This is a genomic window from Bacillus sp. AFS037270, assembly GCF_002585305.1.
Genome location: NZ_NUNF01000003.1, coordinates 1 through 57671 on the forward strand (window position 1 = coordinate 1; position 57671 = coordinate 57671).

General features: G+C 37.7%; 60 protein-coding genes and 1 other RNA gene (1 of these 61 running past the window's edge). 12 read left to right on the forward strand and 49 right to left on the reverse strand.

The features are described from left to right. Nucleotides 1–93: 93 nt before the first annotated feature. Nucleotides 94–528: a peptide-methionine (R)-S-oxide reductase MsrB gene (gene msrB, locus COD92_RS01290; RefSeq protein WP_098530506.1), complete on the reverse strand. Its 435-nt coding sequence runs from the start codon at nt 526–528 to the stop codon at nt 94–96. Beyond that, on the reverse strand, nt 518–1009 hold the full coding sequence (gene msrA, locus COD92_RS01295) for a peptide-methionine (S)-S-oxide reductase MsrA (RefSeq protein WP_480254372.1): 492 nt from the start codon (nt 1007–1009) through the stop codon (nt 518–520). Before msrA ends, msrB begins: the two co-directional genes overlap by 11 nt. Nucleotides 1010–1234: 225 nt before the next feature. Between msrA and COD92_RS01300 the strand changes: the two genes are divergently transcribed. Next, nucleotides 1235–1987 carry a DUF4397 domain-containing protein gene (locus COD92_RS01300; RefSeq protein ID WP_098530504.1) on the forward strand — a complete coding sequence of 251 codons (753 nt, stop codon included), beginning with the start codon at nt 1235–1237 and terminating at the stop codon, nt 1985–1987. A gap of 24 nt (nt 1988–2011) precedes the next feature. Here COD92_RS01300 and COD92_RS01305 read toward each other — a convergent pair whose 3' ends face one another. From COD92_RS01305 to COD92_RS01315, 3 genes are all read right to left on the reverse strand, one after another. After that, nucleotides 2012–2590, reverse strand: a complete 579-nt coding sequence (locus tag COD92_RS01305) for a YpmS family protein (RefSeq protein ID WP_098530503.1) — start codon at nt 2588–2590, stop codon at nt 2012–2014. Further along, entirely contained in the window at nt 2591–3415 is an 825-nt protein-coding gene (locus tag COD92_RS01310; RefSeq protein WP_098530502.1) for an SGNH/GDSL hydrolase family protein, read from the reverse strand. 106 nt (nt 3416–3521) lie between these two features. After that, nucleotides 3522–4100: an SCO family protein gene (locus COD92_RS01315; RefSeq protein ID WP_098530501.1), complete on the reverse strand. Its 579-nt coding sequence runs from the start codon at nt 4098–4100 to the stop codon at nt 3522–3524. Between the two features lie 231 nt (nt 4101–4331). Between COD92_RS01315 and COD92_RS01320 the strand changes: the two genes are divergently transcribed. Beyond that, on the forward strand, nt 4332–5222 hold the full coding sequence (locus tag COD92_RS01320) for an MBL fold metallo-hydrolase (RefSeq protein ID WP_098530500.1): 891 nt from the start codon (nt 4332–4334) through the stop codon (nt 5220–5222). A gap of 51 nt (nt 5223–5273) precedes the next feature. Here COD92_RS01320 and tatC read toward each other — a convergent pair whose 3' ends face one another. The 24 genes from tatC to COD92_RS01440 all read right to left on the reverse strand — a co-directional run bounded on the left by tatC (nt 5274) and on the right by COD92_RS01440 (nt 28278). Beyond that, nucleotides 5274–6017 (reverse strand): twin-arginine translocase subunit TatC, encoded by a 744-nt coding sequence (gene tatC / locus COD92_RS01325; protein WP_098530499.1) that lies wholly within the window; start codon nt 6015–6017, stop codon nt 5274–5276. 156 nt (nt 6018–6173) lie between these two features. Beyond that, nucleotides 6174–6368: a twin-arginine translocase TatA/TatE family subunit gene (gene tatA, locus COD92_RS01330; RefSeq protein ID WP_098530498.1), complete on the reverse strand. Its 195-nt coding sequence runs from the start codon at nt 6366–6368 to the stop codon at nt 6174–6176. A gap of 322 nt (nt 6369–6690) precedes the next feature. Then, nucleotides 6691–7185, reverse strand: coding sequence for a dihydrofolate reductase (locus tag COD92_RS01335; RefSeq protein WP_098530497.1), 495 nt, complete (start codon nt 7183–7185; stop codon nt 6691–6693). Beyond that, complete coding sequence (locus COD92_RS01340; RefSeq protein ID WP_098530496.1) at nt 7182–7976, reverse strand: thymidylate synthase; 795 nt, start codon at nt 7974–7976, stop codon at nt 7182–7184. The genes COD92_RS01335 and COD92_RS01340 overlap by 4 nt, the downstream gene beginning before the upstream one ends. A 115-nt stretch (nt 7977–8091) precedes the next feature. Then, entirely contained in the window at nt 8092–8670 is a 579-nt protein-coding gene (locus COD92_RS01345) for a TerD family protein (protein ID WP_098530495.1), read from the reverse strand. Between the two features lie 32 nt (nt 8671–8702). Next, nucleotides 8703–9317, reverse strand: a complete 615-nt coding sequence (locus COD92_RS01350) for a TerD family protein (protein WP_098530494.1) — start codon at nt 9315–9317, stop codon at nt 8703–8705. A 33-nt stretch (nt 9318–9350) separates the two neighbouring features. Then, a complete protein-coding gene (locus COD92_RS01355) occupies nt 9351–10454 on the reverse strand; it encodes a toxic anion resistance protein (protein ID WP_098530493.1) in 1104 nt (367 codons plus the stop codon). 3 nt (nt 10455–10457) lie between these two features. Next, nucleotides 10458–12095 (reverse strand): YceG family protein, encoded by a 1638-nt coding sequence (locus COD92_RS01360; protein WP_098530492.1) that lies wholly within the window; start codon nt 12093–12095, stop codon nt 10458–10460. Nucleotides 12096–12538: 443 nt separating this feature from the next. Next, nucleotides 12539–13363 (reverse strand): HAD family hydrolase, encoded by an 825-nt coding sequence (locus COD92_RS01370; protein WP_098530490.1) that lies wholly within the window; start codon nt 13361–13363, stop codon nt 12539–12541. Further along, complete coding sequence (locus COD92_RS01375) at nt 13360–14481, reverse strand: cysteine protease StiP family protein (RefSeq protein WP_098530489.1); 1122 nt, start codon at nt 14479–14481, stop codon at nt 13360–13362. Before COD92_RS01375 ends, COD92_RS01370 begins: the two co-directional genes overlap by 4 nt. A 187-nt stretch (nt 14482–14668) precedes the next feature. Next, nucleotides 14669–16006, reverse strand: a complete 1338-nt coding sequence (locus COD92_RS01380; RefSeq protein ID WP_176541201.1) for a phosphoribosyltransferase family protein — start codon at nt 16004–16006, stop codon at nt 14669–14671. Next, on the reverse strand, nt 15957–17144 hold the full coding sequence (locus COD92_RS01385; RefSeq protein WP_098530488.1) for an HpcH/HpaI aldolase/citrate lyase family protein: 1188 nt from the start codon (nt 17142–17144) through the stop codon (nt 15957–15959). The genes COD92_RS01380 and COD92_RS01385 overlap by 50 nt, the downstream gene beginning before the upstream one ends. 78 nt (nt 17145–17222) lie before the next feature. Continuing rightward, entirely contained in the window at nt 17223–17999 is a 777-nt protein-coding gene (locus COD92_RS01390; RefSeq protein ID WP_098530487.1) for a TerC family protein, read from the reverse strand. Between the two features lie 159 nt (nt 18000–18158). Then, nucleotides 18159–18740: a TerD family protein gene (locus tag COD92_RS01395; protein WP_098530486.1), complete on the reverse strand. Its 582-nt coding sequence runs from the start codon at nt 18738–18740 to the stop codon at nt 18159–18161. Nucleotides 18741–18826: 86 nt separating this feature from the next. Then, complete coding sequence (locus COD92_RS01400) at nt 18827–19420, reverse strand: YpjP family protein (RefSeq protein ID WP_098530485.1); 594 nt, start codon at nt 19418–19420, stop codon at nt 18827–18829. Nucleotides 19421–19525: 105 nt separating this feature from the next. Beyond that, nucleotides 19526–20302, reverse strand: coding sequence for a class I SAM-dependent methyltransferase (locus COD92_RS01405; RefSeq protein ID WP_098530484.1), 777 nt, complete (start codon nt 20300–20302; stop codon nt 19526–19528). Between the two features lie 303 nt (nt 20303–20605). Continuing rightward, on the reverse strand, nt 20606–21040 hold the full coding sequence (locus COD92_RS01410; RefSeq protein WP_098530483.1) for a BrxA/BrxB family bacilliredoxin: 435 nt from the start codon (nt 21038–21040) through the stop codon (nt 20606–20608). A 59-nt stretch (nt 21041–21099) separates the two neighbouring features. Further along, the gene (locus tag COD92_RS01415) at nt 21100–22233 is read right to left on the reverse strand and encodes a conserved virulence factor C family protein (protein ID WP_098530482.1); all 1134 of its coding nucleotides are present in this window, start codon (nt 22231–22233) and stop codon (nt 21100–21102) included. Between the two features lie 27 nt (nt 22234–22260). Next, nucleotides 22261–24153 carry an ABC-F family ATP-binding cassette domain-containing protein gene (locus COD92_RS01420; RefSeq protein ID WP_098530481.1) on the reverse strand — a complete coding sequence of 631 codons (1893 nt, stop codon included), beginning with the start codon at nt 24151–24153 and terminating at the stop codon, nt 22261–22263. Further along, the gene (locus COD92_RS01425) at nt 24150–24800 is read right to left on the reverse strand and encodes an HD domain-containing protein (RefSeq protein WP_098530480.1); all 651 of its coding nucleotides are present in this window, start codon (nt 24798–24800) and stop codon (nt 24150–24152) included. The genes COD92_RS01420 and COD92_RS01425 overlap by 4 nt, the downstream gene beginning before the upstream one ends. A 74-nt stretch (nt 24801–24874) precedes the next feature. Further along, nucleotides 24875–25030 (reverse strand): hypothetical protein, encoded by a 156-nt coding sequence (locus COD92_RS31725; RefSeq protein ID WP_176541200.1) that lies wholly within the window; start codon nt 25028–25030, stop codon nt 24875–24877. A gap of 59 nt (nt 25031–25089) precedes the next feature. Next, the gene (locus tag COD92_RS01430; protein ID WP_098530479.1) at nt 25090–25938 is read right to left on the reverse strand and encodes a DegV family protein; all 849 of its coding nucleotides are present in this window, start codon (nt 25936–25938) and stop codon (nt 25090–25092) included. A gap of 128 nt (nt 25939–26066) precedes the next feature. Then, nucleotides 26067–26579: a hypothetical protein gene (locus COD92_RS01435; protein WP_098530478.1), complete on the reverse strand. Its 513-nt coding sequence runs from the start codon at nt 26577–26579 to the stop codon at nt 26067–26069. A gap of 16 nt (nt 26580–26595) precedes the next feature. Next, nucleotides 26596–28278 (reverse strand): formate--tetrahydrofolate ligase, encoded by a 1683-nt coding sequence (locus COD92_RS01440; protein WP_480254373.1) that lies wholly within the window; start codon nt 28276–28278, stop codon nt 26596–26598. 226 nt (nt 28279–28504) lie between these two features. On the opposite strand from COD92_RS01440, the gene metA reads away from it, so the two are divergent. After that, nucleotides 28505–29416 (forward strand): homoserine O-acetyltransferase MetA, encoded by a 912-nt coding sequence (metA, locus tag COD92_RS01445; RefSeq protein ID WP_098530476.1) that lies wholly within the window; start codon nt 28505–28507, stop codon nt 29414–29416. Between the two features lie 86 nt (nt 29417–29502). After that, entirely contained in the window at nt 29503–29715 is a 213-nt protein-coding gene (locus COD92_RS01450; protein WP_098530475.1) for a DUF3892 domain-containing protein, read from the forward strand. 62 nt (nt 29716–29777) lie between these two features. On the opposite strand, the gene mntR is transcribed toward COD92_RS01450, so the two are convergent. The 3 genes from mntR to COD92_RS01465 all read right to left on the reverse strand — a co-directional run bounded on the left by mntR (nt 29778) and on the right by COD92_RS01465 (nt 32978). Continuing rightward, a complete protein-coding gene (gene mntR, locus COD92_RS01455) occupies nt 29778–30200 on the reverse strand; it encodes a transcriptional regulator MntR (protein WP_098530474.1) in 423 nt (140 codons plus the stop codon). A gap of 68 nt (nt 30201–30268) precedes the next feature. Beyond that, nucleotides 30269–32437 carry a DNA topoisomerase III gene (locus COD92_RS01460; protein ID WP_098995867.1) on the reverse strand — a complete coding sequence of 723 codons (2169 nt, stop codon included), beginning with the start codon at nt 32435–32437 and terminating at the stop codon, nt 30269–30271. A 256-nt stretch (nt 32438–32693) separates the two neighbouring features. Next, nucleotides 32694–32978: a hypothetical protein gene (locus COD92_RS01465; RefSeq protein WP_098530472.1), complete on the reverse strand. Its 285-nt coding sequence runs from the start codon at nt 32976–32978 to the stop codon at nt 32694–32696. Nucleotides 32979–33231: 253 nt separating this feature from the next. Here COD92_RS01465 and cspD point away from each other — a divergent pair, with 253 nt between their 5' ends. Beyond that, complete coding sequence (gene cspD / locus COD92_RS01470; RefSeq protein ID WP_071459908.1) at nt 33232–33432, forward strand: cold-shock protein CspD; 201 nt, start codon at nt 33232–33234, stop codon at nt 33430–33432. Between the two features lie 57 nt (nt 33433–33489). Here the strand turns inward: cspD and COD92_RS01475 are convergent, their stop codons facing one another. Beyond that, nucleotides 33490–33675 (reverse strand): zinc-finger domain-containing protein, encoded by a 186-nt coding sequence (locus COD92_RS01475; RefSeq protein WP_098530471.1) that lies wholly within the window; start codon nt 33673–33675, stop codon nt 33490–33492. Between the two features lie 19 nt (nt 33676–33694). Further along, complete coding sequence (locus COD92_RS01480; RefSeq protein WP_098995868.1) at nt 33695–34351, reverse strand: reverse transcriptase-like protein; 657 nt, start codon at nt 34349–34351, stop codon at nt 33695–33697. A gap of 189 nt (nt 34352–34540) precedes the next feature. On the opposite strand from COD92_RS01480, the gene COD92_RS01485 reads away from it, so the two are divergent. Next, on the forward strand, nt 34541–34951 hold the full coding sequence (locus COD92_RS01485; protein ID WP_098530469.1) for a reverse transcriptase-like protein: 411 nt from the start codon (nt 34541–34543) through the stop codon (nt 34949–34951). A 5-nt stretch (nt 34952–34956) separates the two neighbouring features. After that, a complete protein-coding gene (locus COD92_RS01490; RefSeq protein WP_098530468.1) occupies nt 34957–35877 on the forward strand; it encodes a DMT family transporter in 921 nt (306 codons plus the stop codon). A 35-nt stretch (nt 35878–35912) separates the two neighbouring features. On the opposite strand, the gene COD92_RS01495 is transcribed toward COD92_RS01490, so the two are convergent. Further along, entirely contained in the window at nt 35913–36182 is a 270-nt protein-coding gene (locus COD92_RS01495) for a DUF6123 family protein (RefSeq protein WP_098530467.1), read from the reverse strand. 35 nt (nt 36183–36217) lie between these two features. Continuing rightward, nucleotides 36218–36709 (reverse strand): divergent PAP2 family protein, encoded by a 492-nt coding sequence (locus tag COD92_RS01500; protein WP_098530466.1) that lies wholly within the window; start codon nt 36707–36709, stop codon nt 36218–36220. An 85-nt stretch (nt 36710–36794) separates the two neighbouring features. Between COD92_RS01500 and sspL the strand changes: the two genes are divergently transcribed. Beyond that, on the forward strand, nt 36795–36935 hold the full coding sequence (gene sspL / locus COD92_RS01505) for a small, acid-soluble spore protein L (RefSeq protein ID WP_098530465.1): 141 nt from the start codon (nt 36795–36797) through the stop codon (nt 36933–36935). Nucleotides 36936–36996: 61 nt separating this feature from the next. On the opposite strand, the gene COD92_RS01510 is transcribed toward sspL, so the two are convergent. The 5 genes from COD92_RS01510 to COD92_RS01530 form a co-directional block, all read right to left on the reverse strand. Continuing rightward, on the reverse strand, nt 36997–37890 hold the full coding sequence (locus COD92_RS01510; RefSeq protein ID WP_098530464.1) for a 5'-3' exonuclease: 894 nt from the start codon (nt 37888–37890) through the stop codon (nt 36997–36999). Between the two features lie 62 nt (nt 37891–37952). Beyond that, a complete protein-coding gene (locus COD92_RS01515; RefSeq protein ID WP_098530463.1) occupies nt 37953–38783 on the reverse strand; it encodes a sulfurtransferase in 831 nt (276 codons plus the stop codon). Between the two features lie 16 nt (nt 38784–38799). Further along, complete coding sequence (locus tag COD92_RS01520; RefSeq protein ID WP_098530462.1) at nt 38800–42447, reverse strand: dynamin family protein; 3648 nt, start codon at nt 42445–42447, stop codon at nt 38800–38802. A 325-nt stretch (nt 42448–42772) separates the two neighbouring features. After that, nucleotides 42773–43342: an isoprenylcysteine carboxyl methyltransferase family protein gene (locus tag COD92_RS01525; protein WP_098530461.1), complete on the reverse strand. Its 570-nt coding sequence runs from the start codon at nt 43340–43342 to the stop codon at nt 42773–42775. After that, nucleotides 43343–44431 carry a type III polyketide synthase gene (locus COD92_RS01530; protein WP_098530460.1) on the reverse strand — a complete coding sequence of 363 codons (1089 nt, stop codon included), beginning with the start codon at nt 44429–44431 and terminating at the stop codon, nt 43343–43345. It abuts the gene before it with no gap. A 675-nt stretch (nt 44432–45106) separates the two neighbouring features. Between COD92_RS01530 and COD92_RS01535 the strand changes: the two genes are divergently transcribed. From COD92_RS01535 to COD92_RS01545, 3 genes are read left to right on the forward strand one after another with little or no spacing between them, the layout of a single operon-like run. After that, nucleotides 45107–45256, forward strand: coding sequence for a cytochrome c oxidase subunit 2A (locus COD92_RS01535; RefSeq protein ID WP_098530459.1), 150 nt, complete (start codon nt 45107–45109; stop codon nt 45254–45256). A gap of 22 nt (nt 45257–45278) precedes the next feature. After that, complete coding sequence (locus COD92_RS01540; protein ID WP_098530458.1) at nt 45279–45755, forward strand: cytochrome c oxidase subunit II; 477 nt, start codon at nt 45279–45281, stop codon at nt 45753–45755. After that, nucleotides 45755–47419, forward strand: a complete 1665-nt coding sequence (locus COD92_RS01545) for a b(o/a)3-type cytochrome-c oxidase subunit 1 (protein WP_098530457.1) — start codon at nt 45755–45757, stop codon at nt 47417–47419. Before COD92_RS01540 ends, COD92_RS01545 begins: the two co-directional genes overlap by 1 nt. 54 nt (nt 47420–47473) lie before the next feature. Here the strand turns inward: COD92_RS01545 and COD92_RS01550 are convergent, their stop codons facing one another. Both COD92_RS01550 and COD92_RS01555 read right to left on the reverse strand, forming a co-directional pair. After that, nucleotides 47474–48979, reverse strand: a complete 1506-nt coding sequence (locus COD92_RS01550) for a carboxypeptidase M32 (protein WP_098530456.1) — start codon at nt 48977–48979, stop codon at nt 47474–47476. Nucleotides 48980–49478: 499 nt separating this feature from the next. After that, nucleotides 49479–51842, reverse strand: a complete 2364-nt coding sequence (locus COD92_RS01555) for a nitric-oxide reductase large subunit (protein ID WP_098530455.1) — start codon at nt 51840–51842, stop codon at nt 49479–49481. Nucleotides 51843–52059: 217 nt separating this feature from the next. Between COD92_RS01555 and COD92_RS01560 the strand changes: the two genes are divergently transcribed. After that, complete coding sequence (locus COD92_RS01560; protein ID WP_098530454.1) at nt 52060–52752, forward strand: Crp/Fnr family transcriptional regulator; 693 nt, start codon at nt 52060–52062, stop codon at nt 52750–52752. A gap of 42 nt (nt 52753–52794) precedes the next feature. Here the strand turns inward: COD92_RS01560 and COD92_RS01565 are convergent, their stop codons facing one another. From COD92_RS01565 to COD92_RS01590, 6 genes are all read right to left on the reverse strand, one after another. Then, on the reverse strand, nt 52795–54720 hold the full coding sequence (locus COD92_RS01565) for an ATP-dependent DNA helicase (protein ID WP_098530453.1): 1926 nt from the start codon (nt 54718–54720) through the stop codon (nt 52795–52797). Between the two features lie 34 nt (nt 54721–54754). Further along, entirely contained in the window at nt 54755–55891 is a 1137-nt protein-coding gene (locus COD92_RS01570) for a THUMP domain-containing class I SAM-dependent RNA methyltransferase (protein ID WP_098530452.1), read from the reverse strand. A 166-nt stretch (nt 55892–56057) separates the two neighbouring features. Beyond that, nucleotides 56058–56459, reverse strand: an RNA gene (gene rnpB / locus COD92_RS01575) — RNase P RNA component class B. A gap of 79 nt (nt 56460–56538) precedes the next feature. Continuing rightward, nucleotides 56539–56841 (reverse strand): cell division regulator GpsB, encoded by a 303-nt coding sequence (gene gpsB, locus COD92_RS01580; RefSeq protein WP_098530451.1) that lies wholly within the window; start codon nt 56839–56841, stop codon nt 56539–56541. Nucleotides 56842–56970: 129 nt separating this feature from the next. Then, nucleotides 56971–57534 (reverse strand): SLOG family protein, encoded by a 564-nt coding sequence (locus COD92_RS01585; RefSeq protein ID WP_098530450.1) that lies wholly within the window; start codon nt 57532–57534, stop codon nt 56971–56973. A gap of 125 nt (nt 57535–57659) precedes the next feature. Further along, nucleotides 57660–57671, reverse strand: partial view of a CotD family spore coat protein gene (locus COD92_RS01590; RefSeq protein WP_098530449.1) — the final stretch only. The gene runs 381 nt beyond the window's last position; the window shows 12 of its 393 coding nt (coding positions 382–393); its start codon lies off the right edge, out of view; the stop codon is at nt 57660–57662.

Consider the following 57671-nt stretch of genomic DNA (forward strand, 5'->3'; position numbering starts at 1 on the left):
GGGCTAGGCGCTGGAGCTAGCCAATCCTCAAAGTTAAAAACTTTTATACTTTCTTATCTCATAAGAAAAAAAGGACGCCCAAAATGGACGTCCTTATCGTTTTTCTTCAAAGAGCTTGATAAACTCACCGTATCCTTCTTCTTTAAGCTTTTCTTTTGGGATAAACCTAAGTGCAGCAGAATTAATACAATAGCGTAATCCCGTTGGTTGCGGTCCATCATTAAAGACATGACCCAAGTGCGAATTAGCCGATTTACTTCGAACCTCTGTCCGGATCATAAAATGACTATAATCTTCTTTTTCAATCACTTCCTCATCTTCTATCGGTTTCGTAAAGCTTGGCCAGCCGCAGCCTGCATCAAATTTATCAAGCGAACTAAATAATGGCTTTCCCGATACAATGTCTACGTAAATACCATCCCTGTTTTCATTCCAATATTCATTTCTAAAAGGCGGTTCTGTACCATTGTTTTGCGTAACTTCATATTGAATGGATGTTAATTCTTTTTTCAAATCTTTATTTTGCATCGTTGTCCCCCCAATGTCTTTCAATAAACCCGGCACGGCCTGAACCTATATGGTATGACTGATAATGGGCACGATTTTTCTTATAATAGTGCTGATGATATTCTTCAGCAGGATAGAATGTCTTAGCAGGCAATATTGGTGTGACAATTGGCTTTGAAAAACGCCCGCTTTCCTCAAGAGCTTGTTTCGATTTTTCAGCAAGCTCTTTTTGGATTTCATTGTGATAAAAGATAGCTGTCTGGTAGGATTGGCCGCGATCATAGAATTGACCGCCCGGATCGGTTGGATCAATTTGCTGCCAAAATAATTCCAGTAATTTCTCATAGGGATAAATGTCCGGATCATACGTAATTTGAACGGCTTCATAATGTCCGGTTGTATCCGAGCAAACCTGTTGATACGTTGGATTTTCAACTGTTCCCCCTGTATAACCAGACAAAACACTGATTATTCCAGGTTGTTCATCAAACGGCTTGACCATACACCAAAAACAGCCGCCGGCAAAAGTTGCTAACTGATGTTTATTATCCACGTTCCCACCCCTTTTTTATTTACATAAAAGTATACAGAATGTTTTTTGAAAAATAAACTTATTGCTCCAGCCATTTCTGCCATTCCTTATCGCAACATTATAGTCCATTTAGACACCTACCTATATCTGCTTGAATAAATTATGGTGTAATCCAGTAGGTAAGGAGTTGATATTATGTCCGAGAAAAGGAAGCAAACTGATTATCTCCACAAAGCAGCTATGTATGATTTGTTAGCACAGCTCTATAAATATACTAACCCTAGCTTACACATGCATTTCTATTTAAAGCATTATAAATACATGAATAAAGCGATGAACCTAAATAGATCACCTGATCAAGTATTACAAGGTGATGCACAAGTCCGTTTCCTGCATACATCCCCAGATTCCCCGAACGTTGATATCTATATTAACGGGAGCCGTGTCATTAAAGATTTAGCTTTTACAAAAGTCAGTCAGAATTTACGTTTGAAAGCTGGGAAATACCACATCGATATTTATCCTGCTGGAAATATGATTGATAGTGTCTTAAATAAAAACTTAACAGTTGAGGAAGGAAAATCATACACTTTAACCACCATTGATTCAGTTAAAAAGATGCGGCTGTTGGTGTTTTTAAATCACCCTGAGGTTCCTATAAATGAAGCAAAGGTCCGTTTTATACATTTATCTCCTGATTCCCCCGCACTAGATATTGCTGTTAAAGAACGCGATGTGATTTTCCCTATGGTCCGATACAAACAAGCAACCGAATATTTAGGATTAACTCCTATGACAGTGGATTTGGAAGCAAGGAATGCTGGCAGTAAAGATCTCTTGCTTCCGTTAACAAAAGCAAGTTTTAAGCCTAATGAAAGCTATACGATTGTCTTTTTAGGGCTATCACAGGATAAACCTGAATTACAATATATTAGTATAAAGGATTAAAAAATAGGTGTCCTAAGCGGACGCCTATTTCACTGGGACTAATATTGTAAAAGCAATATCATCTTTTTTCAAATTAAATTTGTCTACCTTAATTTTCAAATCGCTTTTTTGTTTTAACTGCTGCATATGAATATAGACCAGATGATCATTGGGTCTGATTTCAACACCTTTCGGCAGCTTATAGTTCTCCCTAATAAAGTTTAAAACGTACGAAATGGGGAGATGCAATTTTCCAACTGACATCGACTTTTGCTTTAAAATTAAATCGCCATTTTTTTGGGCCGATGGTTCAAAAGTCAGCTTCAATTTTAACTTTTCACTAAAAAAAGGAAGTGCACCATATAATTCCACCTCATCTCCCAACAGAACCTTATATTCTATAGGAGAGTCAGCTGCTTCTTCTTTCAAATAATGGTTAATTAATCTGTTTAAGTCATACTTGTTTGATCTAACATGAAAAGATACATAGTCTTCACTCGAAGTGTTTGTTTTTACGGGTTCCTTCTCATTAATTGGGGCCATAACTAACGAAAAAAGAATAATTGCAATTAATAGATTGATTCCTAACAAAATAAGGAATCCCAGTTTCCATTTATTTTTCATCTAATTCTCCTCAGTGCTGACCGTGTAGGCCTTTTTCTCTATATCAGGTAAAACCTGATTTGCTAAAGCTTCATTAATTCTCTCTGCCATTAGTTTATATCCTTTGTCATTAGGATGGAAATTATCTGTATACAAAACATCTTCATCTGCATTTAAGAAAAGGTCTCCGATTGACACAAAATAGGAATGAGAATATTGGTTAACCACACTTTGGCCGATTTGATTCCATTCAGCGACAATTTGATCCATTTCTTTTATATCCGAAAACCATTTCGAAAATGGGTTATACACGCCAACTAACACGATGGATGCATTTGGGTTTTCTTTGAATATCACGTCGAAAATTTGCGTTAAATGGCTGCGATAGGATTCTTTTTCCTTAAGAAAATCTGATACCTGCAAGTCTGAAATATTGTCTTTGACAATCTTCATGATATCATTTCCACCAATGGTGAGAATCACCAAATTGGACTGCTGCAAAATGGGCTTAATTTTAGGGGATTTGAGTCTTTTTAACAGCTGTGTTGTCCGATTTCCCTTGAGACCATAATTGTAAAAATCAACTTCTTGAACTCCTTTATCTTTTTCGAGCATCGATTTAAGATATGGCAAATAACCGCCTTGATCTGTACTATCTCCGACCCCTTGAGTGAGAGAATCACCTGCAGCTAACACCGTTAGCTTTCGAGGGATAAAATCAGCTGGGATTGGTTGAAAAACTTGTGCAGCGACTTTCTTTTCCTGATGAAACACTAATGAATTGGATGGACTGCACGAACATAATAACATGATCGAAAGAATTAGAAGGGGGAAAAACTTTTTCAACTCTATTCACCTGCCTCCTAAGTTTTCTTTATTATAACACGACTATAAATATTCAAAACAAATATGTACAATATCCTTTTCCTATAAAAAATAGACCAATAAAGGTCTATTGTAATGTTTTTATATCATTGATGATTTCCTCATAGGGAACATCTTTATAACCACTGTATGTCTTTTTAATATTCCCCTCTTGATCAACCAAATAAAGATAAGTTTGATGAATCACCTGATTTCCTTCCGCAGGTTTCTTAACAATCGTTTTGAAGCTTTCCGTTGCAAATTTTTCAATAAATTCTTGAGAATAACCGGTTAGGAATGTCCAATTACTAAATTCCACACCAAATTGTTTAGCGTAGTTTGTCAATACTTCAGGTGTATCAACAGTTGGATCAACACTAAAGGAAACTAATTCAACATCCTTCAGATTTTCTTCTTTTAATTTCTTTTGAAGTTTTACCATATTAGCAGTCATTGGAGGGCAAACATCTGCACAGCTAGTGAAAATAAATGCTGAAACCCAAACCTTTCCTTTTAAATCCTTAAGTCCTATTTGCTTGTTTTGCTGATTTGTTGCCGTAAAGTCCTTAATTGGCCAATTTACTGCATTTTCAATTTGCTTTTTTCCGCAACCGGATAATAATAAAATTAAAACCAGTCCAAATACAAAATAAGAACGTGTCTTCATTCAATCACCTGCAACCTTTTTATTCTATATCGAGAATAGTGTAGCAAAGTTATTGACTAGATGAAAGTAAACAGCTTCTTAGAATTAGTGGCATCCCCTTCTTGTATAACAAACTATGGATATATTAAAAAGGTATAACTTCATCTTTTAATTATTAGAAAATTATGATATTATGAATGAGCATTCACTCGGTTAAATAAATATTTAAATTTCAAAAGTGGGGTGAACAAAATGAATCGAATTGGTCCAATCTTAATCCTAGAAGGCGCCAATTTCAGTAAAGTTCCTAATTCCAGAAGTCTTTATCTAAACTGTTCTGAAAAGGTACTAATTGATACTGGGGCCGAGGAAAAGGTTCTCAAAAATGTCGACAGAGAGCATGGTGTCCAATTAATCCTCAACACCCATTATCATCCTGATCACACACTTCATAACCATTTATTCAAAAATATATCAAAATTAATTAATCCAATTGAGTATGAGACATCGCTTACGATTGAAGGCGTTGCTAGTGTTAATGGAGTTTTTCAGGAGTGGGGGCAAGAGGGTGTTGAAAAGTGGAAAGCCACGCTTCCAGATGATTGGGTGAGAAACCTTGGAGAAATTTCCGGAGCATATCATTATGAGACCGAATATAAATTTGGGGGAATAAAGGTACAATTTTTACACACGCCAGGACATACAAGCGGCTTTTCATGTCCATACTTTCCGGAATTAGGAGTTGTTTTTACAGGTGATTATGATATGACCTCATTTGGACCCTGGTACAACGGAACTGATGGAGATATTGAAGATTTTATTGAATCTGGTAAACGACTGTTAACACTTGATGCTGATACCTATATAACTGGGCATCAAAAAGGAATCTTCTCCAAACAGGAATTTAGTAAGGCAATGGACCGATTTCTAGCGAAGATCGAGCAGCGGGATGAACTAGTCACCCGTTATGTTCAGCAGGGGATGAACTTTGATGAACTAACTAATGCTGGCATATTTTATCCAAAGAAAAGTTTAGAAAACACGATACTAAAAACATGGGAAAGAAGCGGAATTCGGAAGCACTTAAACAGACTAGGCTATGAAGTCATAGGAATGGATTGTCAATTAGTCAAACTAAAATAAAATGGATGATGTCAATTTGACTCATCCATTTTAAAGTCATTCTTAACTAGATTATGCTTCTATAACTTCTTCTTCATGATCTTCATTTTGCTGCTTTTTTAATTTTTTTCGATAAACGAACTTTGATAAATTAATGCTCACTTCATAAAGAAGTAACAATGGTAAAGTTACAACAAAATCAGACATAAAATCAGGAGGTGTAATAACAACGGCAATGATAATTAGAACAAAATAGGCATACTTACGAATTTTCGCTAAAACAAACGGATTAATGATTCCAAGAGAGGTTAAAAACATAACTACTACTGGTAATTCAAACAAAACCCCAAATGGAAGAGTCATATTCAATATAAAACTAAAATACCTGTCAGCAGTGAAGTTCGTAACAAACATATCTTGACCAATGTTCACCAAAAAGTTAAGTACCATTGGAAAAATTACAAAATATCCAAATGCAAGCCCCAAAACAAATAATATAAATAGTGCTGGGACATAGGTGACGGTTATTTTTCGTTCATTTGGTCGTAGTGCAGGCCTGACAAATAACCAGATTTGTAAGGCTAAAACTGGAATTGTCCCAGCCAAGGCGACAACGCCTGCGAGCATGAAATAAATCCACATAATATCACTTGGTCCGAGAACGAGAAGCTTGGTATTTCCAACAAACCATTTATAAATATCGTCTACATAGATAAAGCCAACAATAAAAAAGACGATAAATGCCAGAGCAGATATAATAATCCGTTTGCGCAATTCCTCTAAATGATCAACTAAATTTAATTCTTTATCTTCCATGTAATTCCCCTGCCAATTTCAAAGGTTAAAAAAGTGAAAGTATGTTAAAATCTTCTGTCTGTAAATAGTCACTTCACTAGAGAGATTAACATGTTTTCACGCATCCATATAGGTTTATCTTCGTGAAGAAAAAGGTGCAAGATAGAATCTTACACCTTATTTAGTCAAATTTTTCTTTTCTTCTGTAATATCTTCCATAACATCATCCGTTAATTCACGAGTAGATTTTTTAAATTCTTTTAAAGTTTGTCCAAAAGCCTTACCGATTTCAGGAAGTTTCTTTGGTCCAAAAATAATTAATGCAAGAGTTAATATCAAAATTAATCCGGGCACTCCGATATTAGAAAACATGGATTTACATCCCCTTCAAATGATGTTGTATATTTCTACTATGATTATAGTATTGAAATATCCTTTTGAGGTAATTATCCTCAATAATTCATAGTTATTTCACAAAATCCAATAAAAATTCAATTAAAGTGACATTTAACGTTTTCACAATTAATAGTAATTCACTATAGACAATTTAACAATTACAAGCGCTTAAGTCAATCTTCTTAGTGTTGATTAAATCTTTAAAATATTATGACTGCTATTTTTGGTTAGATATTAGAGGAACATGCATTAGGGACCAATTTCTTAATAAAAAAGCATCTATTGATGCTTTTTTCTATTAGTGTCCGTTTTTTCTCTCGTAGATTCTAAATTCATAATCGTAAGGATTTTTTTCATTTTTAATTCCTTTTTCAACCGATGTTAGGACCCAATCCTCTTGTTTAAACGGAGGAAAAAAGGTATCTGCAGCAAAATTTTCATCAATATAGGTAATGTATAGTCTATCCGCAAATGGAAATGTATCCCGAAAAATTTCAGCTCCGCCAATAACAAAAAATTCGTTTTCTTGCTTTCGGCTATTCATCACAAACTCATCGATTGAGGAGTAAACGGTACAGCCTTCACTTTGATAGTTAGGCTGTCTGGTAATTACGATATTTTCTCGGCCTGGCAGGACGCGTCCAATCGATTCATGTGTTTTTCTCCCCATTGCAATCGGGTGTCCCATTGTTACCTTTTTAAAAAACTTTAAGTCCTCCGGTAAATGCCATGGGAGTTGATTATCCTTACCAATAGCACCATTTTGATCCATTGCGACAATAAAAGAAATCATACACTGACGGCTCCTTTAATGTGTGGATGTGGGTCGTAACCTTCTAAAGTAAAGTCGTTATATTCAAAAGAGTAGATATCCTTCACATTTGGATTGATTTTCAAGGTTGGCAATTTCCGCGGTTCCCTCGACAATTGTTCTTTTACTTGTTCGAGATGGTTCTGATAAATATGCACATCCCCAAATGTATGAATAAACTCACCCGGTTTTAAATCACAAACCTGAGCAATCATTAAAGTTAAAAGCGCATATGATGCAATATTAAAAGGGACACCAAGAAAGACGTCTGCAGAACGCTGGTATAACTGACAAGACAATTTCCCATCAGCAACATAAAATTGAAACAGACAGTGACAAGGCGGCAGGGCCATATTGTCAATTTCAGCTACATTCCAGGCATTCACAAGCAATCTTCGGGAATTTGGATTGGTTTTAATTTGCTCAATTAATTCGCTGATTTGATCAACGGTATTACCATCAGCCCCTGTCCAAGAGCGCCATTGATGACCGTAAACCGGACCTAATTCACCATGTTCATCCGCCCACTCATTCCAGATCCGCACTCCGTTCTCCTGGAGGTAACGTACATTTGTGTCTCCTTTTAAAAACCAAAGCAATTCATAAATAATGGATCTTAAGTGCAGCTTCTTTGTCGTTAAAAGCGGGAAACCTTCCTCAAGGTTAAATCTCATTTGGTAGCCAAATGTGCTAATCGTCCCAGTACCAGTTCGGTCGCCTTTAACATGGCCATTTTTCAGTACATGTTCACATAATTGTAGATATTGTTTCAACTTAAGACACTCCCTGTGATTCATATTTCTCCATTTTATCATAATTATTGGGGATTGCCATGCTAGAAAAAAGAGAAGCTATCAACATCGTTGACAGCTCCCCCGAATCAATATGCTAAACTTCTAACCCAAAATTCCGACAAAGGGCGGCCAATCCGCCTGCAAAACCACTTCCGACAGCGTTAAATTTCCATTCACCATTATGACGGTAAACTTCACAAATAACCACAGCTGTTTCAACTGAAAAATCCTCGCCTAGGTCAAATCTGAGGACCTCTCTATCTGTCTCCTCATCCACTAAACGAACAAAGGCATTAGAGACTTGACCAAAATTTTGATTTCTAGCATCAGCATCATGGATCGTGACTGTAATCGCAATTCGATGCACATGGGAGGGCACTTTACTGAAGTCAATCCTAATTTGTTCATCATCGCCGTCCCCTTCACCAGTTCGGTTATCCCCTGTATGTTCGACAGCTCCAGAAGGATCCACTAAGTTATTATAAAAGATAAAGTCGGCATCCTGGACCACTCTGCTGTTTGCATCTGTTAAGAATGCGGAAGCATCCAAGTCAAAGTCGTAACCGCCATGATAGCGGTTTGTATCCCAGCCGAGCCCGACAATAACCTTTGTTAAGCCCGGGTTGGTTTTGGTTAAGTCAATTCTTTGTCCTTTTGCTAAGTTAATTCCCAAATAGATCACCTCTTTACGAGTTTTCTTCTTAATTAACTATAAGAACGTACAACCTCACTTAAGCTGGCAGCATTCGTTCCACTACCAATCGCAGCAAACTTCCACTCATTGCCGTGGCGATAGATTTCACCCGTCACAAGGCATGTAAGTCCGCTATAATTATCTGTTAAATTATAGTGAAGCAGCTCTTGGTTTGTAGTGGGATTCACAACTCGAATAAACGCATTTTGTATCATTCCAAAATGTTGTTTTCTTTTTACACAATCATAAATATTAACAACAAAAACTAGTTTTTGAATGTTCGCGGGAACACGGCTTAGGTCAATCATTATTTGTTCATCATCACCGTCTCCATCTCCTGTTAAGTTATCACCGGAGTGCTGGACACTGCCATCGTTACTTTTTAAGTTTCCGAAATAAATAACATCTTTATTGTGTTGTAATTTGTCATTCGCCCCGAGCATTATGACAGAGGCATCACAGTCTACGTTGGAGCTGCTAGCACCGCCGCCAAATAAGCCGCCGAATAACTTGCCGCCGCCACCGCTTTGGACAGGATCCCAGCCTAAACCTACCATGATTTTCGTTAATCCTGGATTTCCTTTTGTTAAATCAACTCGCTGGCCTTTTTGTAAATTAATTGCCATATTATTCACCCCATTAAAATATTTGTATAGAATTTAGGATTGTTTCAATTTTTTAAAGTTTTCTTGCAGCTGTTCTAACCGTTTTGTACCTTCAAGTCGAAGACGTTTATTTTCCTCTTCAATTGCACGTGTTTCCTGCATCCCTTTGATGATAATATTCCAGGATTCTTCAATTGTCTCAATTTTAATGCTAGGACCGCCAGCAAGTCTTGCGATATCAGTACTTTGTTGAGAAATATTCTGAGCATTTCTTAATAACATTTCATTGGTTCTTCGGTCAAGCTCGCTCATCGAATCGGCCACAAGCTTCTGCCTTTTTGCTGCAACTGCTTGAATTAACCCATTTTTAAAAATAGGAATCGTAGTTACAAAAGCAGAGTTAATTTTTCCAATAAGTTTGGTATTCCCTCTTTGCAACAATCGAATTTGTGGAGCTGTCTGAAGTGCAACCATCTTCGCCATTTCAAGGTCATATATCCTCTGTTCCAACAGGTCAATTGCATTTTTTAACGAATCCAACTGCATCGAAGCAAGTTGATCTCCTTGAGCGACGCGGGCCTCGAGCTGTGGAAGGCTGGTGTTTTTCAATTCTTCTACCTTTAATTCACCGGCAACAATATATTTTTCAAGTGTTAGATAGTATTGATAATTTTGTTCATACATTTGTTCAAGCATATTAGTGGCATCGACCATTTCATGCTGATATTTTGAGATCTCCACATAAACTTTGTCGATTTCGGATCCCATTGTCTGATACTTTCCAAACAGCTTTTCGACGATTTTTTCGCCCTTTTTAAACAGCTTGCCAAAAAGTCCCCCAGAAGTCTTTTGAAAGTCCTTGGCATCAAATTTATCCATTATCCGCCCAAGATGTTTCAGCAGTTCACCAGAATCTTCTACTTTTGTTGTCCTCATATTACTTAAGATTTGATCGGAGAAGCGAGATATTTGCACAGCCGGCTCTTTTCCAAACTCCAATATTTGAATTTGATCTCGATCATCAATAGTACGAGCTAAATTTTGAATTTCTGGTTCTTTTCGTAAAGCAAGTTTTATATCTGATACTTTTGTTTCGGTTAGAACATCATCAGCCGCTGCAGGTGTTAAACCGTTAGATGGATTTGGTGATAAATTCACTGTTTAATCTCCCCTTAGATTTTTTAAGATTCCTTGAAAAAGCCCTTTTTTAAAAAGCGATGGTTCCTTAAACTCCAAGTCAAACACCACTTCATCAAGCCAGTGCTTATCAAATAATCGTTCATCGACATAGTTTTCGATATCATTATGGCCTGATGGATTATACAAAATGAGATCGATCCCAAATTGATTTAGAAGCAAAAGCAGTGCTGCATCCGACCTTGATAGCCTTCCTGTCGTTTCGTTATTGTAAATAATTAATTTAGGGACAGCTTGAGAATAATCAAATTTCTCCATTAACTGAATGATATTCTTGGGCATAAACATCGCCTGGGTAAACAGATAAACTCTTACTTCTTCGTCAGTTTCCACTGAGAGCGGTTTTAAAGCGGGTGCTTCACAAATCCTTCTTATGGCTTGGACTATTCCTTTTTGCAATCCTGCATCTAAAAAGGAATAGGGCCAATAATGTGATTGCATTACCTTCTCAGCGCTCAGCAAACCATCCTTGCCGAGAGCGTTTCGATAGTGATATCGAAAATCACTAGTACTTGGACTCGTAAAGGGCAGCCCTCTAATCAACAAGCTATGTCCTAATTGACTAATCGATTGAAGCCGTTCCCAATATTCTTTCCGGTTCTTACTTACTCCTTGGACTTTAGCAAATATCGAGGGAATCTTAACTTCACCGTTACTCACCTCAAAGTCCGGACGGATCATTGCTATTTCTTTCGCGAGGATAAACAGCTCGTCATAGGTCGTTTTTAATGTAATGGACGAAGGTGTATAATCCCGTAATTGCCAGGGCTTATAAAGGCCGGACCCCTCAGAATTTAGGATCGACTCAATCTCTTTTGATGCCCGGTAAGCAACTGTCGTTTTCCGGCTGCGCTTTTCCTGAGGGAATGGCTCTGCAGGCTGCTGATTTGGGTAATGATAGGTGAAGATTTCTTCCGTGACTATGCCGGATAATATATCTCTTCCTTCCGGATGGAAGATTATGAGATCACAGCCAAGCTCGATTAAATAATATAAAAAGTATTGATGACTTTTTTTAAAGTCGCCATACCACAAGAATTTGGGCATTGCCTTTTGCGGATCAGCTTGTTCTAACAAGAGTTGTAAATGGTTCAAGGACCATTTTACAAGATCAACCAAAACCCTCCTGAGTTCATGATTTTTCATCCCATCCGTTTCGCGGTTTGCAAATAATTCAAGTGTGGAAATCATTGCTTCTCTTAGTTTTCGGTGAATAACCGGTACCCTGGATTTTAACAACAGCTGTTCACCATCAAGAAACGCCGTGAAACGATTAATAGAAAGCTTCTGCTCGTTATTTATGTTTATGACCCTTTGAATCGCTTGAAAGTGAGTATTATGTATGGTTTTATCCAGAGAATCCTCACTTAACAGTTCAAGGTTCCATTCCTGGTTATGGACATAATCATGCAACTGGTTATAATACTCATCCGTGTCAATAGGTAAGCCCAAAAACTTTCCAATTACTTGCCCAATCTGAATCGTTCCATTTTCAACTGAATAATTCGGCCGTTCCGGCAGCGTTTTTTTCAGCATGCCCTGCCAATTTTCAAATGAAAGGGATACAGGATGGACGTTTAACTGATTTAATGTTGGATACAATCATAATCCCTTCCCTCTAAAAGCGAAGCTTATTGTTATCGATTAGAAAATTATGTAAGGTTTCCATTTCATCATATCACAGTTATTTCATTGGTTCATTTGTTTATACGAAAGAGAGCCAAATTTGTTTCATTTTTAGCTCTAATCCTACTTTTTCACATTTTCACATGTCCCTACATATTAATGGAGTACTCATACTAAGTAGGTGACTCAAATGAGATTTTTATATAAACGACCGAAACTGGATCACGTATCAGAGGAGTTAGAAACCTTAATGGAAGTAATGGTTTCTGACCTATTTATTTATTTAGATTTATTTATTTTCAGCTTTATCTTTACTATATTTTTATCTCCAGTTATCCCGTCATTAACCATGGCCCTTCTGTTTTTTCTTGCAAGCTACAGTTTTTTTGGCTGCCTTTACTATTTTGTTATTAGTAAAATCACGATAAAAAAATAGGATTAGTGTGGATTAGTTGATAGAAATGTTGGATAATCTCTTCTCCTGCACGAACACCGCTATTTATTGTTAAAATCGAGGTGCGGCCGCCTGACACATGCGCCAGATGTTTGGCAAGCTCTCCATGGTTTGGAACAAATCGGTGCTGACAGTTCTTTAGGAAGTCCCAATCAAGAATAGAATCGCCCGCCCCGGCAACCGTTTTCACCCCTTCAAGTTGACAAATAAAATCAAGCGCGTTTCCTTTACTAATAGCCTGAGGGATAAAGTAGAGTTTTCTTCCTTGGAGCGAAATTCTCCAGCCTGACTTGGCAGCCAAATCCTCAATGGATTTTCTTTCTAAATCAGACGGAAGGCAGTTTAATAGAAAATAAAAAAACCATTCCTCGGCCTGTTTCTTTACCCCGTCTAAATAGACACTTTCCCTTTCCAATCTGGAAAGCAACTCAGCTTGCGTAACAGACTCTAGTTTTAAACGGGCACGGAGCTGCTTCGACCATTCCTTCATTGGAATCCCTTGATAAAGAATGTTAGCACCATTTGACGTTATGGCATATTTAATTTTAATATCTTTTGCAAAAATGACAAATCGGCTAAACTGCTCTGTCGTCCTGGTAGTGACAGGTACGAACAAGCCTTGACTTGATAGCTCTTTTAACTGGTTATAGGAGTTTTCTGTCATAAAAGCCACCCAGCTGCCATCCTTTTTTTCAACTGGTGTTAATGCTAAACCTTCAGGCACCGCAAACTCTTCAATTGCCCGTTTAGAAAAAATTAATGTCCGGTCGAGGTCAGATGCAAAAATCATGCTTGTATCCCCTTGACCTTTTTGATTAGACCACAGCACAAATACTTCATATCTGGATAAGCCTGGACTTCCACACCTTTTTCTTCAGCAAGCATTAGGATATGTTTAACAAATGGACTTGAAGGATCACGCATTAAAATTTTCCATGGCACCCTGCGGAGGAGGACCCTTGTTGTTTCTCCAACCCCAGGTTTAATATAATGGGCACTCTCTATCGAAAAATCCGCCTGTATTTTTTTTACATTTTCTAATCCTATAAATCCTGTTTCGAGTTCTCTAGACAAAAGATTTAAGGCTGATTCCTTTGCTTCCTTACCGATGGTAGAAAACTCTTCTGATATCAAATTAATGAACTCATTAGAAACATCCTCTGAAAGCAGATTCCGATAAAATTTAGCCCCGTGAAAATCATCCTTACCAATAAACGCTTCATTTAACACGGTCCTGCTGACAAGGCCAGAAACGGTAGAATTTAAACAAGCACTTGGTATTAAAAAGTCCTCTCGTGTACCATAAAGTGTCGTGCAACAGCCAGGGTCAGCAATAACGGCAAGTGTATCATCAAGCTTTAAGCGAAATTTTTCTTCATATTTTCGGCATGCGTTTGTTAATTCTAACGAGATAGCCCCTTTCCCTGTCCAGCCGTCCACAAATTGAATTTCAGCACCTGGATGCTCTTGTTGAATATAGTGAAGGGCATTTTCATCAATTCCCTTATCACGGATTATGGAGATACTATAATGAGGTAAGCTGATCCCGTATTTTAACTTTATATATCGTTTAATTAAGATTCCAACTGGTGTCCCAGCCCGGGCAAGCGAAACGAGAACCGCATTAGAACCCTTTAATTTAAATATTTGCTCTGAGACAATCCCCACACATAAGGCTACTTTTTGTTTATATTGCTGTAAGGTGTCCCAGAAAACCTTTACATACTCTTTAGGAGGCTGATATTCTATCGGCAGCGATTCGCTGTAATGCCCCCCTGATTGGATCTTTGTTTCGCGATTTAGTGCCGTATCCTCCAAAACTATGTCACTTAAATCCTTTAATAAAAAAAGAACATCATCCTCATGATAGGTTCCGATTTTTGCAGGTTTGTTGAGTATTTTTTGCATCCTATTCACCTCTGTCCTTTGAAAAGGCTGGTTTTCGCATAAATTATTGTTTTTTGTTTAAATTGTAAACCCGTAATATTGTTGGTATCGGAGCATCTTTTCGTAAGTTCTTTCAGGTATTTACGAGCAAAATGCTGATTTAGCAGCGTTTATTAGTTTTAATAACAACATTGTTTACGAAAAGAGCCTATGAAAAAAAGACAATTTTTATTGATTGAAAAGCTAATTCTCCTAATTCACCAAGCATTGGCTGAAGCTGTTCTTCAGATACTTCCCTTTCAAAAAATACAAATAATTCATCATAGTAGTTCGGAGGGATATTATAAACCGAGTGTGAAATTTTCTCGTTCTCCGGATTAGGGAAGTTGACCCCAAACCTCGCCCCGTACCCCTCTTTATTCTCGATAAATATCGGACTTCTGGTCGTGGATTGGTAAAAAACATCTTTGCCCATTTCAGCTGCTAGTTTCATAGGTAAATACATAAATTCTCCAGTTCCGAGGCATAGTGTACGATCCCCCACTCTATTTTGCCTTAGGAAGTCTGCAGCAGAAGAGACTCTTTCATGTACATTAAAATTTTCCAAGCTATTTAAACCAAAACGCCCAGTTTCGTTTAGATAAGGGATTCCATTCAATTGATCTTTAGAAAAATACTTGGAAGCTGTAAAATAAGATCCTAGGCGCAATACTTCTATTGAAGTCTCTCGGTTGGTTGTTCTGAGCATTTTAGAACGATTTTCTAATTCTTTTAATTGATGAATCTCGATATGACCAGATAGCAAACTGACCACATTTATTTTAATTCCTAATTCTTGTTCCAACCTTAAAAACTTTTGCTGATATTCTTGTGAACGCCAATCCAAAATACTTACTACAGTATAAACAGGTCTCGGAAATTTTTCATGAATGGATTTGATAATATTTAAGGCAGTGTTACCGGTCGTAATTTCATCATCAACGAGTATAATTTCACGCTGATGATCAATCATCTCTAGGGAAACATAACAACGATGGGATGTTGCGTGGGAGTGTTCCTCCTCAAACGTTATTACAGGTGTTTCCCCGCTAATCTCTTCTCTTGTTGTATGAAAAAACTCAGCAGCCTGGAAACAATCAAAAAAAGCATGTCCAAGAGCAGTGGCCGTTTCCGCAAAACCAATAATGACCGGATTGAAATGTTTTGGAATAAAGGGGCGGCTGTAATAAGTTCTGCCTGTTAGGAATAAAGATAGCAATCTCTCTTTTTCCTGACATTCTCCTCCCTTAACCTTTTCTATATATCTTGCACCTAGAAGAGCAGCGATTAGCAGGCCCTTTATTGGTTCAATGGGTAAATGTTTTCCAAGCACCTTGCTAATAAATAAAAACGAACGCTTTTTATTGATTCTAGCGGCCATTGTAAAAAGCTCGTCTATGGGAATATGAAAAGGATTTTGAAGACGATCTATTTCCACCTTAATAGAATCAAGGATGTTAAACATATACTTCTTTTCTGATAAGGTCAATGCTTGTGAATTCTTCATGTAACACCCCGTAAACCTGTGATTTTAATAATATTTTTTTGGCCCAAAAATAATGAGGCTTTACTTCGTTCATTTTATTCGCAAATTCACTTTTCATAACCCCATTATTTTCATCGAATGCTTTTACTATATTACTGGCATCAATAAATTCCTCATAGGAAACCACATTAAGGGCCTGAACGACCTTTATATGTGATGGATGAATGATTGTTTTACCTGTTAACCCATTACTAATATCCATCAGGATTTCACGGATTAGACCATCCATGTTATCATCAATTAATTGGGCTCTCCATTTGAGGCCTTCTGCTCCGTATCGTTCACGGAACGGAGTTTGCCGGAGCTGGGGCTTTAACATCCTTTTTTTCGCAGAGAAGTATTCCCAGACAGGACCTGAGATGACATACGAACTATCAAATCGTTGAAAGACATTTATAATATCGGAAATGCAATCTCTTAAAACAGCAATATCATAAACAGTTGTATCCATATTTCTCCGTATGCCGTACAAACCACAGAAATCAGTCGCCCCTATTCGAACATTCAGAATATATTTCTTGTATTGATCTAAAAGGTGCTTGATCTCCATTAGTTCATCCAACCTTGTTTCCTTCTGGATAACCTTAGCTGATTCAAGTATGGGCATTGCATAAAAAGGATGAGCCTCAGTATGAACATCACGTACTATTTCCAATAAACCCCTGCCAAATTCGACGCTGAATTTAGGTATGACTACGCCTGTTAAAAGGTTCAATGCATCACCCAACTGATTCTTAAGGTGTTGCAATTGTTCGAGTTGACGAATCCGGATAAACATAAGAGGTAAATCCTCATAATTTAAGAATCCTTTACTACATTCATCTTGTAACTTTAATAATTCCCCAACAAGTAAATTTTCAGCGGTATCCACTTCATGGTCGCTTATTGCATCCTCCAAATCTATGACGAGCGAGGTTAAACCCTCATGCTTTTTTGAAAGGATTTCCTGATGGATATTTGGGCGGGTAGCTGGCATATAGAGTGTTGCACCTAAACCGTAGGACAAAATGTCACGGTTTGTGTATTTTGAAAATGTCCCTGGTCTTCGGAAGAAAAACCGTTCAATTTCATCTTCATAAAAGTATGTAAAAAATTCCATTACCCGTTTCTCCTCTGTGAATGGTAAAAAAGAGAGGGGAAACAGACTTTCGTCAGCTCCCCACCCCTTTGACAAACATTATGAATTATTTTCCCTGCTGCCTTCCTTTTTTTTATTGTTATAATGAACGATAAAAGTAGCACCAAAGGTTAATAGTAAGATAATAAAGAATGTAATATGTCCCATTTCAATATGAAATACTGCAAGAAGCATCTTAATCGCAATAATTAAGATTAAAATATAAGCAGTTGTTTCTAGTTCTGGCACGCGATCAATTAGTGTTAAGAAAACACCTGCTACCCCCCGCATCATTAAGACGCCGAGCATACCGCCAATTAATAAAACCCAAACTTCTTCACTAACACCAAATGCTGCCAAAACGCTGTCAACGGAAAAAGCAATATCCATCAATTCGACAGCAGCAACTGTTCCCCAGAATGTTCCAAATAAGCGAATTAAGAGTCCTTTTTGATTGATACCTTCCTCATGCTGCTCTTCTTCCTCAGCCCCTTTTCGCTTATCCAAAAAGTACTTAATGGATAACCATGCCAAGTAACCTGCACCTAATATTTTTACCCACCATAGTTTGATTAAGAATACCCCGATTCCAATCGCTATAAACCGGAAGACATAGGCACCTAATAAACCGTAAAACAGAGCTTTCTTCCGTTTTTCGGGTGGCAGATGTTTAACCATGACGGCTAAAACTAAGGCATTATCTGCAGAGAGTAATCCTTCTAAAATAACAAGAGTACCTATCAATCCCCAGCTGACAGGATTTGTTAACACCTCTCCCCACATTTCCCAGTTAAAAAACTGTGAGTATGTATCTAATATATGTTGTAAAACTGACATTAAAAGAATTCCTCCTAGATAGTAAACATGATTTTTTAAAAAGACCCATCTAACTGGGTCTTTTTTTGGAAGTGTTAAACTTGGATGTTGATTTCCACTCCAATCAACATCGTTATAAAAAATCAACAATGACCTTTAACATAGACTTATTTTAAATTATTAACCAATTGATAAGCCAAAATCAGTTGCTAACGCAGCTAATCCTCCCTGGTATCCGCTGCCAATCGCACTAAATTTCCATTCACCGTTGTGACGATATAATTCTCCAACAACAATGGCAGTCTCAATCGAAAAATCTTCCCCTAAATCATATCGGATTAATTCTTCGCCAGTTGCCTCGTTGAAGATTCTCGCATAAGAATTACTGACCTGACCAAAGTTTTGGTTCCGGCTGTCCGCCTCATGAATGGTAATGGTAAATGCAATCCTCTGAATATTAGCTGGAACAGTTGTAAGATTAATTTTCACTTGTTCATCATCACCATCGCCAGCACCTGTGCGGTTATCTCCAGTATGTACGACAGCACCGCCTGCGCCTTCACGATTATTGTAAAAAATGAAGTCTGTTTCATTCGTTACTTTGCCATTCTCTCCTAAAAGGAAAATGGATGAATCCAAGTCAAAATCATTACCGCCATCATATTTATTAGTGTCCCATCCTAATCCAACCACAACATTTGTTAAACCAGGATTTGTTTTTGTTAAATCAACCTTTTGACCTTTAGATAAACTTACTGCCATTTTTACATTCCTCCATTTTTGGTGATAGATTATTTACGAGTTTCTTTTAAAAAGGTTTCATTTATTATAAAAAAATTTATGAAGGACTAGCTCATCCATTTTGGCGGAGTATTTCTGTCCCAATAAATGGTACCCAGCTCATGATGGGTATGAAAATCATCATGATAGGTATGATAATGAAAATTAAACCAATAGCCTGCCTGCGGCGGATTATCGCGTCTTACATGGAAACGTATAATATCTTTCCCTGAAACACTATCTTTTATATTAAAAATTTTCTCAGAAAGCCCGGAACCAGGCTGTTCTGTTATGGTCAGATTCTTAACACGATCCTCTGGAAACTGCGAAGCTGTTTCTTCGATTGCCTTTTCAATATTCGGTAAAATTATTTCTCGGAATTCACTTTCGATGACTGGCTTTATTCTAGTCCCAAACTTTTGATAGGATTGAATTTCTGCCTGTTTAATTAGTTCCTGCATAAACTTTTCTCTATTAAATTCTGTTTCTATTAAATAACTATTTGCCTGAACAAAACTTCTTTCAGGTGCTGGAGTTTCGAAACCGTCTCGATCATTAATTTTTTCTGCATTCGCTTGATTTATTAGTTGTGATGGGGTTACAAGACCAAATGTTAAAATCGATATGGTGACAAAAAGTGATTTACGCAGCCACTTGTTCATAATCGGTTCACACCTTTATTGTAAGAGATTTCTGAATTTAAGTTTCTTACAAATTATTATACTTCTTTTTTGGGCAAAATGGAAAAAAACTGAAAGTAAGAGCTTTCAGTTTTTTTCTATTACTCCAAAATGAAATTTTGCGGTTTTTCGGCGCATGACTTGAAAGCCATATTTTTCAAAGCGCAAGCTTTTGTATTGATCTTTTAAGACTACTCTATATTTAGCTACCCTGATGGCCTCGGTTATCATTTCATCAGTCAGATTATCATGAATAGCAAAATGGCCTAAAGCTTTAATCCCATCGGATTCAAGGATCGTTTCTTCAAACATTGGATCAAAATAGACACAGTCAGCTGATGAATCTCGTTGACTTTTTAAATAATCGCGGGCGTTCGTTTGAATAACACGGATGCGATTCATGGCCTCATCCATGACAGGAAGTCCGGAGTCCCAAGTTTGCAGTCCCTGTTGAACAATGAAGGCCAAGTATTTCTGACCCTCTATACCGGTTACCATCCCTTCTCGCCCAACGAGGAAGCTTGCAATTATCGCATCTGAAGCAAGGCCAAGGGTACAATCAAGAAATGTCATACCTTTTGTAAGTTTTACGGCATCAGCAAATGGGTCGTAGTCACCACTGATTAGCCGCTTAATCCGAAACATCGCTGAATTAGGGTGGAAGAAAAATGGCTGGTTAGTATTTTTCTCAAAAAGCTCCAATCGTTCTTTCCCCACAACAATACAGTCACTGTCAGCCTGTTGTTGAATATGGTAAATCGATTTCTTTTTGCGAGGGAGATAAGGAACCTGTAAAAATTTAGAAATTTGCAGTGCACGTTCAATCATTTCCTCGTTTGTTCTTCCTGCTGTTGTTACAAACATACGATCATCTCTTTTTATTTAGGCTCTGTTAAATTTGGCTGTTGATTTCCGCTCCAGGCGATCGCTTTCCGCGGGCGTGCCGGGGAGCCTCCTCGGCGCTTTAGCGCCTGTGGGGTCTCCCCTGCCCCGTACTCCCGCAGGACATTGATTTTACATCCTCGAATCCGCCCACGCACGAAGGAAATGCATTAGCATTTTCGAGGAGTCGAGCGCCTTCCGCTCCAATCAACAGAGTATGAAAAACAGCAATGTCGTTTAACAGAGCCTTTATTTATTAAAAAAAGGACGTCTACTGACATCCCTTTAGCAATGAGCTTCAAATGCGCCCAATAGGTTTTGCATAACAACTTCCATCGGCATGCCTTCAATATCATGTCTCGGAATAAAATGAACTACCTGTTTATCTTTTAGTAATGCCATTGATGGTGATGAAGGTTCGATTCCTTCAAAGTACTCACGCATTTTTGCTGTCGCTTCTTTATCTTGTCCAGCAAAAACAGTTACTAAATGCTCTGGTTTTTTCTCACTATTTAACACAGCTTGGGTTGCTGCAGGTCTTGCTAAGCCCGCGGCACAGCCGCATACGGAATTTACTACAACAAGTGTTATACCCGTTGTTTTTTCCATAAAATCTTCGACCTCTTCAGCACTTTTTAGCTCTTCAAAGCCTGCTCTTGTTAATTCTTCACGCATTGGTAAAACCATTTGTTTCATATATTCTTCATATGCATTTGACATTCACATTCACTCCATTTCTTCTCCATATAGAATACTATAATCATGGCTAATTTACAAAATTACTGGTCAGACTTTCTTGCTTCCGTCATCTGTTTCCAGACTGAACCTTTCGCTTCTTCTCCGCCTTCAATTCTTTCAATCGCCATTTTGATTTGCATACTGACTTCAAATTCCGGATCTTTTTCAGCCTCTTTAAGGGCTGGTAAAGACTCTTCATTGCCAGCCTCATAGAGAAACATAGCCGCTCTCCACCTTACAAGCTTACTCTTATCCTTCAATGCTTTGACCATTTCCTTTGCTGCCTCAGGGAAGCCTAAATCGGATAAGCAATCACCTGCTGTTCTGCGCACGGTTACAGTTTTATCATTTAATGCGATATATAGTAACGGCAGAACTTCCTTCTCCTTGATCATACCAAGATATACTGTTGCCAGTCTCCGTATGGAGGGTTTCTCATCTTGCAATGCTTTTTCAAGCATAGGTAAATCATCGAGTTCAGGGTCATCCATTTGTTCTAGCAACTGATAGCGTAACTGCCAGTCAGGATTGTTTAAATCCTCAGTTGTTACTTTTTTACGAGTTCGCTTTGCTTTCTGGACAATTGGTGTACCTGAGCTTTGCGCTTTTGTTACAAGTGCTTTAAGGCGCTCCTTTGGATAGGCTGCAATTAATTCCTCGACAACCTCTTGACCAATATGATCAAAATCGCCATAGCGGACTCCTTGATTTTGCCATTTACGCAAAAGGATATAATTATCCTCGGGAAGCTGTGCCTGTTCCCTTGCTTTTAAAAAGTAATCTGGCATTCCAAACCTTCGTTCCGTGGAACTATCTGTCAGTTTAACCTGAAGAGGAATGTCTTTAAACATTTGAATTTCTACCTTAATTTCGCCAAAATGCTCGTCTAGCTTGTTTATATTAGCAGTTTCCTCTGTTTTTTCACCAAACGCCTGGCGGACTTGAGGTAATAATTCCTTCCAATCATATTTTGCGTTTCGCTCAACGGCTAAAAAATCAGCAACATGATATACACCCTTTATTCCTTCAATTTGCAGGATTGCTTGAATAATTGGAGGGGCGTCTGAAGAAGTTTCTTTTTTATAATTATGGCTTTTGCCCATTGGAAGTTCTTGGTCTAAATTAATTTTCATTGTATTTGGACTTGGCGTTGGTTCAATCGCCTTTATTTTCAACACAATCACCTAATTCTTGTTGTTTTCTTATTCTTGTTCAGCTATCTCTGCTAGATAGGACCAGCGCTCAATTAAATACTCTAGCTTTTCGTTTAATTCCTTTTCCTGTTTCATTAATTCCTGAGCTTTTGTAAAGTCACTGCCGGTTGCAGCCATTTCCGCAGCTACTTCTTCAATTTTTGCCTCTGTATTGGAAATCACCGCGTCAATTTCTTCCCACTCTTTTTTCTCCTTAAACGTTAACCGCTTCTTTTTTTCCTTTTCTGGAGCTTTAGTTGGTGATATTGGCTTAGATACCGCGTTTTTTTGTACTTCAAGCGCTGTTTCTTTTTCAAGATAATCGCTGTAATTCCCATAGAAAGAGCCTATTTCACCTTCTCCGCGAAGAACTAGCAGCTGTTCCGCCACTTTATCTAGGAAATAACGATCATGGGAAACCGTAATAACAACACCTGGGAAATCTTCCAAATAGTCTTCCAAAACGGTTAAGGTTTGTGTATCCAAATCATTCGTTGGCTCATCCAGCAAGAGGACATTTGGTGCTGTCATTAACAGCTTTAAAAGGTAAAGACGGCGTTTTTCTCCACCAGATAATTTTCGTATCGGAGTGCCGTGAGTAAACGGTGGAAATAAAAAACGTTCAAGCATTTGTGCAGCAGAAATAGTCTTACCATCCGATGTATCGATAACTTCAGCTGTCTCTTTGATGTATTCAATCATCCGCTTATTGTCATCCATGTCTTCGCTTTCTTGTGTATAAAAGCTGAGCTTCACTGTTTGCCCGATGTTAAATTCACCCTTATCCAGCGGGATCTTCTTTGCTAAAATATTCAGTAATGTCGATTTACCGGCACCGTTTTTACCAATAATCCCAATCCGGTCCCCCGGCTTAACCAATAAATCGAAATGATTAAGGATTACTTTTTGGTCATATCGTTTCGATGCATTTTTCAATTCAAAAACCTGCTTACCTAGCCGGCTGCCATTTAATGTAATATCCAATTTTTCACCCGATGGCTTTCCGGTTGTAAGCTTGTCATCTAAATCTTCAAAACGCTGAATTCTAGCTTTTTGTTTTGTTGACCTCGCCTTGGCACCGCGTCTAATCCATTCCAGCTCTCTTCGAAATAAGTTTTTATTTTTCTCATAGGTTGCTGCTTCGTTTTCCTCCCGAACAGCTTTTGCTTCCAAAAAGGCAGCATAGTTTCCTTTGTAGCTGTAGAGATTACCGCCATCTAATTCAAACATCCGATTGGCAACACGGTCAAGGAAGTAACGGTCATGCGTAACTAGCAAAATCGAACCGTTATATCGGCTTAAATAATCTTCTAACCACTTAACAGAATCAAAATCAAGATGGTTGGTTGGTTCGTCTAAAATTAATAAATCCGGCTCAGCAATTAATACTTGCGCAAGTGCGACACGCTTTTTTTGACCGCCTGAAAGTTCTCCAATTTTCTTTGTAAAATCCTCAATTCCTAATTTCATTAAAATGGACTTGGCATTTGTGCTGGCATCCCAGGCATTTAAAGCATCCATTTGCTTTTGTAATTGAAAAAGCTCGTCTTGAACTTTTGTATCAGATGGGGAGATATTTAGTTTTAATAGAGTCTCTTCATATCCACGCATCAGTCTTAGAATCGGCGCATCGCCGCGGAAGACTTGTTCAAGTACTGTTTTATCTAAATCTAATTCGGGCTGTTGGGATAAAAACGAAATGGTGTACTCCTTAGGAGAGAGAATTTTCCCTTCATCAGGTGCATCTAACCCAGCAATTATTTTTAATAAGGAGGATTTTCCGGTCCCATTTATGCCAATTAATCCCACCCGCTCCTTTTCACTAATTGTAAAGGAAATATGGTCAAAGAGCTGCTTCTCACCATACGTTTTTGAAACATTTTCTACTGTGAGCATCTTCATAAATCTTGTCCATCCCATTCTTGGTAAAATTGTTCTAAAAAGCTAAGCATCATTTCCTGCCTTTTCTCTGCGATTTTCTTAGCTGTTTCTGTATTTAACAAATCTTTTAATTTTAATAATTTTTCATAAAAATGGTGAATGCTTGTTGATTTTCCTTTTCGATATTCTTCTAAGCTCATTTCTTCCCTGACTTGTACAGCAGGATCAAAGATAGGCTGGCCTTTTTTACCGCCATAAGCGAAGGCTCTTGCAATCCCAATAGCTCCAATTGCATCTAAACGGTCTGCATCCTGTACGATCTTTGCTTCAATGGTTTTTAGCTTTGTTTTCCTGCCGCCTTTATATGAAATCGAGTCAATGATTTGAATAATATGTTCTTTGAACTCATCTGGAACCGAGATGGTTTTGAAAAAAGATTCGAGCTTGGCCCTCCCTAGTTCCACTGTTTTATTTAGTTTTTCATCTGGTATATCATGAAGAAGTGCTGCCATTTCAATGACAAACGGATCTCCAAACCTTTCTTCTTTGCAAATATGTAAGGCATTACGCCGGACACGGTCAACATGGTACCAGTCATGGCCAGTGGCATCTTCACCTAGTTCATTTCGGACAAATTTTTCCGTTTGTTTAATTAATAAGTCCTTCATTTTCAAGCACCTGCCTTTACCCTTTGTTATTTTAACATGAAAGGCAAACAAAAAATAACCCCGATGTTTCGAGGTTATTTTTTGTTTGCCTGACGGCCGCTTTTTTTCTGACTTTGTGACTTATTGTTGCCAATTTGAAATTCACTGCCTAGTTCCACATCATTGCTAATATCCTGCTTTTCAATTTGTTCTCTCGTCTGGTTTGGATTTTGTCTTCCTTGCTTACTCATGTGCACACCCCTCTCCTTCATGTTGACTGCATTCATAGTATGTACAATCGGAGGTAAAGTTATTTTAAGCCATTAAACCAACTAATTCCTAGGGTGTTTTCGCCAGCATGAACGCCGATTACTGCCCCTAATGGACAGCTGAAAATTTTAACATCAGGATACTTCTCCTGCAGTTCAATCTGCCAAGCTTTGGCTTGGTCTTCATGTAATCCGTACAATAGGTATACTTCTTTAAATCGATTCTGTTCATATGATAATCGAAAATAATCAAGAATTTTCTCTTTGGCCTTCTTTTCACCTCTAACTTTTTCTTTCACGCCAAGAGCCCCATCTTCAATTGAAATAATCGGTTTGACATTAAGCATACTTCCAAGAAAAAATTGCAGTCCGGTCATACGCCCGCCTCGATGGAGCTGCTCTAAACTTCCGACAAGAACATATGTCTCGCACGTTTCCCGTATTTGTTCAAGTTGCTCTACCATCGATTCAATACTTTTACCGTCCCTAACCAGTTCCATCCCTTTTTTAATTAATGCGGACATTGGATAAGTAAGGATGTGCGAATCAAAGGTAGTGACCGGAATATCGACAAGTGCCGCTGCCTGCTTGCTCGAGGAGACTGTCCCACTTAACTTTCCTGAGATAAGAATCGTTACAATTTGATCATATTCTTTTGACAATTGTTCATATAAAGATTGAAAAGAACCAACCGATGGCTGCGAGGTTAACGGCGGGTTTTTTAATTCCTTTAATCGGCCAAATAATTCCTTTGGGGTTAAGTCTATTCCATCCAAATATTCCTCCCCGTCCAGAACGACAGTTAACGGGATGGTATATAAATCTGGATGATTGATTAGCTCATCATCTAAATAGGCTGTACTATCAGTTACCCATGCGGTCTTAACCATGCGTCTCTCCCCCTGCTATTAGTATGAGGTCATAATATCACGCTAATATAACTGTAACCTCAAATTTGAATATTGTAAATATTTTAAAAATAAATATAACCAGCTAACCGAATAGCTGGTTATTATAATTATCTAATGTTCAGCCGCTCTAGTGTCGTTACTACAAAATCAGTCATATTGACCAAATCATCCATCTGGTCCTCGGTAACCAAGCGGCCAAATTCCACTGCAAGAATGATTGAAATTTTTTGGTCTGTATCTAACGGGTGAACATGACTGGTCAATGAAAAATCTCGAGAATCTCCCCATATATTTAGAAGGATATCTTTTAATTCATAAAAATTCGGCTCTTTTTCCTGTTCAAGGAAAAATTCCAGTCTTACATAACATCCAGCCTGGTGTTCCGTCTGCATAGACGGTAAGAGCTCAGCTGCCAAATTTAACAATGTAGACTTCAATTCTACTTTTGCAGTACCATTACCATCCGGCAACTGAAAGGATACGTCAAAAGAGCGGGACATTTTTGCTAAGTTAATTAAATCATTTCGATCAGTAATGATAATGTCACCCTTTATATCTAAATCATAAAGGGCCCCTTCAATCACTACTTTCATATTATCAAAGGCTGTTGGGTCAAACATTGTTTACTCGACTCCTTTAGAAAAGTCCTAGCGCATTCCCTTGATCGTCCACATCCATATTAAGAGCGGCTGGATTTTTAGGGAGTCCCGGCATCGTCATGACCTCTCCTGTTAAGGCCACAATAAAGCCTGCTCCGATTGAAGGTTTAAATTCCCTAATTGTTACGATGAAATCGGTCGGCCTGCCAAGCTTAGAAGGATCATCCGATAGTGAATACTGTGATTTTGCCATGCAAACAGGTAAATGAGACCAGCCGAACCTTTCAAAATCAGCTAATTGTTTTTTTGCTTTCGGTAAAAACTCTACGTCCTTCCCGCCGTATACAGCTTGGACAATTGTCCGAATTTTTTGTTCAATCGAGTCAGAAAGTTCATATAAGGGATGAAAATGATTTTCCTCTTTATCCATCACTGACAAGAGTGTTTGCGCAAGCTCCATACCCCCTTCCCCTCCTTTTTCCCAAACTTCCGTTAATGCCGCAGGTACATTTTCCCTTTCACACCAGTCAAGCAATGTTTGCACTTCTAAACTTGTATCGGTAATAAATTTATTGATCGCAACGACCACCGGAAGGCCAAAACTTTTTATTGTTTCAATATGTTTTTGCAAATTACTAAAACCAAGTATAAGTGCTGAGATATTCTCACTTGCCAAATCCTTTTTTTCGACACCACCATGCATTTTTAAGGCACGGATGGTAGCAACTACAACTACAGCTTCTGGTTTAATTCTTGCACTGCGTGCTTTGATATGTAAAAACTTCTCTGCACCTAAATCAGCCCCAAAGCCACCCTCAGTGATGACATAATCTGCTAACTTTTGAGCTGCCTTTGTGGCAATGACACTGTTGCAGCCATGCGCGATATTTGCAAACGGACCTCCGTGTATTAGCGCTGGTGTGTGTTCAATGGTTTGAACAAGATTTGGTTTAACCGCGTCCTTTAACAATAGCGCTAATGCACCCTCTACACCAAGATCTCCAACTGTCACTGGTTGTTTATTTACATTATAAGCAACAACCATCCGTGATAATCGTAATTTTAAATCCTTTAAGTCAGTTGCTAAACAAAGAACAGCCATAATTTCAGAGGCAACGGTAATGTCGAAACCATCCTCACGGGGGACACCTTGAAGTGGACCTCCAAGTCCGATAATCACTTTTCGTAATGCACGATCATTTAAGTCTAATGCCCGTCTCCAAACAATTCTTCGCTGATCTATGTTTAACTCATTGCCTTGCTGTAGATGGTTATCAATTAACGCAGCAAGAGCATTATTTGCAGTCGTAATAGCATGAATGTCTCCGGTAAAATGGAGGTTAATGTCCTCCATTGGAAGAACTTGAGAATAGCCGCCGCCAGTTGCACCGCCTTTTATGCCCATAGTTGGCCCAAGCGAGGGCTCACGCATTGCAATCATTACCTTTTTCCCAATTCTATTAAATGCATCAGCAAGGCCGACTGTAACAGTAGATTTCCCTTCACCCGCCGGAGTTGGATTAATCGAGGTAACAAGGATAATTTTTCCATCATTATTTGTCTTTATTTTGTTTAGTGCTTCATTGGAAATTTTCGCTTTATATTTTCCATAAAGCTCCAAATCGTTTTCTAGTAAACCAATATTTTCCGCAATTTCAACAATTGGCTTCATTTTGGATGCTTGTGCAATTTCAATGTCTGACTTCACTGATGTTTTCATCTTCACGTTAATCCCCCACATTCAGCATTAATTCCATAGCACTACCATTGTAGCAAATAAGGTTTTTTTATTCCGATTATTATTATATCTAAATTAGTATCTTTCCTGAAATTATAATAATGTTTATAATGTAATTATCGAATTTTTTTAATATTCAAAGACTCCATCCGCAGGTCATTAAAAAAATACCTTTATATTTTATGGATTTAAGAAAGGGGACGTTCACTTGCCTATTAACATACCTAAGCAATTACCTGCAAGGGAGATACTTGAACAGGAAAATATTTTCATAATGGATGATGAGAGGGCAATCACTCAGGATATTAGGCCTTTAAATATCTTAATATTAAATTTAATGCCTGAAAAAGAAAAAGCGGAAACACAGTTATTGCGCTTATTAGGAAACTCACCATTACAGGTAAATGTGAATTTTTTAAAAACCGATTCGTATGAGTCAACCCATACAAGTAAGCAGCATTTAGAACAGTTCTATACAAAATTTCCGGAAATTAAAAATTTAAAATTTGACGGAATGATTATCACTGGTGCACCGGTTGAATTATTAGAATTTGATCAAGTGAAATATTGGTCTGAATTAAAAGAGATCATGGATTGGGCCGATCAAAATGTCACCTCGACCTTACATATTTGCTGGGGTGCACAGGCGGGCCTATACTATCACTATGGTATCGGTAAATTTGAGTTGAAACGTAAATGCTCCGGAATTTACGCCCATCAAATCTTTGAGCAAAATGATATCTTATTGCGAGGGTTTGACGATCATTTTTATGCTCCGCATTCACGTTACACAGATATAGCAATTGAATCCATTATGAAAAATCCAGAATTAAAATTATTAGCTGCCTCAGAGGAAGCCGGGGCATTATTGATTGCCTCGAGGGATCGAAAACATGTCATGATCACAGGTCATCTGGAATATGACTCCGATTCCTTGGCACAAGAATATGAGAGAGACTTAAAAAAAGGTCTAGAGATTCATATGCCTGAAAATTACTTTCCAAACAATGACCCAACACAACCACCAATTAATCGGTGGCGCTCACATGGTCATTTATTCTTCTCTAATTGGTTAAATTACTATGTTTACCAAGAAACACCTTTCAATTGGGGGCAATAAGCATCGGTTACCGATGCTTTTTTCAATTGCAGCTTTGTTTATTATTCGCTATTTATAGCTATAATACATAGGAAAGGAGTGTCCCTATGGAAACAATTACTGCAATCCAGCGAAATTACAATGGAGAGATTATCAATTTTGTTACTTCCGAAGGGCGGGTCATATCTTACCGCAAGGCATTATTGGATGTTGAACAAGGCTTAATTCAAGGGCTTCAAACAGTGCAGGATACAAATGGAGCATTATCTCTTATGCCGGAACTCGAACAATCCTTTGACGATTATCCAAATTTATTTTAAAAGCACCTAGCTTGATTGCTAGGTGCTTTCTGTATACTTATTTTAGATTGAGAATATTTACTCTATTCATGCTCATTTTGTTTTTGAACTTCTTTTAACGCGTCAATCCTATTCTGGTCTTCCTCAAAGAACTGAACAAGATCTCCAATCCGATCAATAGAGTCCCAGCTTAAATGATGCTCGATTCCTTCAACATCATGATAGATGTTTTCATCCTTTACCCCAATAATTTTGAGAAATTGTTCAAGTAGTTCATGTCTAAAAACTAGGCGTTTACCAATCTTATTACCCTTGGGTGTTAAGCTAAGTCCTCTATATTTTTCATAAACTAAATATTCATCTTTATCAAGCTTTTGCACCATTTTTGTTACTGAGGAGGGATGGACAGATAACGCTTCGGCAATATCCGATACCCGGGCGTAACCTTTTTCTTCAATTAAAATATATATTTGTTCGATATAATCTTCCATACTAGGTGTTGGCATCCCTTAACCTCCAAAAAATTACTCTTCTAAAAGTTTACTATATTAAAAAATGAGTGACAAGTGAGGAATTATTTTACGGCAGTCTCCTCGAATAAAAATTTTATTCTATTTTCCTGTCCATCAAGGAATAGTCTGGCATTAAAGGTTTTGTCCTTATTCGTAAATCCTTCGATTAGTTCTGTCTTTTCACCTGACAGGAGAAGTTTTACATTTTTTTGAGTAATATTTTTTCCAAGGATTTTCTTTGAAATTGTAAAGTTACACTGATTTTTTTTATAATTACTGCATCCGTAGAAGGTGCCTTTATCAATAATATCACCATCACATTTTTTACAAGACCCTAGTTTAGTTGAAGTTCTTCTCTTTCCTTTTTGTTTTCCAGGAGTGAAGTTTTGAGTAATATCTTCAGAAAAGACCCACGCTGCAGATTGTTCCAAACTGGAAGAAATTAGATGGAGAACCATCTTTTTCGTTTGCTCCATAAAATGCTTTGGCACAGCAGCACCTTCCGATATTTCCTTTAGTTTTTGCTCCCATTTTGCTGTCATTTCCGGTGAAGCCAGAATTTCTTGACCTATCGCTTCGATCAATATTTTAGCTTTGGCAGTTGCATAAACTAAGTTTTTTTTCACTTCAATGTATAAACGGTCCTTAAGCATAGTAATAATCCCAGCTCGAGTAGCTTCCGTTCCTAATCCTTCCGTTTTAGTAAGGATTTTCTCGAGCTCTTTATCATCTATATGTTTTCCTGCCGTTTTCATTAATGTAATCAGCTGGCCTTCAGTATACCGCTTTGGCGGTTGTGTCTGGCTTTCTTTCACATCTACTTTCACCGTTTTACCCTGTTCTCCTTTTGTTAAGGCAGGCAGTTCAGGAACATCCTCACGTTCCTTATGATTTATAACTTTTCTCCATCCTTCTTCTAGTTGCACCTTTCCTTTTGAAATGAAAGATGCTCTGCCATCTACTAACGTAGTAACGGTTGTATATTCTGCAACAGACTTATTATAATGGGCAGCAATTAAGCTAGTCACAATTAAATCATAAATCTTCCGCTCATCAGAACCAAGCCTATCTAAATTCGGGATTTGCTCAGTTGGAATAATGGCATAGTGATCGGTTACCTTTTTTTCATTCACGTATCGTTTGTTATCTGCAATAGAAGCAATCGGAAGTGGGAAATAACTTTCGTAGTCTTTTAGATGACTTAATCGATTTAAAATATCAGGAAAGGTATTAGCCTCTTCTTTTGTAACATACCTCGAATCGGAGCGGGGATATGAAACATACCCTTTTTGATAGAGTTTTTGCAGTATATCTAACGTGTTTTTTGGAGAGGATTTAAAACGTTTATTGGCTTCCGCCTGTAAAGCTGAAAGATTATATAACAGGGGTGGTAAAAATTCTTTTCTTTCCGAAAGTACCTCTGCAACTTCAGCCGGCTTGTCTCGACAAAAGGCGGCAACTTTTTCAGCCAACTCTTTGGTCTTCACACGGGTTTCCCCTTCATTCTGCCACTTACCACTGTATTTTTTGCCATTTATCGCAAAGCGTGCAGTTACCTCCCAAAATGGTTCAGACTTAAAATTCTCAATCTCTAGTTCTCGTTTTACAATAAGGGCTAAAGTTGGAGTTTGGACCCTGCCAACTGAGAATACATCTGAGAATCCCTTTTTCTGAAGCAGCAAGCTATAAAGCCTTGAGCCATTCATACCGACAATCCAGTCCGCACACGCACGAGTATAGGCCTCAAAGTATAAGCTTTTTGTATCCTGTTCATCCAATAATTTGTTAAACCCTTCTCGGATTGCATTTGGCGTTAAGGATGAAATCCAAAGTCGTTTCATTGGTTTTTTGCAGTTAGTTAAGCGGAGGATATTACGAATGATCAATTCACCTTCACGCCCGGCATCACCTGCATGAATAATTTCCGTTACATTCGGGTCAGATACTAGTTTTTTTATAACGGCAAATTGCTTTGCCTTATCTTTTGTTACTTCGTATTGAAAGTGTTCGGGTATGATGGGCAAAGTGTCTAATGACCATTTTTTCCAACCGGATTCATACTTTTCAGGGGCAACCAACTGGCATAAATGTCCAATTGCCCAAGTTACATATGCTCCTCTCATAAATGTTTCATTAGGAAATATTTCAATAAAACCGTTTTGTTTTTTATGTTTAAAAATTGAAGCTAATGTTGAACCTTGATCGGGTTTTTCAGCAATAATTAATTTCATCTTAATTTGCTCCTTCTTAAAGCATCCCTGATTCATTTTCCCACTTCAAATCTATTTCGTAAAGGTAAAAAATAAGGCAGAATTTGGGCAAACCAAATGAAGTTAATTATCTTAATGGTTTAATATAATAGTCAGAAAAATAAGAAAAGCGCAAGCGCCTTGGTCAGCCCCGACAAGCNNCAAAAACTTTTATACTTTCTCATAAAAAATAACCTGCTCAACAATTGGCAGGTCTTAAAAACTATGTTTTATCCATCTAGTTATTCGGCTTAAACGAGTTCTTATCTTGAACATACCAATTCTCTTCAGGAACAATATTAGAGACAGTTAAAATGAAAGAGGGAATTCGCTCTACATCAAAGACAATGGCTCCAATTTTCTTAGTAAACATGATAAAGCCATTCCCATGAGAAAAATCAGCTAAATCATTTCCTATTTGCAGCAATGACATGAGTATAGCCTGCTTTTCATCTGCTTCAATTAAGACTTTTGGTGAGAATCTTAAAATCCATTCTTCTCCTTCAATTGAAAATCGGTACATGGGCTCCCTCACCTCAAATTGAAATGTTATTAATAAACATATGAGGAAGAGCCTATATTATATTCATCAAATAATTTATTCACTTATATTAATAAATTATTCAAAACAATGCTTTTTTTAGGAAAAAACCACCTGCGATTCCTTGACTGTCCATTTTCATTATTGTATATTTAAAGCATCATGTAAGCGATACATGATAATATTTAACTTGGTACCGAATAGGTGCCACGATAGGCTTAGGAGGAAGAAGTACATGCAAAACGGTAAAGTAAAATGGTTTAACAACGAAAAAGGTTTTGGTTTTATCGAAGTTGAAGGCGGAGACGATGTATTCGTACATTTCAGTGCGATTCAAGGCGACGGTTTCAAATCATTAGAAGAAGGTCAAGAAGTTTCTTTCGAAATCGTTGAAGGAAACCGTGGACCACAAGCTGCTAACGTAGTAAAACTATAATCATTTCAAATAATAACCATTCAAGGCTGACGAAATTTGTCAGCCTTTTTAATATTCTTACTTTAATTTTTTCCCATAATCCCGAAGCTGTTCGCCCACTGTACATTGAGAAATACAAAAACGATGTGCGGCTCTCCGCCCGTCTGCCTTTTTTAAATACTTATTCAAAAAGCAGCCATTACAATATTGGTTCATTAAGCCTTCTACCTGGCTCAATAATTCCTTTCTGACTGAAGGCTTCATGATAATTGACACCCTCTCCTCATAGTATTAATGTTTTAGCGAATATCTCTTTCCCCTCTAATGCCTGGGTGGCCAATTTATCGGCTTCCTTATTATCTTTACGAGGTATTACCGTGAATTTTGGGTGGATACCTAAAGTCTTTATTTTTCCTTCAATTCTGTCAAGCCAGCGGTTGAGGGTTTCTTCGTAACACGGCCATTCTCCTTCAAGCTGCTTTAATATCCCTTGTGAATCACCTTTAAATTCGCAAGATAAATGATGTACTCCTAAGTCTTCTAAGATGTTTAATGCAAAATAAAATGCAGCATATTCTGCTTCATTATTTGATTCCATTTCATCAAAACGTTGATTTGCTCGGATTCGATATTTCTTCTTTCCTTGTTTAAAAAAGATAACAGCTCCAAGTCCTGCTTGGTTACTTTCCTTTTGAAAACCGCCGTCAAAAAAGACCGTAATTTCATGGGGGTCCTCCTCAATTTCCGTTAACAGCTTTTTCATTTCCTTCAATATCCAAGATGTGCCTGCTTCATCATAAAAGTATAACTCGGTTACTTTTCCGCTAGCCTCAATCTCCTCAGCAAATTGAACAGCTAATTCACCCGTTAACCAATCTGAAGAACATTGAACCTTTTCATTACTTTTTACATTATATATCCACTCAAGCTTATATTTCATTATTTTCAGCCTTTCATGATGGTTTTCATCGTCTTACCAATTAGCTTATTCAGTTAGAATAAAAATATCGATACTTTTATTCTGCCCACTTGTCCCATAGAAAAAATAATTCCCTGCATGTCTTTGTGAAAATATGTTAAACTCTTCTATATTAAGTTGTAACTATTATCACCCGAGGAGGAATCAGCATTGATTGAAGTCTATATTGATGGGGCAAGTGCTGGTAATCCTGGACCAAGCGGAGCCGGGATATTCATTAAAGGAAACGGTACTTTAGAAAAGTATTCGATACCGCTTGGAAGCATGTCAAACCATGAAGCAGAATTTCATGCTTTTATTGAAGCTCTTGACATCTGTTATAAAAAAGGATTAGTCCATTCCATTATCTCATTTCGAACAGACTCTGAATTAGTAAACATGGCTGTGGAAAGAGAGTTTACTAAAAATAAATCGTATGCACCCTTACTTGAAAAGGCATTAAAACTCACAAAAAAATTTGATTTATTCTTCATTAAGTGGATCCCAAGTGCCGAGAACAAAGTTGCGGATGAACTGGCTAGATTGGCGATTCAAAAAAATATAAGAGAGGAGAAACACTAGACACCATGAAACGACCATTAATTGCCGATTTAAGTCTGCTATTTGTTACATTAATTTGGGGTACAACTTTTGTTCTAGTCCAAAATGCGATTGATTTTCTCCCGCCATTTGCTTTTAATGGCATCCGTTTTTCTCTGGCAGCTCTTGTTTTATTTTTCTGCTTGCTCTTTTTTGATTTTAAGCAGTTAAAACAGATGAACTTGAAATTACTAGCATCAGGAGTATTTATCGGTTTTTGGCTTTTCCTTGGTTATGTAACCCAAACAATTGGTCTCTTGTATACCACTACATCAAAGGCAGGGTTTATCACAGGACTCAGCGTTGTACTGGTTCCACTATTCTCCATGTTGTTACTTAAACAATACCCGAGTAAAAATGCGGTCTTTGGTGTTATAACTGCGACACTTGGTTTATTTTTTTTGACGTTGACTGATGTTTCAGGCTTTAATATTGGTGATGGGTTTGTTTTTATTTGTGCGATTAGTTTTGGTATGCATATTATTATAACCGGTAAGGTCAGCAATAATTACCCTACTTTGCTATTAACGGTTATTCAAATATCAACCGTCGGCCTGTTATCCTCTTTCTCTTCTTTCTTTTTTGAGGATTGGAGGAAGTCAGTAAGACTGGATATTTTAGTGTCAAAAGATGTTATGGCTGCATTGGTCATTACAAGCGTTTTTGCTACAGCAATTGCTTTTTTTATCCAAACTAATTTTCAAAAATATACTTCAGCAACAAGGGTTGCGTTAATTTTCGCCATGGAGCCAGTTTTTGCCGCTATAACAGGTTATTTTTGGGCCCATGAACGTTTATCGATAAGTGCTCTTTTTGGATGTATTCTAATCTTTCTGGGAATGATTATGGCCGAGCTTCCAGCAAGAAAGCTGGCCTTGTTTAGAAAAAGTAAAAGTCTAGAAAGTTAAAAGCTCCCTCTTCTTCAGGGAGCTTTCTAATTTAATTATATAGCCAGTAATTCTCTTTCCTTTAAATATTTTAACGCAGCTTTTCTTGAGTTGATATTATTTGCTGTTAACATTTCGAGCAAGGCCACATAGAAACTTCCGTCAAAACGTTTTTGTGCTTTTAAAGTCAATTCAATTGCGGTATTAATGATTTCATCGGAAGCATTTGTATAGTGTTTTCCGAAGAAAATAAAACCAATCGCATCCTCTTGAAATTGAAAGCCCTTCCCTTTCAAGTAGTGCAAATAATCTTCAACTGTTAACACGGTTCAGACCAATCCTCTCCCACACATATGAACAGTTAAAATCTTAACTTAAATTTTGACAATTTTCTATCCTTTTTTGTACAAAGATGACCGATGACACCGACTAATACTCCTAACACGGCCCCTCCCACTACTTCTTCTGGCTGGTGACCTAACATTTCTTTCAGCTTTTTTGGGGCCTCTTGTTTATATTCCAGACTTTCTTCTTTATGAATTTTCTCAATTAAATCATTCATTGAATTTACTTTTAGAGTAAGTTCTCCCGTCTGCCTCCGTACCCCTTGCGCATCATACATAACAATTAAGCCGTAGACAAGCGAAAGGGCAAAGTCAAAGGTTGTCAATCCCCTTTGCAGTGCAATATACGTAGTCAAAGTGGAAACACCAGCGGAATGGGAACTTGGCATTCCGCCTGTTCCAAAAAATAAGTCAGGCCGCCATTCTTTCTTTTTGAAATAATGGATGGGAATCTTAACACCTTGGGCAAGACCAATGCTAAAAAGGGCTAAATAAACACCTTTGTTCATCATATCACCTCTACCCATTATTGTTCAGAAAGTGGTGTTTTATTATTCCTAGTGGAAATACTAAAAAAGTGGGAGGTGAAGTATTTTGACTAAAAAAGGCAACGCTAGTCGAGGAGTGAAAGCTCCGAGCGTAAATCCGCAAGGATATGGGCAGGATGCAGAAATGACCGAGGATCCAAAAAGCAAGTTAGAAAATAGAGCAAAGAAAAGTAATACTAAAATATAACATTTGCACTGTTTACGGGTAATAAAGAAGGGTGTCCCAACGTGTGGAACACCCTTTATACTTAGGAAATAATCGCCTCATCAAGCGGAAGCAGCCGCTGAATACCTCGAAGTTCGACTTCCTTCAATTTATTTAATGCTCTTTCCCTTGGAATGGACAATCCAGCCTGGTCAAGTTGACATGTTACGGGAACATCGCATTTTATTTCGGCTAAGGTCCTAGACAAATGGAGCATATCTAAATCCTGCTCTATTTTTGATTTATGGGATTTTGATAAGCGGTCGAGATTAGAAATAATTCCCTCTACATGTTCGAACTCTTTTAAAAGCTTAAGAGCTGTTTTTTCACCAATCCCTTTAACCCCAGGGTAATTATCACTAGGATCACCCATGAGAGCCTTTAAATCAATCATCTGTCTTGGCATAATCCCCTTATCTTCAAAGAAGGTTTGCGGTGTATGAACTAGATAATTACCATATCCCTTTTTGAGTAATATAACCGAAATATCCTCATCTAAAAGCTGGAGAATATCCTGGTCACCCGTTAAAATCGATACATGTGCAGTACCCTTCATTTGCTGTGCAATTGTACCTATGCAATCATCGGCCTCATACCCTGCCATACCAATATTAGGAATATCAAAGGACTCAACAACCTCTTTGACTAAATCAAATTGTGGAATAAGCTCAATCGGCGCCTCGCCCCGATTACCCTTATAATCAGCAAATATTTCTGTTCGAAAGGTTTTGCTCCCCATATCCCAGCATACAGCAAGGTGTGTCGGCTTAAATGAGGATACAGCCGTAAATAAATGTTTAACGAAACCATGGATTCCATTAGTCGGAATTCCTTTTGAATTTATCATAAATTGGCCTGTTACAGCGGTAGCGTAAAAAGCACGGAATAGTAAGGCCATACCATCAACGAGCATTAGTGAAGGCTTTTGATTTTCCAATTTTTTAGTCCTCCTCTTGGTATACTAAAAAACAGCACGTCTACCATTATACCATAAGAAGACTAGGATGATGATTCAATTTTATTTTCTTCATACGAAATCCAGTCGCTAAAGCTTCCCACATACAGCTTCACGTTTTTAAATCCCGCTTGCTTTAGTGCGAGGAAATTGGGGACAGCCGTTACCCCAGAGCCGCAATACACGATAATCGGCTGGTTTAAGTCAAGATCAGAGAATCGCTTCATTTGTTCAGAATTTGGTAAATAACGGCCTCCTCGTAATCCTTCCATCCATGGTTTATTAAGTGCACCCGGAATATGCCCTGCTTTTTTATCTATCGGTTCTTCTAAACCAAGGTAACGTTTGGCTTCACGGGAATCAATTAAAACCTTGTCTTGTTTGGCAACCGCAGCTTTCACCTCTTCATATGTTGCAAGTAACTCAGACCGCAAACCCAGGCGAAAATCTTCCCTTTTAAAGGTTGGAATAGCTGCGGTTACAGGAAAATCTGCTTTCAGCCAGTTTTTGAAGCCACCATCCAATACATACACATTTTCGTGGCCGAGATATTTCAATAGCCACCAAAAACGAGCTGCAAAAGCGCCTTCCCCATCATCATAAGCAATGACTGTAATTTCATGATTGATACCTGCATTTTCAAGCTTATTGACTAAGACATCAACATCTGGCAAGGGATGGCGTCCACCATGATCACCGACAGTTCCTGATAAATCTTGTTCTAAATCAAAGTAGACCGCCCCAGGCAGGTGACTTTGCAGATAATTAATTTTTCCCTTTTGTGGTTCAGCTAAAGAAAAACGGCAATCTACAATTTTTACATTCACATCATTTAAATGTTTCAATAACCATTCACTGTCTTTTACATATTTCATACCTTTCGCCTCCCATTTATTCTGAAAGCTTATGCTCTATTCCCAGTAAAAGATCAACGGAAACTCCTCCGTCTAAGGCAGAAAGCAGACTTAAGTAAAACTCCTCAGTCTGTTCATCTATTTTATTTATTAGTTGACTGAAATTGTCCTTCAGTTCTGAATCATAATGTTGATTTAATCGGGCCGCTTCATCCTTTAGATAATCATCTGCAAGTGCATTCAGTATATGATACAACTCATCACTCATTAACTTTTTGTCATTTTTCTCAAAAAAGGACTTAGGATTTTTAAAATGGGATAGTGCTTTACTAAACTGCTGCTGATTTACGTTCTTAAAAGCTATCGGGAAATCAATTCTATTACTTTCCTTTTTTTCAAACATTGAAAAAGAAAGATCTTGGTTTATTTCAAATAAATTCCGAGTAAGTCGTTCTTGATAATCCCTAAACAAATTGTCAATAAACCGATCTAATCTTACAGTTGTAGCCCTAAGTTCTTGGGCAAAATCAAAGCCAAAACTCTCAAGAAATTCATCAAGTCCTGCATGCAAAGCCTTTTTCAAGTTACGGCCATCATCCCTTAAAGTAGATGGGTTAAAGGCCTCCTTAAAGAAATCACCAAACCGTAAGAAGACTCTTTGCTTAATATAAAAAATTAATTCTTCTGCTTCTTGGATCAATCGATTTTGTAAAGAAGCAACAGTTTCATTGTTAAGAATAATCCTAACCTTTGCTTGTTGCTTCTCAATTTCTGCTCGTTTTTGTGCTTTAATGGTCTGGTCTTGTTGAGAATTCTGAATAAGTGTCTTTACCAATTCATGGACCCTTGTTAATTCTTTTTCTGCCGAAGAAATCGCCATTTCTGTAAGGTCATTAGAAATAAAATGATAAAATGCCTGCTCAAATGGTTTCATACCAGAGATCACATTTAAATCGGGATTGTTTTTTTCCTTTAATGCCAAAAGACTAGATAAAGAATAAAGATGAGGATTTCTTACCCCATACTTAATTAAATGTTCCTCAACATAATCGACAACGGAATCCTTTTCCTCCTCATTTTCAGCCAGGTCAATCGCGTTAATGATAAAGAACATCTTATCCATTTGAAACGATTCCTTTACACGTCCAAGCTGTATTAAAAATTCGCGGTCCGCTTTAGAAAAAGCATGATTATAATAGGTCACAAAAAGAATCGCATCTGAATTTTTAATGTAATCAAAGGCTACACCAGTATGTCTGGCATTAATGGAATCTGCCCCAGGGGTATCGACAAGTGTAATGCCCTTTCGTGTCAGATCACAATCATAGTAAAGCTCAATCCATTCCACGTAACATGATTTTTCTTCCTGTGCGACAAACTCATGAAAGTCAGCTAAATCTGTTGTCTTAATCGTACCAAGTAATGGAACAAAGGAGTGATAGCCCTTTTTAAATGCATATAAAAAGGCTAAATGTGTCTTTTCTAATACCCCTTGACCTGACTCGAGATTAATTTGATCGATTATGTTTATAGCATCTGAAGTACTATCTGCATGGAGGTCAAAAACCTTTAAAGAGCGATTAATATCATCAAGTAGTGTATTTGACTCTTTAAACTTCACTAAAACGGTGCCATGCGGATATTCGGCAGTGACAGGCTTAATTTTGTTAATTGCCGCTGTGGTAGGGTTGGGAGAAACAGGCAGAACCTTCTCCCCCATTAAGGCATTGGCGAAAGAGGACTTACCAGCACTAAACGCGCCAAATAGTGCGACTGTAAACCCCTTATTAGCCAGCCTATCAGCCTTTTCGGTTAATTCTTTTGATATTTTATGAAAACCGGGCAGGTCCTTTATAAGGTTTGATGCTCGTTTAAGTTTTGCCGTTGTTAGCTGTAATAGATCTCCTGTTGGTTCTCTCTCAGATTTAATCTCTGTCTTAAGTGCTTTGGTTTCCCTTGTTTTTTCGGATTTTGCTTTCACCATATTGACTTCCCCAAGGGAGTTAACCACTTCGTACTCTTCTTCTTCATCACTAAAAAGCTGATATACATCCTCCTGTAAGGTTTTCGTATTTGCTAACAGTTCATTTAGTAAATTTTCTCGATGTAAATTTGCCTGTTCATGCTTTTTCAGCTCATCTAATGCGTTAACATACTTTTCAATCTTTTGGAATTCACTTTCATATTTTACCATTAGGATAGCACTATGTTCTTTTAAAGCTACCATTAATTTGTCTTTAAAATCTGTTAATTGGGTCCGAGCAACTCTCTTAATCTCATTTGCCACGTCTTCTGTATAATGAAGCACATAATCCCCGGTAACACGAGCACCCTGCTTAACTGTTTTCCTCAATAAATCCATTGATACTGGTATAGAAAAAGACTGTGCCATGCCTTGAAGTTCAGGTTTGTCAAGTTCTGTTACCTTTAAGGTAGACAGTAAAAATTCTCGTAAATGCCACTCAAGCTGAGTTCTAGTTTTCTCAAGCAAATCATTATAAAAACTGGTTAACCTTTTATTCCGCTCTTCTTCGGTTTTCTGTTTCGAAAATAAAAAACCAACTTTAAAATCCTTTTGACAACTTTCCAAATACTTTTCAGCTAATTCCCTTGTTTGAAATGGCATAAGGTAGGAATTTTTCATGATTTGGGCAATTTCTAAATCAAATTCCTTTTCTTTTTCTAAAGGTACATCTTTAACTTTATTAAGATCGGATACAAGTGTTTGAAAGTTTATTAATAAATCTTCTTTCTGCTTATCTGGCAGTTCATTCAGTACTTCGAGTGAAGAGGCAATTTCTTCTGCTTCCTGCTTTTTTACAAACCTTAAATGGTCAAAGGCAATTTTCTTTAATGAATGGAAAATAGATGGAACGATCAATTCGTCTTTCTCGGCCAGTTTATCAGCAATAAATTCTTGTAATTCTTGAAACTGGTTAAATTGATGTCTTTTATCTTTTAAAGAGGTATAAAAGATCCTTGCTGGTTTCACACCCCAAGAGGCAAATGAATCTACAACACTCTTTTGAAAATCTTGAAAAGTTAATTCCTCATCTTTATGTTTATCAATTTGATTGATAACGAGGTATACCTCTTTACCTGCCTCCGTTAACTCCTTTGTAAATAAGAAATTCAATTCAGCTTGGACATGATTGTAGTCCATGACATAAAAAATGACATCGGCTAGGTGGATAGCGGATTCTGTAGCGATCCGATGAGCATCATCAGCTGAATCAATCCCTGGTGTATCCAGTATCATTGTATTGGACGGTAAGCTAGTGTCGCTATGGCTGATTTCCACTTCCTCGATTTTGTCGCCGTCTTTACAATAATTTTTGACTAAATCATAATCATAGGGAGCTAAATACAGCCTTGGCTTTTCATTTTTAAAGTATACTTTTGCATAATCCTCACCAGATTTTACTTTTACCAAGTTTGCACTTGTTGGAATGGGGCTTGATGGAAGCAGATTTTCCCCAACCACCTGATTGATCATTGTCGATTTCCCAGCTGAAAAATGTCCGCAAAAAGCAATCGAATACTCTCGATTCTCTAACTTTCTTGCGAGCTGTTTTACCTTTTCGGCTTGGACTTGATCGTGCTGATTTCTTAAATATTCATATACCGAAACCATTTTGCTTTTAAGTGTAAGAAAAGTGTCTTCCCGTCTAGCTGTTTGCACCATTGATATTCCCCTTAGCATCATAGTAATATTTTTTATTTTATACGATAATTCAAATATTTCCTATAATGCACACTCATTTGGGGTGAAAATTTTTAATCAAAACAAAAGCCAAGGATTTCTCCCTGGCTTTTGAAATAATTTATTGAGTTACATTTTTCAAAACGTGCTTCATGACAAATGCATATATAATCACCGTTCCACCAACAAAAGCAAAAGTCATTCTTTACACCTTCCTTGTTAGAATCATCTGAGAATGATTTTCATTATTATCGTTATTTTAACATGGGTGATAATGATTTTCAATAACAATAGGTAATTGTCACAATTATTTAACAATCTTCGGGATAAAACGGTGACAGTCTCGAAAGGTGTCATCATACTCAGTTAATGTTTTAAGAGCTTTTTCCTCAATCGGGATTCGAATCATTAGGATCATGAAGTTTAAGACTGTAAAAAGAATGGCTGTAAAGTAGGAGCTAAACAGCATTGGAACAGCAAACAACTCCAGTGCGACCACCATGTAATTGGGATGTTTTAAAAAACGGTATGGTCCTTTCCTCACGATCTTTGCATTTGCTAAAACCAGTATTTTTGTGTTCCAAAATCTTCCTAGTGAAGTAATTACCCATATTCTCACAACCTGTGCAAGAGCAAATAAGCTTAAGAACACAGGCCATAAAGGTGAAATTCCACGCTTAAGTAGTAACGTTTCAGTCAATAGGGATATAAAAAACATCATATGTATTAGAACCATATACTTATAGTGCTTCTCTCCGAATTCAACTGCACCTTGCTGTTTCATCCATATCTCATTCCTTTTGGCAACAAAAAGTTCGACGATCCGTTGAACAACGATAAAAGTAATTAACAAAACAAATGGAGTCATGATTATCATTTATTGCCACCTCAAAAGAAGTAATTCTGAGCTGAATCCCGGGCCAAGGGCTGTTGCAAGTCCTAAGTCACCTACAGGTACATCACGCTCCATAAAACGCTTTAGGACATACAAAATAGTTGCTGAAGACATATTGCCATAATTCTTTAAAATATCTCGGGAGGTCTCATTCATTGAAGCAGGAATCTCTAATGATTTAACATAAGCGTCTAATACTTTTTTACCGCCAGGATGAGCAATAAAGTGGTTGATTTGCCCCAGCTCCAATTGCTGCTCGGTTAAAAAACCAATCACATTTGGTTTTAACCAAGCTTCAATAATGTGAGGAATATCTCGAGAGAAAATGACAAATAACCCTGTATTTCGTATGTCCCATCCCATCACATCTAAGGAATTAGGCATTAGTGTTGATTGTGTGGCTACAATGAATGGTACGGCAGCCTTTTTACTAAATTCGTCTTTTCTAACTTCATCACCTATCACCAACGCACAGGCGATACCATCAGCAAATAGTGATGTGCCTATTAAATTACTTTTTGAAAGGTCATTCTTTTGGAATGTCAAACTGCAGAGCTCAATTGATAGGACAAGTACCTTTGCCATAGGAAAGGCTGAACAGTATTCAAAAGCCCTCGATAATCCGGCAGCCCCCCCGGCACAGCCCAATCCCCAAATTGGAATTCTTTTTATATGCGCATTAAAAGGCAAAAGATTAATAATCCTCGCATCAATACTTGGAGTTGACAACCCTGTTGTCGAGATAAAGAAAATGGCGTCAATTTCTTCAAAAGAAATTTCCTCTTTAAGAAAGCTGTCATTATGTAAGCATTTAACTATTGCCTCTCGGCCGAGAGCAACAGCGGATTCAATGTAGGCATTGTTTTTTTCTTCAAAGGTATGACTCTCTTTAAACCATTCTAATCCTTGAACAAAGTGTCTTTTTTCAATTTGCCCGTTCTGAAAGGCTTTTAATAGCCGCTCAATATCCTTAAATGAGTCTGTAAAAAGCTCTCGAGCAAACGCAGATGCTTGATCTTGATTTACTTGGTAGGGTGGAATAACTTCAGAAACGGAAATAATGGCTGGCATTTATCTATCTCCTTCAGCATGGATAAGGCTATTTTTTCCATTGCAGATGAAATTATTCCCAGTAGTTAGAGTTAAAAAAAAAGCTTCCCACTGCCGGGAAGCAAACGTTTTGAAGGTTGTTGCTGTGCACTTAAATTATATCGCGGTTTTGGATTTCCTTCATTAGATAAACTTTTCCAATTATGTGGCCTTCAATCATTCTCTCCTCTTCTTATTTTTCTGACTGTTTTTGTACCTCTATCTTAATTTTGTTATTTGCCAATACGCCACACACCTTGCAATACTCTTTTTCATCATATAATAGGCGACAGTTCTCACAATAATATTTCTCCAACATCATCACTCATTTCCAATAAATATAAGAATCTATAATTAGCTTATTTTTTAAATTCAAGAGTGTTACCTCGTTCTATAAACAAGCACCCAAGTGTTTGTAAAATAATATCAATTACATATATCACATGAGTATTTAACGTGTTCACAGTTTATTCATATTTATAGATTGAGTTAGTGATTTTAATCACTGTTGTATCAAGTTTTTACCATTAACATTGTAGTTAGATAAGGAATGAACAATTTGTGAACTTCGCAAATTCTTATTTTTCTTTCGCAATTGTTTTGTATTATGAAAGAGAGAAATGATTCATTTAATTTTCTGAAGGGAGTGCTAGGGGGATGGCGAAAGCGGAACTGAAAACAAAACAAAAAACAGAAGTGGAAGATAGCTCTTCTCTTAAAGGGACATTAGCGTCCGTTTTCTTTTTGGGAGCGTTTATTATTGTTACTTGGGTAGGTGTCTATTATCTATTCGTCGAGCGTTTTTAACTGATGGAAGGGGGAAGATATTATGCACATGCATAAATTTGAAAAAATCTGGTTGACCTTTGGTATTGGCTGCCTTGTCATTTTTCTATCGGTGGTTGGTGTCAGCGCTTTCTACCTTGGCAACAAACCGGCAAGTTGTTTAACTACGATTAATTCTGAAAAAGTTGATCAGACTAAGCCTTTTGATAAACCTGGTTTACATAAGGTGGAGGGAAAAGAATGGGACTATGAATTAGTTTTTGTAGCATCCACTTTCTCATATAATCCTGCACAGGTAAAAGTACCGCTCGGAGCGAAGGTGAAGGTTATTGCCACAACAAAGGATGTTATCCACGGCTTTGAAATGGCTGGTACGAATATAAATATGATGCTGGAGCCAGGGTATGTCAGTGAGTATACGACTACATTTGACAAAACAGGCGAATATTTAGTTGTTTGTAATGAATACTGTGGTTCCGGACACCACTTAATGAGTGCAAAGATTGAGGTGGTTAAATAATGGCTAACGATAAAGCAAAAGTAAAAGTAGACCCGCGTGATGCAAAGCTTTCAATGGCACACTTTTTCGTTGCCTTTTCGGCACTTGCTCTTGGCGGATTAATGGGACTCCTGCAAACCCTTGTGAGATCCGGTAAATGGGAACTTCCTTGGGGAATTGATTATTATCAAATTTTGACGGTCCATGGTGTTTTAATGGGTCTTGTATTAACAACCTTTTTTATTATGGGATTCCAATATGCTGCTGTAAGCAGAACAACCGGTGGTCATTCAAATGCTGCCAGACGTACCGGCTGGGTTGGTTTTTGGGTGATGTTAGTTGGTACTCTAATGGCCGCAACAATGGTTTTACTAAAAGAAGCATCCGTTCTATATACTTTTTATGCACCTCTTAAAGCACACTGGATTTTTTACTTAGGTCTAACTTTTGTTGTAGTAGGAAGCTGGGTTGACGGTTCAGCGCAAATCATGACTTATGCTAGATGGCGCAAAAATAATCCAGGAAAACCAAGTCCATTATTAAGCTTTATGGCTGTCATTAATACAGTCCTTTGGATTGTTGCTACATTAGGTGTAGCTGCAACAGTTTTATTCCAGCTGCTGCCTTGGTCACTGGGATTAGTTGACACTGTCGATGTTTTAGTTAGCCGCACATTATTCTGGTACTTCGGTCACCCATTAGTTTATTTCTGGCTCCTTCCTGCGTATATGTGCTGGTATGCTATTATCCCAAAAGTAATTGGAGGAAAAATTTTCTCAGATTCGTTAGCACGACTTTCGTTTATTTTATTTTTACTATTCTCCATTCCGGTTGGGTTTCACCATCAATTAACAGAGCCAGGTATTGATCCAGCTTGGAAGTTTTTACAGGTTATCTTAACATTTATGGTTATTATTCCATCTTTAATGACTGCCTTCTCATTATTTGCGACTTTTGAAAGGTATGGCCGCTCCAAAGGGGCAACTGGTCTTTTTGGCTGGTTTAAGGTACTGCCCTGGAATGATGCCCGATTTACTGTTCCATTTATAGGCATGGCTTCATTTATACCAGCTGGTGCAGGCGGGATCATTAATGCCTCTAACCAAATGGACCAAGTTGTTCATAATACAATTTGGGTAACAGGTCACTTCCATTTAACGGCCGCAACATCTGTTGTATTAACTTTCTTTGGCATCTCTTATTGGCTGGTACCACATTTAACTGGACGTAAATTAACGAAGGCCATGAATAAATTGGGAATAATCCAGGCATGGGTTTGGTTTATCGGCATGGTATTCATGTCAGGTGCCATGCATATACAAGGTCTGCTAGGCGGACCAAGACGGTCTGCTTTCTCAACTTATGGTGGATCAAAGCAGGCTGCTGAGTGGATTCCTTACCAAATCGCTCAAGCAGTAGGCGGAACTATTTTATTCCTTGGGATTATCTTAGTCATCATTATCTTTGTTAATCTTGCTTTTTTTGCTCCTAAAGGAGAACAGGAATTTCCCGTGGCAGAAGCTGAAAATAGTGAGGAACAAGCCCCAATGGTATTTGAGAATTGGAAATTATGGCTTGGCATTACAGCAGCACTTATTCTATTTGCTTACACTATTCCATTTATTGATATTATCCAGAACGCTCCTCCTGGTTCAAAGGGATTCCAAACTTGGGGTAAATGGTAACAGATCATTGGATTTTAACAGGCTCCAATCTTTGAGATTGGAGCCTGTTTATGGTCAATTTAGTTTGTAAACATCTGTATATTTTTTATATAGATAATCTATTAGGTAGTTGGGATTTAACCCTTCACCAGTAACATCCTTTAAAATCTCAATCGGTTTTTTTAATTTTCCATATTGATGAATCTTTTCAGTCAACCATTCTTGAATAGGTAAAAGTTCTCCACTTTCCACCATGTGATTAAAATCGGCAAATTCCTCAAGCATTTTATGTTTAAATTGAGCTGCATATATATAGCCTAATGCATAGGACGGAAAATACCCAAAGCTGCCTCCGGCCCAGTGAACGTCCTGCAGGACTCCTTCTGCATTATTTTTCGGACGGATTCCAAGGTACTCTTCATATTTATCATTCCAGATTTCTGGTAAATCTTTTACCTCCAATTCATCATTGAATAACCCTTTTTCAATTTCATAGCGAATCATTACATGGAGCGGATAGGTTAATTCATCTGCCTCAATTCGAATGAAGGATGGTTTTGACTCATTAATAGCTCGATAGAAGTCCTCCAGTTCTACTCCATCAAACTGGCCATTTGCTGCATATTGCTTCAAAAGTTCAAAGTTGTTTTTCCAAAAAGAATAGCTTCTGCCTAATAAATTTTCATAGAAAAGGGATTGTGACTCATGGATGCCCATAGAGGTTCCAGTACAAAGTGGTGTACCAATCAAATCTTTTGAGATATTTTGTTCATATAATGCGTGCCCACCTTCGTGAATAGTACCAAAAATGGCGGTTCGGAAATCATTTTCATTATAATTTGTGGTAACACGGACATCACCCGGATTGAGTCCGGTCGCAAAAGGATGGACTGTTTCATCCAATCTCCCTGCATTAAAGTTATAACCCATTTTTTCTAGAATTTTTAAACTAACTTCACGTTGTAACTCCTTTGGAAACTTTTCAAATAGGAAATCGTTTTTTGGCTTATAGGGAGATTTCGAAACGGCTTTAACTAAGGGGACAATCTTGTCTTTAAGTTCAAGAAATACCTGATCTAATACACTTACTGTCATCCCAGGTTCATACATATCTAATAACACATCATACTTATTTTCTTGATATCCCCAATAGCTGACAAATCTTTTGGTCATATCTACTAGCTTTTCTAAGTAAGGACTAAACAAAGCAAAATTATCGGTTTCTTTAGCCTCTTCCCAAACACTTTCAGCCTTTGATTGGAGGATGACATATTCTTTGTACTCTTCTTCTGGTACCTTTTTATTTCGTTCATACTCCCGTTTGCATTCTTGCAGAATTTTACTTGTCTTTTCTGAGAGTGGCTGTTTTGAAAGGGTAGCTATGTATGCTGCCATTTCCTCGGAAGTAGACATTTTAAATACTTCAGAAGAAAGCAGGCCAATTACTTCCGACCGCTGCTCAACCCCATGTCTTGGAGCGCCGGTTCTCAAATCCCAATAAATTAGTCCAAGTGCTTCATTATAAGCGGAGATTTTTTTTACAAAGTCTAAAAATTCCTTTTCTATTTGCTTCATATTCATATTAAAACCTCCCTATTCATTAGTTAAATTTTAACATAATATTATGAATAGCTGTCGTTGAAGTGGATAAAAAAAACAACAGAATAACATATCTGTTGTTAAAAAGTAGAGATGTTTTTGGAAAATAATAGTACCGTTAAAGGGTATAAGCGAGGTTTTTAGACAAAAAACCCGTGTCCGTTGACCATTTAAGGTTTATAACATTTGCACCTCCTAAAGTTTGTTTACTTCATTTTTATTATAGATGAAAAAAGTAAAATACTATTGTGCTGTTTATCACACCTTTTATATAATTTTATTAATAATTTGTGAAAAAGGGGCTTAAAACATGATGGAGCTGGTGGGTTGTTGTTGCAGTTGCAGGAAAGAGATTTACTGTTTAGATGGTTTCTTAAATGGTGTCCATAGAGACAAAAAAGAAATCTATTGTTTTGAATGCTTTGAAAAACTCGAAAATGAAAAAGAAAATCCGCAAAGTTAGCTTTGCGGATTTTCTTTATTAATCTTCGTCCAGCGCTAAGTCCTTTACAGGAAGCTTTTCTCCCTCTTTGTGCGTTGGTTTTCGTAAATGGAATAGTGCTCTAATACAGAATAACAACAATATCACAACCCCAATAAGGAAAATGGTGTCAGGCACCGCACGCCAGGTTAATAGTGTCTGGACGAGATCCTTTTGCAGGAAGGATGCTGAGCGGGATGCTGCATATCCATGATGGAAAGTTTCTTTTATTTGAATGAACCCGACAGGAAGTAAGGATAAGAAGACCATACCTGCCAATCCGATATTAAGCAAAATGCAGCTAACTTTAATCCATTTGTCATTCCAGAATTCAGGTTTGACAATATTACGCAGTGAGTACAGGAGAACAGCAACGGCAAACATTCCGTAAACCCCCATCATGGAACCATGACCATGTGCTGGCGTTAAGAATTGTCCGTGTTCAAAATAACTTACTGCCGGCAGATTGATTAGGAATCCCAGAACACCTGCGCCTACTAAGTTCCAAATTGCGACTGAAATTAAGAACCAGAATGTTCCTTTATAAGGGAAATCAATCCCGCCTTCTCGCATCATTTTATATTGTTCGTACGCTTCAAGAATCAATAATGTCAATGGAATAACTTCTAAGGCCGAGAAAACAGCCCCAAGACCAAGCCAAACCTCTGCGGAACCATTATAATAATAGTGGTGGCCAATCCCAATAACACCGCTGCCTAATAAAAGAATCAATTGGAAATACAACTGTCTGACTGTTGATTTTTTTGTTACAAGGCCTAACTGAACCATTAAGAATCCGATGACTACAACTGCAAATACTTCAAAGATTCCCTCTACCCATAAGTGGATGATCCACCAGCGCCAATAATCAGCAAACGTAAAGCTAGTTCCAGGATTAATAAACAAAGCAAAGATGTAGAAAGCAGGAACCGCTATGGCGGAGTAGAATAATAAATGAATGAGTCCACCCTTATCTTGTTCACGTTTAAGGCCGGCGCGAATACCACGATAAACGATAAACAGCCAGATCAGCATTCCGACAATAAGAATTAGCTGCCATATCCGTCCGAGTTCGATATATTCCCATCCATTATGTCCAAGAAGGAACCAATTGTTGCCTAAATACCCATTGGCTCCAAGCCATTCTCCTGCCATACTGCCGACTACGAGAACAACGAGGGCCCAGAATAAGATATCAACTAAAAGACCTTGTTTCTTTGGCTCATAACCTCCCACCAAAGGTGCAACATAGATTCCCATTCCAAGCCAAGCGGTTGCAATCCAAAAAATGGCCAGCTGTAGATGATAGCCTTTGGTTATATTGAATGGAAGGATATCGTGTATCCACTTAATGCCAAAGAAACTATCCGGTTCAATGTAATAATGTGCAAGTAATGCACCAAACATACACTGCACAAAAAACAATGCAGAAACAATCACAAAATATTTTCCACTCTTTACTTGTGAGCTTGTCACAGGAATTTTCCTTAAATCGATTTTAGGGAAATGCCCTTCTTTATATGCTTCCTTCATCCCAAACTGATAACGGTAGAATACAAATAAAATAATTCCAACCATCATTACGAATAATGTGATGCTGGCTCCGCTCCACCAAACTGCAGAAAAGGACAGATGGTTTCCGGCATCTTCATAATATGGCCAGTTATTCGTATACGTAATGGTATCGCCTTTACGTACTGTACTAGATAACCATGCAGTCCAAAAGAAGAAATCAGATATTTGTGTAATTTGGTCGCCTTTAGCAACATAAGCACGGTTGTTTTCCGGCATATCGGTTTCTTTAATTAAATTAGCCTTAAGCCCCCAGCCGTCTCCTTTTGTAAACACTTCTTGATAATGTTCTCTTACTTTCTTAAGGCCAAAAGCTTGGGCATTCGTTAATTTCATTGTATCTTTGGCACTGTCGTAGCGATTTTTCCGCATCTCTTTAATCACATTCGTTTTGATAACCGTTTGTTGGTCTGCCGTTAGGGCTTTAAAATCTCTACCGTATTGTTCATTGGCTTTAAAATTCTGCATGCCCTCTGTATAAATTTTCAAGGCTTCAGCCGTATAATCTGGGCCCATATATGAACCATGTCCAAGCACTGTTCCGTAATCCATTAAACCATACTTTTGAAAAACGGCTTGCCCCCCCATTATCGACTCTTTTGTAAAAAGAACCTCACCCTTTTCATTTGTTACCTTTATTGGCCTTGGTGCCTGTTCCTTGAAAATCCAATAGCCTCCGGCAAGCAAGACAGTAAAGCTTAATAGAATAGTGACCATTAAAACTGATTTTAATAAACCATTCCGATTGGTCTTTACCACTTTATTCAATGTTGTCCCCCGCTGTATTTCCATTTCTATTCATCCTCTCTTGTTTCATCACATTTCGTATTTTAACGTTGAAAGCTAACTTTTAAAGTGAAGTACCTCATCAACTCTAAGTGATTTTTTCCACACCAATGAGAATGGGTATCAATAATTTTAGCTACTATGATGGAGGTCACATAATTCCAAGGTAAACACTGCTAAAATGTAACTAATTGAAATGACTTACTTATATGAGGTGAAATTAATGGAACATGAAGATATTGTAAGAAGATTATCAAGAGTGCCGATTTTTAAAGAGTTATCAGCTACAGAACTTGATCCGATTGTAAAAATTACCCAAACGCGTTTTTATAAACATAAAATGTATGTCTTTATGCAGGATGACCCTCTTGATCGAGTGTTCTTTATTCACTCTGGTAAAATTAAAATCTATAAATCAGATTTTATGGGGAAGGAACAATTAATCTCTGTTTTAGAACCAGGCGAAATGTTCCCTCATGCCGGTTTTTTTAGGAAGGGCAATTTCCCTGCGTATGCAGAAGTAGTGGAGGATGCTCAGCTTATCGTAATTCCTATTGATGGGTTTGAAAAAATATTAATATCTTATCCGGAATTATGTATTAAGCTCTTTAAGGTATTAGGCGAAAAGATTGTGGACTTACAAGGAAGGCTAGAAGCGCAGGTACTTCATAATACTTATGAACAAATTATATTATTGCTTATCAGGTTATGTAAATCTAACGGGGAAAAAGTTGAGGGACTTTATAAATTAACTACTCAATTTACCAATCGTGAATTAGCCAATATGATTGGAACCTCAAGAGAGTCCGTCAGCAGAACGATTAATCAAGTGAAGAAGAAATCATTGGTTTCCCAGGATGGGGATGGGTTTTACTTAATTAATCGGGAAGCACTTGAACAGGAATTATTCTATTAAAAAAGTAAGCGGAAGAAAATGTATCTTCCACTTACTCTTCATTTAATCTTCAATTGGCTCAGTCGGCAAAACAGCTTTTATTTCTTGTAATATATTCAAATCAATATCACCATCAAGAAGAATATAAACCGTTCCTTCGTCCTTTTCAGACCTAATTAACCGCCCAATTCCTTGACGAAGCCGGAGAAGCATATAGGGTAAGTCTACTTCCAAGAATGGATTATTAAGCCCATTCTTTTTTGCGGTAAAGACTGGATCATTGGGCGGAAACGGAAGTGAAAAAATAATTACATTTTCTAACGACCTGCCCGGTATATCAAGCCCTTCCCATAAATGGATCGAACAAAGCACAGCATGTTCTTCATTTTGAAATTTCGAAACTAGCGTGCTAATCTCCTCATCTCCTTCAAAATAGACAGGGTAAGGAATTAAATCCGGCAGCTGCTTCTTTAGGTAAAACATTTCTTCATTGTTATTAAGGAGGATTAACGCTCGACCCTCTGATTGGTGAATTTTGCTGATTACATATTTAACTCTCTCTTCAAGGCTTTCTTGTAGAAGACGAGGCAAATATATTTTCATCTTTTCATCATAATCAAACGGCGAGGCAACTGAAAAGGATAAGTATTCGCTCACACCAAGACTATTTGCCATATAATCAAAAGACTTATGATTTGAAAGTGTCGCTGAGGAAAAAATAAAAGGCTTCTTCTGTGAGAATACTTCTTCTCGCATAACTTCCTCGACCATTTTAGGCATGATAACTAGGGTGCGTTCTCCACCCTTTTCTTCAAACCAGGTGATCCCGTTTAGTTCTTGAAGAAATAAAGATAGTGAATAAGTAATTTGTTCTAAATACTCCTCGACAATCTTTAAATCATATTCATTAATGACATATAACTCACTCTCAAAGACAAGTTCTTCTTCAAGAGCCTGTAGCGTTGACAGCAGCTTTCGGCAGGTTTTCATCACTAACGGATGCTTGGTAATGACTTGTTTTTCTGAACCTTTTGATTGAGAAGAAAATTGAGAGATGGCATCGAAAAATGCCTCATTTGCTAAAAGTGCCTCTTCAATCGTATACAACGTTTTTTCGCGCACTTCATTTTCCATTAATCTTGTTAGTAAGGTATCTAATGTATAATCTGTAAAACGATAGCTTAAAGCTTTCTGTGCAGCATATTCGAGCAAGTGGCCTTCATCAAATACGACAGAAGAATGATCCGGTAAAAGAGGAAGCTGGCCTTCTCTCTTTCGTGACTCCTTAGTCCAGATATGTTCCATATAAAAATCATGTGAACAGATGATTAAATCTGTTGCATGTCGATAAAACTCACGGTGTAATGTTAAGCCACAGCGATGACGTTTATCACAAGAAAAGCAATCCTGCAGCGCATCCCAATTCACATTACCCCATACCTCATCTGACAGAGAAGGAAAATCCCGTCTATCACCATATCTTTCAAAAGACTGCATTGATCCAACAGAATGAACAAAATCAGGAAGTTTTTGATACACCTCCGAAATCTCATCTGAAAAATCATTATTTTTAACCTGATCCAGCTTTTTTAAACAGAGATATTGGTCCCTCGATTTTGCCAAACGAACATCAATCTGTAAGTCTAAAATCTTCTCAAGTTTTGCAATGTCGCCTTCTTTTTTTACCAGCTGTTCTATTAAGGTCTCGTCAGCACAAGCAATCACGGCAGGCCTATTCGTATAACGGGCATACATTATGGCATAAAGTAGATAAACAATGGTTTTCCCCGTTCCTACTCCTGCCTCAGCAAACATTACTTTTTTCTCTTTAAAGGCTTTTTCTAATTGAAAAGCCATATAAATCTGCTCATCACGCAGTTCAAAACCCGCCTCAGGTAAAATATCATAAAATAGGTCGCCAATCCATTCCCCTAACTTGTCATAAAAAGACTCAGTTTTGGAAATTTCAAACGGCATCCGATTTTGCATGATAACCCCTCCCCCATTCATCTACTTCAAAAAATTATTGCCGTGGGGGTTTTTTGCCCCAGTATTGATATAGGTCTGTTCGAATGAATCCATTAAACAGCTTCCGTTTCTTGGTTGCAGGTTTACCGTAAAATTGCTCAAAATCTTCATTCGAAGTCATGATATAAATGGACCAGGTATCGAGCTTACTAAAAGCCTGTCCCATTTCCTTATACATTTGCTCCACTGCCTTTTTATCCCCTAGCCGCTCACCATATGGCGGGTTTCCTACAATGACACCATACTCCTTATTAGTGGATATGTCTCGTACCTGCATTTGTTTAAAATTAATTAGATCACCAAAACCAGCCTCTACAGCGTTGCCTTCCGCAATTCTAACCATGCGATGATCGATGTCAGAGCCGGTAATGTCTAATGGCTGGTCATATTTTGCCAGGTCCTCCGCTTCCATCCTAGCATCATGCCACACTTTTTCGGGTATCCATTTCCAAGCTTCAGAAACAAATTCTCTGTTAAATCCGGGTGCAATGTTTTGCCCAATCATGGCTGCTTCAATTGGAATAGTTCCTGATCCACAAAAAGGGTCAATAAAGGGTCGGTCAGCCTGCCAATTCGTTAGCATCACGAGTGCGGCCGCCAATGTTTCCTTTAGCGGTGCCTCACCTTGATCAACTCGATATCCTCGTTTATGAAGACCGCTGCCACTGGCATCAATGGTAATGGTCGCAACGTCCTTTAACAAAGCCACTTCAATTCGGTATAGAGCACCATTTTCCTCAAACCAGGAATTACGATTATAATGTTTTTTCAAACGTTCAACCACGGCCTTTTTAACAATAGCCTGACAGTCTGAAACACTAAACAACTTTGATTTAACAGACTTTCCGATTACCGGAAATTCTGCATCCTCAGGTAAAAATTGTTCCCAGGGAAGCGCCTTTGTCTTTTCAAACAGTTCGTCAAAGGTAAAGGCCTTAAATTCTCCAACCTTTATCTTAATGCGGTCGGCTGTTCGCAGCCATAAATTACTACGTGCAATGGCTGCCTCATCACCTGTATAGGTAACCTTGCCATTTTCCACTTCACAATCATAGCCAAGTGATCGAACCTCTTTAGCTACTAAGGCTTCTAATCCCATCGCTGCAGTTGCAATTAATTGATATTTTCCCATGTCTTCACCCTTAAATATTTCATATGTATGTAAAATCATGCTAATCGTTCAGCTTGTCGCTTACATTATTGACAAAATGAAGGAAACGAATGCAGTAATTTGCAATAAAAAAGCTCCCCATATTAGGAGAGCCCTTAATATCCAGCATTTCTTGACATTAATAACGTTCTGTAAGCCATGTTCTGTACCATAGTACTGCAAGCGACTATTAGGTCTCGTACTTAGGTGGTAATCATCTATCTACAGATTCAGAAAGAACCTGTCTTTCTCCTTGTTCAATTCCTCAGAGAAAACGCCCCTACCATAATTTGGGTTTCTCGCTCGTGGGGTTTACCCGTTCCACCCTTTCTGTTTCCAGAAAGGCTACGTCACTGTGGCACTTTTATAGGTATTCATACCATATCCAGATGGGACTTAGGTATTTTCCCGGCCGTCAACTGAATGCTAGACTCAGCTGCCCTAGCTTATGAATTCACTAGGCACGAACACTACGAGCATCGCAGCTCGTGCGAGCATGGACTTTCCTCAACGATTCGCGAAACGCTCATCGCAGCGATTACCCGAACGTCATTAATGACACCTTTTTATTATATGTATTTCTTGTTCAATATACAATGGTTTTTATTAGGAAACAGCGGTACAAAATGTTAATCGTAAAGTTTATTACCAAATACATGCTTTTCTAGATTAGACAATCTTTTCAAAATATCAAAATTGGTCGTACCAGCTGGCTGTGCCACCGGCTGCCTTTTGGATGTGTCTTCAAGCTGCTTACGAAGCCTAAGGTTCTCTTGCTGTAGATCCTCAATTTCTTGATGGAACGTTTCATAATCTTTAATAATTAAATCTAAAAATTTATCCACATCTTCTTGCCTATAACCACGAACACCTGTTTTAAACTCTTTTTCTAAAATATCCTTAGCTGTTAATTTGACCTTATCAGCCAACATTCAAATCACCTCAAGTTTAGCCAATCATTACCTTTTATTTTTCCAAAAATATGTCCTTTTGTCAATTTTCTTTTACATTCAGAATTTGTGCAGTCATTTCATACTATGGGGAGAAGCTATAAATATTCCTTAAAAGTCAGAGTGCTTGAACTGCTCTTCCTCAACAATCATTTGCAAATCATTAAAAGTTATTAATTCTACCCGATAGTCGTGCTTTTTTTTGTACTCTAATGCTAATTCGTATAAGTATTTAGGACTTCCTTCTTTTTCATGATCATACATCATTAACAGGCCGTCACTTTTTTCAACAAAGAATTGATTTTTCAAACGAAATTGCCATGGCTTTTCATAGACCTTTTTCGTTACAGAATCAGCAAAGTCCGCTTGCATTAAAATCGTTTCATACCACTCTTTATTAGTTTCATTCCATTTCGATTCCTGTTCTAAAAACGGTGTAATGACGGCAAGCTTTAACTTAGGATACTCAGATTGTAAGTCAAAGACCACTTCGGCCGCCCAAAGTTCTACACCTAGTTGACCGCTGATTAATATCCACTCTAATTCTTCTTCTTCAATCATTGGCAATAAAGCCTTCTTTATGGCTGCCTTGATATATAGAACAGATGGATGATCCTTATTAAATACCCCTAATTCAAAAGGTTTATAACCTGAAATGGCTAAAACTTTTAGCAAACTAGTTCTCCTTTTTAAAAAAATTTTTAAAAATGGGACAAACATTTTATTATAAATAACATACCATATAATAAAAAGAAATAAAAAACAAGGGCTAAGAAGCCCTTGCGATGACATCCCTAATACTATCGTCTGCG

Bases quoted from the DNA above. Each gene is read 5' to 3' on its own strand.
- msrB (WP_098530506.1), bottom strand. From the start codon at position 528: ATGCAAAATAAAGATTTGAAAAAAGAATTAACATCCATTCAATATGAA.
- msrA (WP_480254372.1), bottom strand. From the start codon at position 1,009: ATGGTCAAGCCGTTTGATGAACAACCTGGAATAATCAGTGTTTTGTCT.
- COD92_RS01300 (WP_098530504.1), top strand. From the start codon at position 1,235: ATGTCCGAGAAAAGGAAGCAAACTGATTATCTCCACAAAGCAGCTATG.
- COD92_RS01305 (WP_098530503.1), bottom strand. From the start codon at position 2,590: ATGAAAAATAAATGGAAACTGGGATTCCTTATTTTGTTAGGAATCAAT.
- COD92_RS01315 (WP_098530501.1), bottom strand. From the start codon at position 4,100: ATGAAGACACGTTCTTATTTTGTATTTGGACTGGTTTTAATTTTATTA.
- COD92_RS01320 (WP_098530500.1), top strand. From the start codon at position 4,332: ATGAATCGAATTGGTCCAATCTTAATCCTAGAAGGCGCCAATTTCAGT.
- tatC (WP_098530499.1), bottom strand. From the start codon at position 6,017: ATGGAAGATAAAGAATTAAATTTAGTTGATCATTTAGAGGAATTGCGC.
- tatA (WP_098530498.1), bottom strand. From the start codon at position 6,368: ATGTTTTCTAATATCGGAGTGCCCGGATTAATTTTGATATTAACTCTT.
- COD92_RS01335 (WP_098530497.1), bottom strand. From the start codon at position 7,185: ATGATTTCTTTTATTGTCGCAATGGATCAAAATGGTGCTATTGGTAAG.
- COD92_RS01350 (WP_098530494.1), bottom strand. From the start codon at position 9,317: ATGGCAATTAATTTACAAAAAGGCCAGCGAGTTGATTTAACAAAAGGA.
- COD92_RS01370 (WP_098530490.1), bottom strand. From the start codon at position 13,363: ATGATTTTTGCATCTGACCTCGACCGGACATTAATTTTTTCTAAACGG.
- COD92_RS01375 (WP_098530489.1), bottom strand. From the start codon at position 14,481: ATGCAAAAAATACTCAACAAACCTGCAAAAATCGGAACCTATCATGAG.
- COD92_RS01380 (WP_176541201.1), bottom strand. From the start codon at position 16,006: ATGAAGAATTCACAAGCATTGACCTTATCAGAAAAGAAGTATATGTTT.
- COD92_RS01385 (WP_098530488.1), bottom strand. From the start codon at position 17,144: ATGGAATTTTTTACATACTTTTATGAAGATGAAATTGAACGGTTTTTC.
- COD92_RS01390 (WP_098530487.1), bottom strand. From the start codon at position 17,999: ATGTCAGTTTTACAACATATATTAGATACATACTCACAGTTTTTTAAC.
- COD92_RS01395 (WP_098530486.1), bottom strand. From the start codon at position 18,740: ATGGCAGTAAGTTTATCTAAAGGTCAAAAGGTTGATTTAACAAAAACA.
- COD92_RS01400 (WP_098530485.1), bottom strand. From the start codon at position 19,420: ATGAACAAGTGGCTGCGTAAATCACTTTTTGTCACCATATCGATTTTA.
- COD92_RS01405 (WP_098530484.1), bottom strand. From the start codon at position 20,302: ATGTTTGTAACAACAGCAGGAAGAACAAACGAGGAAATGATTGAACGT.
- COD92_RS01410 (WP_098530483.1), bottom strand. From the start codon at position 21,040: ATGTCAAATGCATATGAAGAATATATGAAACAAATGGTTTTACCAATG.
- COD92_RS01420 (WP_098530481.1), bottom strand. From the start codon at position 24,153: ATGAAGATGCTCACAGTAGAAAATGTTTCAAAAACGTATGGTGAGAAG.
- COD92_RS01425 (WP_098530480.1), bottom strand. From the start codon at position 24,800: ATGAAGGACTTATTAATTAAACAAACGGAAAAATTTGTCCGAAATGAA.
- COD92_RS31725 (WP_176541200.1), bottom strand. From the start codon at position 25,030: ATGAGTAAGCAAGGAAGACAAAATCCAAACCAGACGAGAGAACAAATT.
- COD92_RS01430 (WP_098530479.1), bottom strand. From the start codon at position 25,938: ATGGTTAAGACCGCATGGGTAACTGATAGTACAGCCTATTTAGATGAT.
- COD92_RS01435 (WP_098530478.1), bottom strand. From the start codon at position 26,579: ATGTTTGACCCAACAGCCTTTGATAATATGAAAGTAGTGATTGAAGGG.
- COD92_RS01440 (WP_480254373.1), bottom strand. From the start codon at position 28,278: ATGAAAACATCAGTGAAGTCAGACATTGAAATTGCACAAGCATCCAAA.
- COD92_RS01450 (WP_098530475.1), top strand. From the start codon at position 29,503: ATGGAAACAATTACTGCAATCCAGCGAAATTACAATGGAGAGATTATC.
- mntR (WP_098530474.1), bottom strand. From the start codon at position 30,200: ATGCCAACACCTAGTATGGAAGATTATATCGAACAAATATATATTTTA.
- COD92_RS01460 (WP_098995867.1), bottom strand. From the start codon at position 32,437: ATGAAATTAATTATTGCTGAAAAACCCGATCAAGGTTCAACATTAGCT.
- COD92_RS01465 (WP_098530472.1), bottom strand. From the start codon at position 32,978: ATGTACCGATTTTCAATTGAAGGAGAAGAATGGATTTTAAGATTCTCA.
- cspD (WP_071459908.1), top strand. From the start codon at position 33,232: ATGCAAAACGGTAAAGTAAAATGGTTTAACAACGAAAAAGGTTTTGGT.
- COD92_RS01475 (WP_098530471.1), bottom strand. From the start codon at position 33,675: ATGAAGCCTTCAGTCAGAAAGGAATTATTGAGCCAGGTAGAAGGCTTA.
- COD92_RS01480 (WP_098995868.1), bottom strand. From the start codon at position 34,351: ATGAAATATAAGCTTGAGTGGATATATAATGTAAAAAGTAATGAAAAG.
- COD92_RS01490 (WP_098530468.1), top strand. From the start codon at position 34,957: ATGAAACGACCATTAATTGCCGATTTAAGTCTGCTATTTGTTACATTA.
- COD92_RS01500 (WP_098530466.1), bottom strand. From the start codon at position 36,709: ATGAACAAAGGTGTTTATTTAGCCCTTTTTAGCATTGGTCTTGCCCAA.
- COD92_RS01515 (WP_098530463.1), bottom strand. From the start codon at position 38,783: ATGAAATATGTAAAAGACAGTGAATGGTTATTGAAACATTTAAATGAT.
- COD92_RS01520 (WP_098530462.1), bottom strand. From the start codon at position 42,447: ATGGTGCAAACAGCTAGACGGGAAGACACTTTTCTTACACTTAAAAGC.
- COD92_RS01525 (WP_098530461.1), bottom strand. From the start codon at position 43,342: ATGATAATCATGACTCCATTTGTTTTGTTAATTACTTTTATCGTTGTT.
- COD92_RS01530 (WP_098530460.1), bottom strand. From the start codon at position 44,431: ATGCCAGCCATTATTTCCGTTTCTGAAGTTATTCCACCCTACCAAGTA.
- COD92_RS01535 (WP_098530459.1), top strand. From the start codon at position 45,107: ATGGCGAAAGCGGAACTGAAAACAAAACAAAAAACAGAAGTGGAAGAT.
- COD92_RS01540 (WP_098530458.1), top strand. From the start codon at position 45,279: ATGCACATGCATAAATTTGAAAAAATCTGGTTGACCTTTGGTATTGGC.
- COD92_RS01545 (WP_098530457.1), top strand. From the start codon at position 45,755: ATGGCTAACGATAAAGCAAAAGTAAAAGTAGACCCGCGTGATGCAAAG.
- COD92_RS01550 (WP_098530456.1), bottom strand. From the start codon at position 48,979: ATGAATATGAAGCAAATAGAAAAGGAATTTTTAGACTTTGTAAAAAAA.
- COD92_RS01555 (WP_098530455.1), bottom strand. From the start codon at position 51,842: ATGGAAATACAGCGGGGGACAACATTGAATAAAGTGGTAAAGACCAAT.
- COD92_RS01560 (WP_098530454.1), top strand. From the start codon at position 52,060: ATGGAACATGAAGATATTGTAAGAAGATTATCAAGAGTGCCGATTTTT.
- COD92_RS01565 (WP_098530453.1), bottom strand. From the start codon at position 54,720: ATGCAAAATCGGATGCCGTTTGAAATTTCCAAAACTGAGTCTTTTTAT.
- COD92_RS01570 (WP_098530452.1), bottom strand. From the start codon at position 55,891: ATGGGAAAATATCAATTAATTGCAACTGCAGCGATGGGATTAGAAGCC.
- gpsB (WP_098530451.1), bottom strand. From the start codon at position 56,841: ATGTTGGCTGATAAGGTCAAATTAACAGCTAAGGATATTTTAGAAAAA.